Here is a 55250-nt window from a genome sequence, read left to right as displayed (position 1 = left end):
CGAACTGGCCGCTAGGCTTTGCACCGAAAAGGGCGCCAAGCGGGCGCTGATGCTGCAGGTCTCGGCACCTTTCCATTCGGCGCTGATGACGCCGGCCGCGGAGATCATGCGCGACGCGCTCGCCGAAGTGGCCAAGGCCGCACCGGTGGTTCCGATCGTCTCGAACGTCACAGTCATCCCGACGAGCGACCCGGACGAGATTTCGCGGCGCCTGGTCGAGCAGGTGGTCGCCCGCGTGCGCTGGCGCGAGACGGTCGAATGGTTCGGCGCCAACGGCGTCACCGCGCTCTACGAAATTGGCGCTGGCAAGGTGCTGTCGGGGCTGGCGCGGCGCATCAACCGCGACATCGCTACCGCGTCGGTCGGTGCGGCGGTTGACGTCGAGGCGGCGCTAGCGGCGCTCTGACTTGAATTCTCCCCTGCGCGGCTGTACATGAATACATGTATTCATGAGGATTGCCATGCCGACCTCTATAAGACTGGCTCCCGAGATCGAGGAGCGCCTGGATTTCCTGGCGGCCAGGACCGGCCGCAGCAAGGCTTACTATCTGCGCGAACTCATCGAGCGCGGTATCGAGGAAATGGAAGACTATTACCTCGCCGCTGAAGTTCTGGAGCGGATCAGGCGTGGCGAAGAGGATGTCATGAAGGGCGAGGACTTCTGGCGTGGCCTGGACGCTTGAATACGCCCGTTCAGCGCGCAAATTCGTTGAAAAGCTGGATCCAAAAACGCGGCATCGCATCCGGGACTTCATTGAAAACCGTATCGCGGTGCTCGACAATCCACGTGAAGCCGGCAAGGCGCTGAAGGGCCCTTTGGCGACTTTTTGGAGATACCGGGTTGGGGATTATCGCATTATCTGCGATGTGCAGGACAGCCGGCTGGTCGTTCTGGTGGTAACCATCGGCCACCGTGGTGACATCTACAGATAATCGCCCGCCCCATTTAAGAAGAGGACAAGACATGTTCGAATTGACCGGCCGCAAGGCGCTCGTTACCGGGGCATCGGGAGGCATCGGCGAGGCAATCGCCAGGGTGCTGCATGCGCAGGGCGCCATTGTCGGCCTGCATGGCACGCGCATCGAGAAGCTGGAGACGCTGGCCAACGAACTTGGCGACCGGGTCAAGTTGTTTCCGGCCAATCTGTCGAACCGCGACGAGGTCAAGGCGCTCGGCCAGAAGGCGGAAGCCGATCTGGAAGGTGTCGACATCCTGGTCAACAATGCCGGCATCACCAAGGACGGCCTGTTCGTGCGCATGTCGGACGCCGATTGGGACAGCGTGCTCGAGGTCAATCTGACCGCCGTTTTCCGGCTCACCCGCGAACTCACCCATCCGATGATGCGCCGGCGCCATGGCCGCATCATCAACATCACCTCGGTGGTCGGCGTGACCGGCAATCCCGGCCAGACCAATTACTGCGCCTCCAAGGCCGGCATGATCGGCTTCTCGAAGTCGCTGGCGCAGGAGATCGCCACCCGCAACATCACCGTCAACTGTGTGGCCCCCGGCTTCATCGAATCGGCAATGACCGACAAGCTCAACGACAAGCAGAAAGAGGCGATCATGGCGGCCATTCCGACGCGCCGCATGGGCACCAGCGTTGAAGTCGCATCCGCGGTCGCCTATCTCGCCTCCAACGAAGCAGCTTACGTCACCGGCCAGACCGTCCACGTCAATGGCGGCATGGCGATGATCTGAACCAGGCCCGGCGGCAACGCTGCCGGGTTGTGAAAAGAGACCATTTCGCCTTGGACCTCAGCTATTTTTCGTGTAATGCGGCCCGCAACCCGGCGGTTCGGGCAAAAACCGGTCCGTGGCCGTTGCGTTTCCGGCAGGACCATCTTTCAGCTTGATTAGCGGCATTCTGCCCGCTAACGAAGACAGACAAACAAAAGACGAGGATGCCCAAATGAGTGACACCGCAGAGCGCGTCAAGAAGATCGTCATCGAACACCTTGGCGTCGATGCCGACAAAGTGACGGAGCAGGCGAGCTTCATCGACGATCTGGGCGCCGACAGCCTCGACACGGTCGAACTCGTCATGGCGTTCGAAGAAGAATTCGGCGTCGAGATTCCCGACGACGCGGCCGAGACCATCCTGACCGTCGGCGATGCGGTGAAGTACATCGACAAGGCTTCGGCCTGACGCTTTCCGCAGTCACCACCGGGGAGGACCTGCGATGAGGCGTGTCGTCGTCACGGGCCTTGGGTTGTTGTCACCGTTCGGCATGGGCTTCGAGCACAGCTGGAAGGAACTTCTGACCGGCCGCAGCGCCGCCAAGCGCATCACCGAGTTCGAGGTGGAGGATCTTGCCTGCAAGATCGCCCACGTCGTTCCGCGTGGCGACGGCAGCAATGCCACCTTCAATCCCGAGGCCGTGCTCGAGCCGAAGGAATTGCGCAAGATCGGCGACTTCATCCTGTACGGGATTGCAGCCGCCGACGAGGCGCTGAAGGATTCCGGCTGGGAACCCAAAACGCATGAAGAGCAGTGCGCCACCGGCGTTCTGATCGGTTCCGGCATCGGTGGTATCGAGGGCATCGCCGAGAACGCGATGATCCTCAAGGAGCGCGGTCCGCGCCGCATCAGCCCTTTCTTCATCCCCGGCCAGATCATCAATCTCGTCTCCGGCCAGGTTTCGATCCGGCACGGGCTGAAGGGCCCGAACCATGCCGTCGTCACTGCCTGCTCGACCGGCGCGCACGCCATTGGCGACGCTGCCCGGCTGATCATGTGGGGCGATGCAGACGTCATGGTCGCCGGCGGTGCCGAAGCGCCGGTGACGCGGCTGTCGATCGCCGGCTTCGCCGCATGCCGGGCGCTGTCGACCGAGCACAATGATACGCCACAGACTGCATCGCGCCCCTACGACCGCGACCGTGACGGCTTCGTCATGGGCGAGGGCGCCGGCGTCGTCGTGCTGGAGGAGCTGGAGCACGCCAAGGCGCGCGGCGCCAAGATCTATGCCGAGGTTACCGGCTATGGCCTGACCGGCGATGCCCATCACATCACCGCGCCCGCCGAGGACGGTGACGGCGCCTTCCGTTGCATGACGGCGGCCCTGAACCGGGCCAAGCTGACGCCTGCCGATGTCGACTACATCAACGCCCACGGCACCTCGACCATGGCCGACACGATCGAGCTCGGCGCCGTCGAGCGGCTTGTCGGCAATGCCGCGTCCAAGATTTCGATGTCGTCGACCAAATCGTCGATCGGCCATCTCCTGGGGGCGGCGGGCGCGGCCGAAGCGATCTTCTCGATCCTCGCGATCAGGGACAATGTCGCGCCGGCGACCATCAACCTCGACAACCCCGAACGCGAAACCGCGATCGACCTGGTGCCGAATAAGCCTCGCTCCCGCCAGATCGACGTCGCGTTGTCCAATTCCTTTGGCTTCGGCGGCACCAACGCATCGCTTGTGTTCCAGCGCTACAATGGCTGATCGTCCGGTTACCGGGCGGTGCTTTGACGTGTCGTCAATTTTGCCATATTCGCCCCTACTCTGCCGCAGGGGATTCGTTGAGAGATCAAACGGTAGGGCGAAATGAACACAAATCCGGCAGGCAACGGAGAATTCGGCCAACGTCCGGCGAGCACTGGGCCGATCGTGCCGAAGACAGCCAGCGAAGCCTTGCGGCCTGAAGCCGGAACGCCGCCGCCGAAGCGCTCGCGCGCTTCTCGCAGTCAGGTCGTCGTGTTCATGAACTTCGTCATCTCCTCGGTGATGCTGATGGTGCTGGCGGCGGGCGTGGCGGTCTACTTCGGCAAGCAGGAATTCACCGAACCCGGCCCGTCGGCCAATGGCGACACTTTCCTGGTCAAGCCGAACACCGGCGTCCAGGATATCGCTGACCAGCTCGAGCGCCGCGGACTGATCAGCGACGCCCGTATCTTCCGGCTTGGCGTGCGTGCCTTCGGCAACGATTCCGCGCTCAAGGCCGGTGAATACGAGGTCAAGCCCAGGGCATCCATGCGCGACATCATGGAGCTTTTGAAGAGCGGCAAGTCGGTGATGTACTCACTGACGATTCCGGAGGGGTTGACGGTCGAGCAGGCTCTGCAGCGTATCGCGGGCGAGCCCGCCTTGAGCGGCGACATGCCGGCCAAGACGCCACCCGAGGGCAGCCTGGCCACCGACACGCTGCGTTTCACGCGCGGCGCGACGCGCCAGCAGATGATAGACAAGTTGCTGGGCGATCAGAAGAAGCTGGTCGACGAGGTATGGCAGCGGCGCGCGCCGGACCTGCCGCTGTCGAACGTCGACGAGTTCGTCACCCTGGCCTCGATCGTCGAGAAGGAAACTGGCAAGGGTGACGAGCGTTCACGGGTGGCCGCGGTCTTCCTGAACCGGCTGGCCAAGGGCATGCGCCTGCAATCCGATCCAACCATCATCTATGGTCTGTTCGGCGGCAAGGGCAAGCCGGTGGACCGGCCGATCTACCAGTCCGACATCCAGAAGCAGACGCCTTACAACACCTATCTGATCAGCGGCCTGCCGCCGACGCCCATCGCCAATCCGGGGCGTGCGGCACTTGAGGCCGTGGCCAATCCATCGAAGACCGACGATCTCTATTTCGTTGCCGATGGCACGGGCGGTCACGTTTTTGCCGCGACGCTGGACGAGCACAATGAAAACGTCGCCCGCTATCGTGCGTTGCAGAAGAAGCAGGCCGATGAAGCGGCCAAGGCCGCCGCAGCCGCCGGGGCCAGCGGCAGTGCCGACAAACCTGCTGACGGCAGCGACGGCGACAGTGGCGACGCCGGCGGCGATGCGGGTGCCGCCCAGTAAGACGAAGAAGGCTGGAAGGGCGACAGCCCTGACATTTGAAGCAACGCCACGCGTCCGATTTCGACGTCCCGCGGCGTGATCGTTTTTAAGCAGCATCTGCCCTGTCCGGGATGGTTTCGGGGCGATGCGCCAGGGGTGTGTAGGCGACATGAATTTGCAGAGCATGACCGGATTTGCCCGTGCCGTCGCCGAGCATGAAGGGACCTCGGTCGCTTGGGAGGTCAAGTCCGTCAACGGCAAGAGCGTCGAGGTGCGGCTGCGGCTGCCGCAAGGATTCGAGCGGCTGGAGCCGGCGGTCAGGCAAACGCTGCAGAAGCGTTTCGCCCGTGGCAATTTCCAGGCGACGCTGACCATCGGCCGTGCCGCCGGCGCGCAGGCGCAGCCGGTCGTCAACGAGGCGTTCCTGAAGGATCTGGCGGGGCTCGCCAAGCGGCTGCAGGAACAATTTGGCGTTGCTCCCGCGACGGCCGACGGCCTGCTTTCGCTGCGTGGCGTGCTCGACATTCCCGAAACTATCGAAACCGAAGAGGCGCGCGCCGCGCTCGATGCGGCCATCATGGCGGCGCTAGACGTGGCGCTGAAAGGGCTCGAACAGGCGCGGCACGGCGAGGGTGCTGCACTGGCGCTGCTTTTGTCCGGCCATATCGACGCCATCGAGGCCTTGACGCTGCTCGCCGAGGCGGACCCGTCGCGCGATGCGGCGGCGATCCGTGAACGCATCGCCGAGCAGGTCAGGCTGCTGATGGACCCGTCCGCCAACCTGGACGCGAGCCGGCTGCACATGGAAGCGGCGTTTCTTGCCACCAAGGCCGACATTCGCGAAGAGATCGACCGATTGAAAACGCATGTCGCGTCTGGCCGGGCGCTGATCGAGGGTGGCGGCGCCGTCGGCCGCAAGCTCGATTTTCTGGCACAGGAATTTAACCGCGAATCGAATACGCTGTGTTCGAAGTCGAACGCCGCAGCCGTCACCGCGATCGGGCTGGAACTGAAGGCCGTGGTCGTCCAGTTTCGTGAACAGGTCCAGAATCTGGAGTAGCCGATGGTTGCCAAGGAACCGATGGTTGCCAGGGATTTGGGCTCCCGCATTCGTCGCCGGGGGCTGATGCTCGTCCTGTCGTCGCCATCCGGCGCCGGCAAGTCGACCATCGCGCGCAACCTTCTGGAAAGCGACTCCAGCCTCGAACTGTCGGTCTCGGTCACCACCAGGCCGCGTCGCGGCAGCGAGATCGAGGGTGTTCACTACCATTTCCGCACGATGCGCGACTTCGAACGGTTGCGCGATTCCGATGCGCTGCTCGAGTGGGCCGAGGTGCATGGCAACTGCTATGCGACACCGCGCGAACCCGCCGAACTGGCGCTGGCGCAAGGCCGCGACATGCTCTTCGACATCGACTGGCAAGGCGCCCAGCAGCTCAAGGAGAAGATGCGCGCCGATATCGTCTCGATCTTCATCCTGCCGCCGTCGATGAAGGAACTGAAGGCGCGCCTGAAGCGCCGCGCCGAGGACCAGGAAGCGGTGATCGAGACGCGGCTCAAGAACGCCCGCAACGAGATCGAGCACTGGAAGGAATATGATTTCGTCATCGTCAATGACGACCTCGACCGTGCCTTCGCCGAAGTGCGCGGCATCGTCGTGGCCGAGCGGCTAAGGCGCGATCGCCGGCCTGGTCTGTTCGATTTCGTCTCTGGCCTGTTGGACGAAAAGACCGGCTGACCGGTTTCAGGATGCCATGCCGTCGACCAGGATCAGATTGCGGCTGAGCGCGGCGTCGCGCACGTCCAGTGCAGCCGCATACTCAGCGGAAGCGTACCAACGCCTGGCCCGTTCCATGTCAGGAAATTCGACGACGATCAGCGGCCCGGGATGCCACTTGCCTTCCAGCGCCTCCACCTGGCCGCCACGCACCAGATAGCGCCCGCCGTGCTGTGCGATGGAGGCAGCGGCACGGGTCCGATAGATCTCGATCGCCTCTTCGTCGCGGATGGTGACATCGGAAATGATGTAGGCGGGCATTTGGTTCTCCAGCATGTTTGCCAGATTATCTATGCCGCGAGCGAGGCGTTTCCAGGCCTGCCGGTGCTAGAGCATTTCACCGTTTCACGGAAACGGCGAACCGCTCTATCTCTTTGTTTTTAAGCAATTCCGGACGGAAAACCGTGTCACACTTTTCCTGGAATTGCTCTATACCAAATTGGTCAGCCGCACGAACTCCTCGACGCTGAGCGTCTCGGCACGGCGGGTCGGATCGATGCCTGCGCGCTCGAGCAGGGCCTCGCCGCCGAGGCCTTTCACGCTCTGCCGCAACATCTTCCGGCGTTGGCCGAAAGCGGCTTCCGTGACGCGGCCGAGTTTTTTCACGTCGGCGGGCAGGGGGGTCGCGCGCGGCTCCAGATGCACCACCGAAGAGGTGACCTTGGGCGGCGGCGTGAATGCCTGGGGCGGTACGTCGAAGGCGATCCTGGCCTGGGTACGCCAGCCGGCCAGCACGCCAAGCCTGCCATAGGCATCGCTGCCGGGCGCGGCGACGATGCGCTGGGCCACCTCACGCTGGAACATCAGCGTCATCGAGGCATAGAAGGGCGGCCACTCCGCGACCGTCAGCCAGCGGATCAGCAACTCGGTGCCTATGTTGTAGGGCAGGTTGGCCACGATCTTCGTCGGCGCGCCGGTGGCGAGCGCGGCAAAGTCCGTTTTCAGCGCGTCGCCGGCAATAATCTCCAGCCGGCCCGGATAATGTTCCGAAATCTCGGCCAACGCCGCCAGGCAGCGTTCGTCGCGCTCGATGGCAATGACCCGTCGGGCGCCGTTGAAAAGCAGCGCCCTTGTCAGGCCGCCGGGCCCCGGCCCAACCTCGATTATCGTGGTGTTTGTCAGGTCGCCCGCGGCACGCGCGATCTTGCTGGTTAGATTGAGGTCGAGCAGGAAATTCTGGCCGAGCGCCTTTTTCGCCTGCAGCTCATGGCGCTCGATGACGTCGCGCAGCGGCGGCAACCCGTCGATGCTCATGCCGGAAAGCCAGAAGGGGGAGTGCTCATGCGGCGGCGGCCCTTGCGCCGGTGTCAGCCAGCTTCCTGGCCAGCTTCAACGCAGCGATCAGGCTGTCGGGTCGCGCAATGCCCTTGCCGGCGATGTCGAAGGCGGTGCCATGGTCGGGCGAGGTGCGGATGAAGGGGAGACCGAGCGTGACGTTGACCGCCTCGTCGAAGGCCAATGCCTTGGCCGGGATCAAAGCCTGGTCGTGATACATGCACAGCGCCGCATCGTAGCCCGCCCGCGCCCGGGGATGGAACAATGTGTCGGCCGGCAGGGGACCGAAAGCGTCGATGCCCTCGGCGCGCAGGATGTCGACGGCCGGGCGCACGATACGCTCGTCCTCAAGGCCCATGGAGCCGCCTTCGCCGGCATGCGGATTGAGGCCCGCGACGGCGAGCCTCGGCTTGGCGATGCCGAACCGGCTGGCGAGGTCGGCGGCGGTGATGCGTGCGGTGGCGACGATCAACTCGGTGGTCAGGGCCTTCGGCACCTCGGCCAGGGCGATGTGGATGGTGACGGGAACCGTGCGCAGGTCAGGGCCCGCCAGCATCATCACCGGCAGCGCCTCGACGCCGGTGTGCCGGGCCGCCAGATGCGCCAGATATTCGGTATGGCCGGGAAAGCGGAATCCGGCATCGTAGAGCGGCTTCTTGGCGATGGGGCACGTGACGACGGCGGCGGCGTCACCGGCAAGGCAGGCAGCGACAGCGCGATCGATAGCCTCGATGGTGCCGGCTGCATTGGCCGGATCCGGCCGGCCCGGACTGTCGACACAGCGCGCCGTCAGCGGAACGATCGGCAGGGCCTGGGCGAATGCCCGTGCCGATTGCGCGGGCGTTGTCTCGATGATCGGCACCGACAGGCCGAGCTGGTCTGCCCGCGAGGCGATCAGTGCCGGATCGGCAAGCAGATAGAAGGCAGGTACGCCAAGAGCTTCACGCGCCATAAAGGCGGCGATGGCGATTTCGGGGCCGACGCCGGATGGGTCGCCGGCGCTCAACGCCAGCGCGGTCACCGCATCGTCCACGTCAGCGCCAACCACGTCATCGCTTGACGATATGGGCTTTCGCCTTCAACTCTTCGACATATTTCTTGCTGAGCTCGTCGGCATTCTTGTCGTTGGAGCCTTCGCTCTGGAACACCATCTGGGCGGTCTTGTCGTCGGACACTTCACGCGATGAGCAGATGCCGATGAACTCGACGCCGCGCTCGGTCTCACGCGTGACGGTGGCGCCGCCGACCTTGGTCGCCTTGATCTGCTCGGCCCAGTCCGGCGGCAATTGCGGCGCCAGCACCCGGCCCAGGTCGCGAACGGTGACGTCGATCAAGCCCTTGGCGAATTCGCGCGTCGTGGTGCAGCCGTTGAAACGGGCGCGCATGGCGTCGGCCTCGCGCTTGCGCTTGGCCAGCGTGGCGCTGCGCTCGGACGCCGGCACGACGAAGATGACCTGCTGCAGCATGTATTCGGTGGCGCTTGGCTTGGCGCCACCCTTGTCGAGCATGCGCCTGACCGCATCCTGCTCGGTGACGCTGCCGCCCTCGCCGGAACGATAGCGCGCGCCCAAGGCCTGGTTCCAGGCCATCTGGGCGCGGATGAACTCCTTGAAGTGGTCCTTGCCGACGCCGGATTTTTCCATGACGCCGTTAAGCTGGCTGAGTTGCATCTTGTTGCTGGTGGCAAAGCGCTGATAGGCCGCTTCGACCTGGGCGTCGCTGATGCGGATGCCAAGCCGTCTGGCTTCCGCGAGGCGCAGCGTCTGGTCGATCATTTCCTGGGCGGCATCGCCCTTCTTGCGCTGCAGTTTCAGGAAGGCGGCACGATGCGCGATATCACCAGTGGTGATCGGTACGTTGTTGACGACGTATTTGATCTCACTGGCGAAAGCCGGCGGCATCATGACGGTCATCGACACGGATGTCGCCGCCACAAGCAGCGCAAACCCTGCTGAAAAGAGGTATTTCCTCATCGTTGGCATCCCAATTTTATCATCCCGGCTCCGCCCAATTTCGTCCTCATCCGGGTGCGCGAATCCGTGCCAGCCCTATGCGGCGAAACGATGTCGCCGACTACTGGATGGTGTCGATGGCGTTGGTCGACGAGCCGAAGTCGCCGAGCGTACGGAACGACAGGTTGAAGCCGATGCTCTGCGTCACCTCCCTGGTGTTCAGGTCGCGCGACTGCGAGTACGTCATCAGATAGGTGAAGCAGGAATCATTATAGGCAAAGCCCACCCCATCCTTGACCAGCAGGCTTTCCTGCAGGTCGTAGGTACCTGTACCGAAGACGCGCCAGTTCTCGGCAAGATGCGTCGAGGCACCCAGCGTGACTTCATGACGGTCGGTCGTGAAGCCATAGAGCGGCTGAGCCTGGATGAAGGCATATTTGGCGCTCAGCGATACCGGCAGCCCCGAATAGGCGGCTTTGAACTCGGCGCGGCGAATCTCGAAGGTCTGTTCGTCGAAGCGACCGCTGACCGAGGCCGCGAACCCATTGGGGCTGTTGATGCCAAACAGGCCGACATAGTCGGACTTGGTGTCCTGAAGACCCGAATAGGCGCCGACATTGACCAGATCCGGCGCCGCGAAGGAGTTCTCGCCGCCAATCTGATAGGACTGGCCGAAAATGGCGTTGGTGCCCCAGCCGTTCATATAGGAGCCGGAATAGCGGAAACCGACATTGGCGCGCGTGCCGCCTTCCACACGATCGTAGCCGGAGAACTTGTCGCGTTCGAACAGGGTGGTCGCATCGAACACCATGCTCTGGGCGTCTTCGTTCGGAATGGCGAGACCGCCGACATACTGTTCGTTCGGACGCACAAAAACCTGTGCCATCGGCTCGATGACATGGCTGGACCCGCTGGCCATCGAAAACAGCAGCGGCCAGCGCATCTCCAGCCCGGCGGTTGCCATGTAACGGGCAAATGAAGAGCGCATGTCATCCTGCTCGCCCAAATTCGTCGCCATCTGGTTGACGGCGGCGAGCGAAGCCGACGAAGCGTTGAGGTAGTCGACGTCGCCCTGCAGCGCCAGCAACGGGGTCAGCACCAGCCCGTCATCGGTGACGAATGACCGTTTCCACTCGGCCTCGGCGGTCAGGCGGCCGGATTCACCTTCAATGCCGCGCACGCGCTGGGTACCCGAGCCGGGCACGTAAGGCGTGAAGTAAGTCTGATCGAGTTCATCGCGACGGAGCACCCGCGCGTTGACATTGAGCGACAACTGGCCGCCGGCGACCGCGACGTCGGGGATGTTTGTATAGTCGAACGACGGCAGCACCCAGGGCTGCTGATCGCTTCGCGCGGAGATATAGTTGTTGGGCGTGTTCTCCTGGACATCGAAGTGCATGGCGCGCACGTCGAAATAATTGCGGCCGTTGAGACCCGTCAGGTAAACCGTCGACTGGTGGACAGCGGCATTGTACTTGTCGATGTTGTAGGTGCTGGAGAAGTCCTTGTCGGTCTGCAGCAGAACGTCCCAGCCGAAATTCCAGCGTTCGTTGATGGCGAACTTGCCCTGCGTGCCCATCATGCCGCGGAACTTGTTCGGATCGCCCGCCGCGCCCGAATCGATGTTGTGGCCACCGGTAGAGGGGAAGGCGGTGGTATCAATGAAAGCGTCGGGGTTCTGCTGCTGGATCCCGGCAATCTTCAAACTGTATTCGCCGTTGTTGAACCGCTGGCGCCACTCGGCCTCTCCGAGGAAGCCCTGCTTGGTGTAGCCGCTTCCCGACACCGTCAGGTCATAGGTCGGCGACAGTGCGAAATAATAGGGAACCTTGACGCTGTAGCCCAGGTGGCTGTTGTAGCTGATGCTGGGGATCAGGAAGCCGCTCTTGCGCTTGACCGTCGGGTCGGCAATCTCGAACGCCGGCAGGTAGGCGAGCGGGAAGCCAAAGAACTCGAAATTCGCGTTCTCGAAGCGAACCGTCTTCTTCTCGCCGTTCCAGATGATCTTCCTGGCCTTCACGCGCCAGGTCGGCGCTTTGTTGGGCTTGTCCTCACACGGCTCGCAGGCGGTGTAGACGCCATTGTGGAACGTGGTCAGCACGCCGCCCATGCGTTCGGCGCTTTCGGCGGCGAAATAGGCCTTGTCGATGGTCTCGACGCGCAGTGCGTTGACGAAACCGTCGGCGAAATCGTCGGTTATGTCGATATGATCCGAATTGATCTTGGTGCCGTCGCTGTTGATGACTTCGACATTGCCGCTGGCGACCATCCGCTTGGTGTTGCGGTCGTATACGACTTTCTGGGCAACCAGGCGGTTGCCGCCATAGTCGATCTGCACGCCGCCGACGGCGGTCACGGTCTGGTTGTCGTTGTTGTAAACCAGCGTGTCGGCGGCCAGCAGCATCTGCGAGCCGGACGGCACCTTGGCCGCCACGTCACCGACCTCCTGCGCGACCGCGGGCAGCGGGACGGCGCAGGCAAACAAGCATGCCAAGGCGCTCGCCGCATAAAGGCGCGCCAAATGGGCCTGCCTGCTGCTGGGCAAAACCGCTTCCCTCACTAGCCGTCTTCCTTGTATAGCAGGAAAGTCACCCCGAAGAACATAGCTACCACGACCGGCACCCAGGCGGCTACGGCAGTCGGCACGAATCCCGCCACGCCGAATGCCTTCACGAGCACCGAAACGACATAAAGCAGAAAGCCGGCAACGACGCCACCCAGAATCATCGTCGCCGATTGTCCCATCCTCGCAAATCGCATTGAAACTGTTGCAGCAATCAGCGTCATGGCGACGAGGAGGAACGGCAACGCCACCAGCGAATCAAACTGCATGGCAAAGGCATTTGCCTTGAGGCCGAAGGAACGGGCAACCTCGATTTTTCCCGGAAGGTCGTAGAAAGGAATGGTCTCGGGGCGCGCCAGCCGCTCCTGCACGAATTCCGGCTTCAGATTGGTCGGCACGCGATCGTTCGCCGCAGACTGGATGACGCCGTTCCTGAAGGTCTTGACGTCCTGCAATTCCCAATAACCGTCCCGCAGGTAGGCGCGCACCGCATCCTTGCGCTCGGCGATATTGCCTTGCTGGTCGAGGATGAAAAAGACGGCGTCGGACATCTCCAGGCCCTGGTTGAGGATGGCCCGCGCGCCGATGATGGTGTCGCCGGAACTGGTTTTCTGGCGAATCCAGGGCGCCGCGTCGGCCGAAACCGTGTTCGACTTTCCGGAGCGCAACTGGGTCTCGATCTGTTCGGACAAGGAGAAGGCGTGCGCGGCGAGGGGGTTGATGACCCCGACCGATACGACGCCGAACAGCAGCGCTCCGATGCAGCACGGCAAAAGGAATTGCCAGGCGGAGACGCCGGCCGAACGCGCGATGACCAGCTCGTAGCGCCGGTTGAGCGATACCAGCGTCGCCATCGCCGAGAACAGGCCGACGAATGGCACCGTCTGCAGCATGATCATCGGCATCCGGAGGCCTGAAATGGCCATCGCCGTCCCATAGGTGAAGCCGGGCAAGCCGGTGGTACGGCCGGACAGCTCGGTGAAATCGATCAGGAACACCAGCGCCAGCAGGCCGAGGAAGAACCAGATCGTGATCGCCACGTAGCGGAAGAAGAAATATCGGCCCAGCGTCCAGCCCATCAGCCGACCCTCTGACCTGAAGCGTCGCGCCTGGACAAACGCAGCTTGAGGGAATTCCAGCCGTCACCGATGCGGCTGGCCAGATTTGTCATCCAGTCCGCCCAGGCCACCGGCAATTCCATGGTCCGGTTGGAGACGATGAACCAGATCGCCACCGCCGAGGCCACGATGGGCACGCCATAGACCATATAGCCATATTGCGGGATCTCATCGGCCTTGCTCGCGGCAAAGAAGCCCAGCCAGCGCACGAACAGCGATATTGCAATGGCCGTGATCAGCGGATTGACGCGCGCCTCCCGGTGCGAGCGTGCGTCGCCCGCGACCGCCAGTGCGATCAATGCGAAGACCATGGAATAGGTCCACTCTGAAAACCGCTGGTCGATCTCGGCCCGGTACTCCTGTGGATTTTGCTGATAGTTCTTGTCGTTGGCGCTGGGATTGAGCAGGTATTGGGTGGTCTGGTCCTTCGGCAGCAGCGTTACTTGATTGGCCGCCGACATGAAGGCCGACATGTCAAAGGCATAGGAGGTGAACCGGATGACACTGAGGTCACCGGTCAGCGTTTTGCGGTGGATGACGCCGTCATTCATCATCAGCACCTTTTCGCCGCCGCGTTCGATGATGCTGCCGGTCTTGGCATAATAGACGAGATTGACGCCTTCCTCGCGCGAATCGGCGACGAAGATGCCACCCAGTTTATTGTCGGGGAGCCGCTCGCCGATCTGCAGGAACAGCCCGTCCTCGATCTTTCGGAAGGTGCCTTCCTGGATGATCAGCGACAACAGGTCGGAGCGCGACTCCGCCACCAGGGCGCGGTTTTTCTGCCGCGCATAGGGGTCGATGCCGTTGTCCACCGCAAAGGAAAAGACGCTTGCGGCCAGCGCCAGAAGCATGATCGGCCGCACGATCGTCCACCGCGAGGCGCCCGAGGCGTTGACGACCGCGAGCTCCGAATCCGAATTCATGACGCTGAGTGTCTGGGCGACCGCTACCACCAGCGCGAAAGGCACGACGATCGGGATGATCGAGGGAAGGATGAGGGATGCGACCTCGAAGAAGGTCAGGGCGGACTGGCCGCTGTCGGTGACCAGATCGATCTTGGCCAGCACCTGCGTCGTCCACACGATGGCCAGCGTCCAGACCAGCGCCGCCATGAAGACCACGAAAGCGCGGCGCATGATGTAGCGTTCAACGACCGTCATGAAGGCTTTACTCGGTTTTCTCGAACGGCATCATGCCACCAAACTAAGGGTAGCTGTCCGGCGACGACCGCACAACTGGCTCCGATGGGCTCGATCAGGCAGGCGATCCGGTTCCCGTCCCACGTCGCGTGCCGCTGTGGACCGGAGTGTCGGCGGCAATGGATAAGAAAGGGCGAACATCGATGGTTAACAACAGGTTGCGGCATGAAGCGGGGCCCTGCCGCGACGAATCGCCATCGATTCCATGTGTCATATGGGTAGCCATTTTGGCAAAGTCTTGCCAAATGCCGGAAAACGACCAAATGTCGCGGATTGCTTCAAACCGCTTCGCGCACAGTCAAACACTCCCCGAAAGCAGGACATGATGAACCCGAGACCGTCGATCGCCTTTGCAAAATTCGCCGCGCCCCAGACGGCGGCGAGCAGGAAGGGCACCGTCCTCGTGCTGTCGGCGGATGACGGCGGCTTGACCGAGGCGGCCAGGGCTTACGATCCCGGCAAGACGCTGGAGCGCGCTTTCCCGGTGGCCGAGTTCACCGGCAAGTTCGCCGGCGTCGTCGAAATTCTGGCGCCGGAGGGATGCTCGCTCGACAGGTTGGTCGCGATCGGCGCCGGCAAGGCGTCGGGGCTCGACGAATATGCCTGGCTGAAACTCGGCGGCACGATTGCGGCGTCGCTGCGCAAGGCAACCGATGTGGCCGTGGTGCTCGACCTGGCGGGCGCCTCGCCCGATGGCAAGGATGCCGCCAGCCTCGCGGCGGGCATTCTCCTGCGCAGCTATTCCTTCGACAAGTACAAGACCAGGAAGGACAAGGATGACGCAAAGGCCGATCCCAGGAAGCCAGCCAAGATCACCATCCACACCGCCGACCCGGCAGGCGCCAAGAAGGCCTTCGCGGATGCCGAGGCGGTGATCGACGGCGTGCTTCTGGCGCGCGACCTGGTCAACGAGCCGGCAAACGTGCTGGGACCGGTCGAGTTCGCCGCCCGCGCCAAGGAACTCGAGGCACTCGGCGTCAAGGTCGAGATCCTGGCCGAGAAGGAGATGAAGAAGCTCGGCATGGGCTCGCTGCTCGGCGTCGCGCAAGGCTCGCCTCGCGGCGCCCGCATGGCCGTCATGCAGTGGAACGGCGGCAAGCCCAAGGACAGCCCTGTCGCCTTCGTCGGCAAGGGTGTCACCTTCGACACCGGCGGCAATTCGATCAAGCCCGCATCGGGCATGGAAGACATGAAGGGCGACATGGGCGGTGCCGCGGCGGTCACCGGCCTGATGCATGCGCTGGCCGCCCGCAAGGCGAAGGCCAATGTCGTCGGCATCATCGGCCTCGTGGAAAACGCCGTCGACGGCCATGCCCAGCGCCCCGGCGACATTGTCACGTCCATGTCGGGGCAGACCATCGAGGTGCTCAACACCGACGCCGAAGGGCGCCTCGTGCTGGCCGACGCGCTGTGGTACTGCAACGACCGCTTCCAGCCGAAATTCATGGTCAATCTGGCGACGCTGACCGGCGCCATCATGGTCGCGCTCGGCGTGCATTACGCCGGCCTGTTCTCCAACAATGACGAGTTGGCGCAAAGGCTGACGGCCGCGGGCCAGTCGACGCAGGAGCGGCTGTGGCGCATGCCGCTTGGCGCCGAATACGACAAGCTGATCGATTCCAAGAACGCCGACATGAAGAACATAGGCGGCCGTTACGGCGGCGCGATCATCGCCGCGCAGTTCCTCCAGCGCTTCGTCAAGGACACGCCCTGGGCGCATCTCGACATCGCCGGCACGGCGATGGGCTCGCCGTCGAACGAGATCAACCAGTCGTGGGGCTCGGGCTTCGGCGTGCGGCTGCTCGACCGGCTGGTGCGCGATCATTACGAGAGCTGACCTCGACCATGGCCGAAGTGCTGTTCTACCATCTGACCGAATCGACGCTGGAGGATGCGCTGCCGGGTCTGCTCGAGCGCAGCGTCGATCGCGGCTGGCGCGCCGTGGTGCAGACCGGCACCGAGGAGCGGCGCGATGCGCTAGACCAGCACCTGTGGACCTTCCGGGACGATTCGTTCCTGGCGCACGCGACCGATCGCGAGGCCTATCCCGGCGAACAGCCTATCCTGTTGACCACCGGCGACGGCAATCCCAACGAAGCCAAAATAAGGTTCCTGGTCGATGGCGCGGCGGCGTCCGACCTCAGCGGCTACGAGCGTGCCGTGTTCCTGTTCGACGGCCATGACGCCGCCCAGGTCGATGCGGCCCGGGCGCATTGGAAGACGATGAAGGACGCGGGCCACGCCGTGACCTATTGGCAGCAGACGCCGGACCGGCGCTGGGAGCGCAAGGCTTAGCCCTGCGGCTTTTCGCGAATGGCGCTGCCTACTGCTTTGCTTTGATCCGGTTTTCTTTCCGGGTGACGTAGTCGCCATGTTTCAATTTCAAGAACTCGTCCGCCAGGTTGCGATGCGAGCTCCTGAAGACATACCATTCTCCATCCGGAACCCGGCGCTGGTAGAGGATTCTGCCGGACTGGCGATGTTCGAAACAGGAAAGCGCGTTAGCGTCGCCTCCGCCGCCATGCCATTTTGCGCGAAAGCAGAGCTTGCCTCCCCCGGGAATGAACCAGATGCCGTCACCATAGCCCAGCTTGCCCTTGTCCGAAGTCCAGGCGCTGAACTGACGGCGCTGCACGGCAAAATACCCTGTGCCGTTTCGACCCCAGAGCCATGAACGGTTCTGGTACATTTGATAAATGCCTTCGTCAGGCACCGCCTCGGCCTTCTTGGCCAGGTCGGCGATTTGCACCGCTGTCTTGGCCATTGCCGGAAGCTGGAAAGCAAGAAATACGATTGAACAGGCAAACGCCGTTCCGATACAATTCCCCAGTACTCGTTTCACGACCCTACCCCAACCATTTTACGCCACGCCCACTTTTTACGCCTACACCCGGACCAGCAGCCTAGGAAACCTAGGGAAGGACATGCTGGGTAACCCTCCAATCAGGCAGCCCGTAGCCCCCCAGCCACGGCCACACTTCCTTCTGATTGAAGTAGACGACCGAGGTCAGGGCCGGAAATTCCGAGTAGGACTTGCGGGAATCGGCCTCCCATTGCGAAACGTATCCCTGCTTCCCGACATAGCCGAGCTCAGCCACCTCGATCGGCTTGTTGAAACCCGCGACGCGATCATAGCCGGGCTTCAATGTCTCGGCGAACGTCCGGTCACGACCGGTCTCGTCATTGTCCTTTTTCTGCAGACCGAACACCGACAAGCCTATGACGTCGACATAGTCGTCGCCGGGGTAATATTTTTCCAAACCCTCGTCGCCTTTGGGTGACCACATGTATTTGGCGGCAGGGGCGGCTTTGCGGCAGATATCGACCTCGCGCTTGTAAGCGGATATCCAGTCCTTGGGCGCCCAGTTGGCCCAGGTGAAGCGACCGTTCTTGTCCTCCATTTCCTGCGCCCAGCGAATGGTCACGGGGCTCTTCATGCCTCCCACGAGATCGCAGATTGCCTGCATGTTGGCGTCATATCTGCCGCTCAATATGCCGTCGCGCAGTTCGTTCGGGGTGATGCGCCAGTCCTTCGACCAGGTCCACGGCTCGATGGTGATCAAGAGCGACCGGCCTCGCTGAAGCGCATAGGCGTCGGCCAAGGGCAGGCTCGCCAGATCGACGTCCTCCCAAGGCAAGAACAGTTCCTCGATGCTGGCGCTCTTGTCGGCGGTGAAGTCGCCGTAGGGATCATAAGATCCGAACGCTGAAGCCGCACTGTTGGTCTGGACGGGATCCGTCCCAGCCGTGGAGCCAGCGCTTCCGATGGTCGGGAAGGTCATGCTCCCACCCAACGCCAGGGCAATTGCAAGTGCACTTGCCGTATAGTTTTTCATATTTGTTCTCCCATCGCCTCAACTTCCCGCGGAAATCAAAGCGTCGCCACCGCGCGTCGATGCGTGATCGACACGACTGCCCAAAACCGATCGGCTCAGTTGGGGGAATCTGTGGGATTTCGGAGCGATTGGTGGCGTGCGAACGTCGCACGGAACCCACCCAAAATTGTCTCTCGAGGCACCGACACAAAGGAGCTACAAGAGACTTCGCCGCGATACTCACAAATTCGCGTCAACATCCCGATATATATCATCCCTTGCTAAATTAAGGGCCGGTCGGGGCCAAGAGTCAAGTGCAATTAACGGTTGCTTAACCATGACATTCGCAACATGGTTAACGCTGCTCTTGGAGCGCTACGGTCTGGTGGGGTCTGATCCCCCTTCGTGAATCCCCCAGCGAAAAAATTCCCTGTTCGCCCGGTCAGAACTGGCTTGGTGACCAGCAAGCATGTGGAATTCGTCGTGCGATTCAACGCGTTAGGTTAACCAGTTCTCAAGAATCATAGTTAACGAGTTCTTAATTTAGTTGACTCTAAAGCAGCTCAAGCGGATTCTGTAGCCGGGTTTTGGGTTGTTGGCCGTCGGTCGGCTGACGTTCGAAGTGGCGGCGGTGCGTGTATGAGTGTTTCCGCGGACGTAGGAACCATCAGCGGTAGGAGCAGGTCGAAACAAAGGCCTGGAGCGGCTCTGGCCGAGGCGGCAGGGAAGGCTCCTTTTCTCGTGCCCGTCCTGTCGGCTACCCATCAGCGGATTCTACGGTTCGGCTTAGCTTTCTGGTTCGTCACCCTCGGCTTTTTCTGGATCTGGTGGTTGAAGCCGGAGCATATCGAACATATCGGGCCATTCACCTTTGCAACACTCGTGCTGGCCTGGCTGACCTTGATGCCGATGTACTTCCTGCTCAATGTTCACGCGTCTAGGAAACCGTCCAAGCTTTACAGTATCCCGACGCGTTCGCGCGTCGCCATGGTGGTGACCAAGGCTCCGTCTGAACCCTTCTCCGTGGTGGCGCGCACGCTGCAAGCGATGCTTGTGCAGGATTATCCGCATGAGACCTGGCTGGCGGACGAGGACCCCTCGGAGGAGACGGTTCGATGGTGCGATGCCCACGGTGTACTGATCTCGACACGGCGCGGAAGGGAAGACTATCACCGCAAGACATGGCCGCGCCGCACCCGCTGCAAGGAAGGCAATCTGGCGTTCTTCTACGACCACTATGGTTATGAGCGTTATGATTTCGTCGCTCAGTTGGATGCCGATCATGTGCCGACGCCGACCTATCTCAGGGAAATCCTCTATCCCTTCGCCGATCCCGCAGTCGGCTATGTCTCGGCGCCCAGCATTTGCGACAACAATGCCGCCGAAAGCTGGTCTGCGCGTGGCCGGCTGTTTCCGGAAGGGATGTTCCATGGACCCTTGCAGTCCGGCCATACCGGCGGCGGGGCGCCGCTTTGCATCGGCTCGCACTATGCCGTGCGAACCAAGGCGCTGAAGGAGGCGGGCGGTCTTGGTCCGGAACTGGCAGAGGATCATTCCACCTCGATGCTGATCAACGCGGCCGGATGGCGCGGCGTGCACGCCTTGGATGCCATCGCGCATGGCGATGGGCCTCAGACTTTTGCCGATCTTATCACCCAGGAATTCCAATGGTCGCGGAGTCTGATGACGATCCTGCTCGAGTATTCGCCTGCATATTTGGCCAAGCTGTCGCCGCGGTTGAAGTTCCAGTTTCTTTTTTGCCAGCTCTGGTATCCTCTATTCGCCGTCTTTGCGTTGCTGATGTACGTCATGCCGATATATGCGCTGTTTACCGGGCGCAATTTCGCCAATGTCATGTATCTCGACTTCCTCTTCTACTACCTGCCGAATGCGGTCGCCCTGGTCGGCTTGGTAGTGATGCTGAAGGTTTTTGGCGTGTCGCGGCCGGTCACGGCCAAGACGATCAGTTGGGAAGGGACGCTGTTTCTGTTCTTCGCGCGCTGGCCCTGGGTGCTGGCCGGCACGCTATCGTCGCTGCGCGACTATCTGACCAAATCGTTCGTCGATTTCCGTGTCACGCCCAAGGGTAGCGGCCCCAAGCACCTTCTGCCAGTTCGTGCGTTCGCGCCCTACGTGATGCTGGCGATCGGTGCGGCGCTGCCGGTGTTGCTTGTGGAGCACCCCTTCGACGCCACCGGGTTCTACTGGTTCGCCGCGTTGAATGCCTTCCTCTATGGGCTTCTGGTGGCGGTCATCGTCGTGAGACATGTCATCGAGAACAAGGTTCCGCTGCGCGCCAATGCCGCGAGAGTCGCCTTGCAGGCGTCGCTCGCCATGCTGGCGCTCATCGTGCCGGCTATGAGTCTCTACGACCGTGGCATGGAGGGCGTCTACGGGCTGCAGCAAGGCGCGGTCGGCTTGCGCATCGTACGCATCGCCTATGTGGTTTCCGGTGCTGGCCAGGGCAATATCGGGACCCGAAAATTCTACTTTGATCCAGGTTGGGAAACCCGACGCTGACGCCCGGAGGCATCCGCGCAAAGAGCTGCGTTCGCCTTGGTTGACGGCCTCCATTGTCGGACGGCGAGCATTAGCCGCGGACGTAAAAATAAGATCAAATTTTAACAATATCCGATCGAGCGCCGGAAGGTGGCATTCACCACGCCGTTTGCGCGAATTTTAATAAGTATCCCCTAATATACATCATGATGTGAACGGCGATTGGCTGGTCACGCTGCGCGGAAGACACCAAAGAAAAATATCTCCGCGTCCAATCAACTTGCGTTTTTCGGCAGGGGATAGACCATGAACAAGTTCATGAGGGGTTTGGCTGTAAAAGGCAGAAAAAATGCCTGGTCTATAGCCGCCGTTGCATTGATGTCGATGGTCTCCGGTTGCCAGAGCATGGACGTGACCACGACTGGCTCGCTCGCCGGTAAGCTTGCCGCCGGTAAGCCTGCGGTGCATGCGCCGGCCAAGAAAATCCACTACGTCGGCAAGAAGCGGGTTGGCGTGTTCCATCGCAAGTCCCTCATGCAGACGAGCAGCGTGACGCGCACGACCGAGACGGCCTACGCCGTCTTCGTGCGGCCGCAGCGGGCCAGGATCGTCACGCCTGCGCCGATGAAGGTTTCCTATAGGCTGGGTGGTCCATTCCTCGGCCATTCGCCCTGGATCTGCGGCCCGAGCGGATTTGGCCAGCGCGCGGCTTGCCGCGCCCGCTAGGTGGCCTGCCGCGCGCGTTAGCAAAAGTTCAGCGGGGGCTGGAATCCGGGTGCGGGGAGGGGGCGGAGCAGGCCGTGCCCGTCGCGCCCGGATTTCCACAGCGCTGATATCAATCGACGAATGCCATCCAACCCTCTTCCGCCGCCCCTCTTTGGCTTGACGTCGAAGTCTCGAGCCAGCACGCGTTTACGCGGCCTGTGGCGCGCCTGCGGCCCGAAGCACCTGGCTATGGCGCGCCAGGTTGACATCGGCCTTCGCCCGACTGCTAATGCTCGCATGCCAAGGTACTGACAGCGCTGCCCGGAACCTGGCGATGCCTCGATGGGAAAGCGCTCCGTTGTGGCGCGTTCCCGGTCATGATCGGGTTGCTGCATCGGGTTGCTGCCGCGCTGGATCGAGATGTGAGACGACATGAGATCGCTGATTGTGCTGACGACTTCCACCGGATTGCCTCGGCCACGCACAAATAGAGATCGGGAACGCAGCTGGTCTGCCAGGTGCGCCAGGCTTGCGCCTCTGCTGGTCATTTGCGGCCAGTTGGCATTTTCGGGAGCCGCTCATGCGGCTAACGAGAAGACCTCTAAGCCTGAGGAAGCAACCGTCACCGTTCCGACAGCCTTTGAATTGCAGCTTCTCTACGCCGACCATACATGGATATGGAAAGACGGAGCGGCCTATTTCGGAAAGGCCGATCGACCCCTCCGGGCCTGGACGTCGGGGCAGGATTCAGCCTCCGTCGCCGAGGGCAAGTGGTTGGTCATGAACAACGGCAAGATGTGCATGGACCTCGCCTGGCGGTCCAAGAGCTATAAGGGCAAGCAGCAGCGCACCTGCTACAGCCATCGCATCAAGGGCGGGGCCATCGAGCAGCGCAAGGATCCCGATGGGGAATGGTATGGGTTCAAGCGAACCCCCGAGGATCCTTCCGACGAATACCGGAAATTCGAAGTCGGCGACACCAAGAGCGCGCAGTTCGAAGAGACCCGCAAGCTGATTGATTCCAAGAATTAGGTCGCGTTCAGCCATCGAGCCGGTGGTGCCTTGAGCCTGTCAAGGAGCTTGCGAATCACCTATCGTAAGACTTCAGGACGGCCGGAGTTACCGGCGCGCCGATCTCCGATTAATTGCATTCAATTCTAAAGAAGAGCGAGACGCTGGCCTGCTGCACGGTCTGTTTAATAAGCGTCGTCTAATGTTTCTGCGTGATTGTAAGTGGCGAGTGGCTACTCATGCGGCGTGAAGCGACGAAAGCATGGAATGTCGTGCCCGCCGGCTTTGATAGGAGGGGATACGTGATGGACCGTTCCGCAATGGGCGCATTTCGTCCAGGCAAATACAATTTGTGTGTTGTTGCGGCCGTGGCGATGGTTTCGGGTTGTCAGGGTCTGGATGCGACCAAAACCGATGCGGTCTTCATCAAGCCTGTGGTCCACTCGGTTCGAGGGAATTCCGCGGTCAAGCCGGTCTACGCCATGTCCACGGTTCATTCGTTTAGAATTGATCCTCCGCTCCTGACGACGAGTGCGATACGGACGACGGAAAATGCCTACGCTTTTACATCACCGCCACAGATGAAAGTTCACACGCCAGGGCCTGTGAAGGTCTCTTTCAATCCGGGCGATGACGGTGCATTCCCAGGCAGTTCGCCTTACATCTGCAGCCCCAGCGGATTTGGCCAACTCGCAAGTTGCCATCCCCGCTATCTCTAATCTATCGGGCGATGGCGAACGCTGGCGCCTCGGCCGGTGGCGCCATGGGTTTCGTCTCCAGTTCGAAGAATGGCGCCGCCGTCCTGACGATGGTATCGATATCGGAAAGCTCGGGCACGAAGCCAAGATGCTCGCGTGCATTGCCCGGATCTGCATAGAGCTCCGCCGGATCACCGGCGCGCCGGGCCCTGAAGACGGCAGGAACCGGTCTTGACGTCACGCGGCTGACGGTCTGGACAATCTCCTTGATGGATACGCCTCGCCCGGTGCCGAGGTTCACCGCCAGGCTTTGTCCACCTCTCTCGAGATATTCGAGCGCTTTCAGATGGGCGCGTGCCAGATCGCTGACGTGGATATAGTCGCGCACGCATGTGCCGTCCGACGTGTCGTAGTCGGTGCCGAAAACCTCGATCTCGTCGATGATGCCCGATGCGGCCATCAGTACCCTGGGAACCAGATGCGTTTCGGGTGAATGCCATTCCCCAAGTTCGCCGTCGGGATCGGCGCCGCAGGCGTTGAAATAGCGCAGGATCGCGAATTTCATTCCGTAGGCCGACGCATAGTCGCCGATGATCTGCTCGCCCATCAGCTTGGTGCGCCCATAGGGGCTGATCGGATTTTGCGAAGAACTCTCGCGAACGGGCAATGCTTCGGGCACGCCGTAGGTTGCACAGCTGCTGGAGAAGATGATGTTTTCGATTGAATTCGCGCGTGCCGCATCGAGCACGGCGATGGTGCCCATCACATTGGTCGAATAATAGTCGGCCGGCTCCTGAACGGACTCGCCGACATAGGCCAATGCCGCGAAATGGATGATGGCCGTAGGCCGGTGCGCGGCGATCGCCGCCTGCAGCGCATCGCGGTCCCGGATATCGCCGACGACAAGCGGACCCCAGAGGACGGATTTCTCGTTGCCCCGGCACAGATTGTCGAAAGCCACGGGTAGATAGCCGGCCGCGGCCAGCAGTTTGCAGGTGTGGCTGCCGATGAAGCCCGCCCCACCTGTCACCAGGATTGGCGGACGGCTCATGAAGCGGCTGCTTCTTTCGTCAGCCGGTTTCCGTAGAGCAAGGTGTCAAAATATTCGACGGTATGCGCCAGCCCCTGGCTCAGGCTGATCCGCGGCTGCCAGCCGAGATTGTCCCTGGCAAAGGAAATGTCCGGCCTGCGCTGCCGGGGGTCGTCGATAGGCAGCGGTCGATGCACGATCTTCGAACTGGAATTGGTATAGGCGACGACCAGCGTCGCCAGTTCCATGATGGTGAATTCGCCGGGGTTGCCGAGGTTGACCGGGTGGGCGGGCGCGCGCGGTGCGTTCATCAGCCGGACAAAGCCCTCGATCAGGTCGTCGGCATAGCAGAAGGAGCGTGTCTGCAGGCCGCTGCCGTAGACGGTAAGGTCTTCGCCGCGCAACGCCTGGACGATGAAGTTCGAGACGACGCGCCCGTCATCGGGCTGCATGCGCCGACCGTAGGTGTTGAAGATGCGGGCGACACGGACATCGAGGCCATATGTCCTCGAATAGTCGAAGAACAGCGTTTCGGCCGAGCGCTTGCCTTCATCGTAGCAGGAGCGCGGTCCGTGCGTGTTCACGTTGCCGAAATAGCCTTCTGGCTGCGGGTGCACGAGGGGGTCGCCATAGACCTCGGATGTCGAGGCCTGGAATATCTTGGCGTTGTGCCGACGCGCGAGCTCCAGCAGGTTCAGCGAACCGAGCACGCTTGTCTTGAAGGTATGGATTGGATCCGCCTGGTAGTGCGGCGGCGAGGCGGGGCAGGCAAGATTGTAGATCTCGTCGACCCGAAGATCCAAAGGCAGTGCATTGACGATGTCGTGCTCGATGCAGGTGAATTTGGGATCGCGCAGAAGAGCGTTGAGGTTGTGTTTCTTCCCGGTGTGGAAATTATCCAGTGCGACGACTTCATATCCGTCCTGCAAAAGACGTTCGCACAGATGCGAGCCCAGGAACCCCGCGCCTCCCGCGACCAGGGCGCGACTTCTATGGTTGGCACCGCGTTGATCGTTCCGGGAACCAAGTTTCAGAACCTTGATGACCTTGCTCATGCTTTCCTCTCACGCAACGCACACGCTACCACCCTGGCCAGGACAAAGCATCGCCCGCCCACGTCCTTAAGAACGAGACAAAACTTTCCGCGTCCGCGGAGCCGCCATCACTGATGTGCGCCTATTGTTCTCTGAGTTTGCAAGGCCGATGCCGCGACGGCTTATAGTCTGCCGCTCAGCACTCCATGCGCCCCGAAATCGCGATCACAGGCCTGATGCCATCGAATGGTTAATCATGACGCCGGTGTCGACTTCGGGTTTGCCGCAAGGGTGCCCAGATAGATCCCTTTGTGATTCAACGCATTGGCTCGATAGTCCGGAATTTTCGTCGGATGCGACAGGCCGTTTTCGAGACGCCATCAAGGCTTTGCAGAGGATTGCCCAGTGGGGCGGTTTGGGTGCAACCCAGGAAATGTACCTGCATGGAAACGGGTCGGGCAAATGTCAATGTTCAGAGCGTAGCGAGATTGCTGCGCGGACCCGCTCGAGCCGGTCGCGGATACCCGCGACGGGCGACGGCCTGTATTCAGCTTCGTCGCCCCCGGAATCATTGATGAACAGAAGGGCGCATCAACCGCTGGTCGATCAGGTCCCGGATCGGCCCCCGGAAGCAGTGTCCATTCGGTTTGAATATGCCAGGGCCGCCCATTTCCTTCCTGCCAGCGGCTATTGCCCGCCCATTTCCTTCTTGCCGGCGGCTATTGCCCGCCCATTTCCTTCCTGCCGGCGGCTATTGCCCGCCCATTTCCTTCTTGAACGTGTCGAAATCGATCTGCATGCCATTGAAGATGGTGCTCCAGTGGCGGGTCAGCGCGGACATCGCCACCGCTTCCTGGATCTCTTCTTCGGTGGCGCCGGCGCGCTTGGCGTCCTGCGTGTCCGACCATATGCAGTAGGTGCACGGAATCTGCGCCGCCACCGCCAGTGAGATCAGCGACTTGACCTTTGGCGGCAGCGCCGTCTTGTCGCTGAGCTCGATGGCCTTGACCTCGGCCCAGGCACCGGGCAGACCGGATTTCGGAAACTGCTTCACGAAGCTGGGCACGCCGCCCACGGTCGACTGGATGTCCTTGATTGTCGCATCATAGTCGTCGGCGTGCACGGGCGCCGTGGCGAGCGAGAGGATGCAGACCGAAGCGGCGAGCAGGGACGCACGGCGGATGGAAGAATGCACGGATGAAAGACTGCGATAGGCAGACATGGTTTTTCTCCTCTGGTCTTCGTTAGCCTTACGATGTAAGGTCACGTGGAAGATGAACCTTACAGTGTAAGTTGTCAAGCGACGCCATGGACTCATCGATCAAAAAAAAGCGAGCGCGCGGGCGGCTGTCCCGCGAGATGATCGAGGACGCGGCCTTCGAAGTGATCGAGCGGGAGGGGCTTTCCGGCTTTTCGATGCGCAAGCTCGCGGCCGCCCTCGGCTGCGAGGCGATGAGCATCTATCATCACTTCCCTTCGCAAGCGCATCTCTATGAGGCGCTTGTCGATCGACAGGTCAGCACGATGGCAATTCCCGACGGCAGCATGCCGTGGCGCGAGAGCATTCGTCTCGTGATGCAGGAGTTTCGTCGCATCGCGACGGAGCATCCGGCCTTCGCGCCGTTCCTTGTCGTCTATCGGATGAATTCGCCGCCGTGCCTTGCCATGTTGAACGGCGTCATCGGCCTGTTCGAGGCAGGCGGTTTCGGCCCGGAACTCAGCGCCCGGCTGTTCCGCACCGCGAGCTACTACCTGTCGGGCGCGATCCTCGACGAAACTGCCGGCTATGCCAAGGGACCGTCGGCCGTCACCACCGTGAGCGAGGAGCGACTGGCGAAGGATTTTCCCAGCGTCATGAGAGCTGGAGCTTATTTCGGCACCGCTGGTTTCGACAAGACATTCGAGATCGGCCTTGACATGCTGCTGGACGAGATGGAACGCCTGCGCGAGGGTGTCAGCGCAAGCCGATCGTCCGGCAAGGGTGATTGCAAGGTGACTGTCTGAATGCGCTTTCTGTTTGTCCTGATCCTGCTGGCCGGCGCCGGCGTCAGCGTCATCTATCCCTGGGCGATGACCAATTTCTCCGGCCGCGAGATCGGCACCTGGCGGGTCTATGAGCAGGGCCGCTTCAGGCCGCAGACCGTGCCGCTGAAGAGCAGCGATGCACCGGTGCGGGTGCTTGTCGACCTCACCGCGAGGGCCGAAAGCATCGTTTCGCAGCAGCGTACTGTGCTGACGCTGACCGCGGCCACCAACGGCCGCACCGTGCTCGCCTCGACGCTGCAGTTCAACCACGTGGACAACCCGCGCCAGGCCAGTCCGCAACTGCCCGACAAGATCTTTCGCGACGAGGCCGGACTGATCCCGGCGGTCAGCACCGGTTCCTACCTCTTCACCGTCGGCCCGGGCGATGCCGAGGACATACCGATGCGGGCGGTCGACCTGATCTTGCGCTCCGGTGTCGGTGAAGCCGACAGCCGTGCGCGGCCGGTCGGCTTCTCCCTGATGGCGGTCGGCTTGGTCGGCCTCCTGCTGTCCCTGCGCTCCGGCGGCGGCCGGCCCGACAATCCGAACTCGCAACCGCCACCGCCGCGCTGGGGCAGGGGGGCCACGTGAACTACCGTCACGCCTACCACGCCGGAAATTTTGCCGACGTCGTCAAGCATGTCGTGCTGACGCGCCTGCTCGAATACCTGAAGCAGAAGGACAAGGCGTTTCGCCTCGTCGATACCCATGCCGGCATTGGCCGTTACGATCTGTCGTCAGTCGAAGCGCAGAAGACCGGCGAGTGGCAGGGCGGCATCGGCCGGCTGATCGACGCCTCGTTCGACGCCAGGGCGGCGGCGCTGCTGGCGCCCTACCTGGAGACGGTGCGGTCGCTCAATCCCGAAGGCGGTGTAAAGAAATATCCAGGCTCGCCGCTGCTCGCACGCAATCTCCTGCGTAAGCAGGACCGGCTGTCGGCGATCGAACTCCACCCCAAGGACGCCGCAAGGCTGAAGGCGGAATTCGCCGGCGATTTCCAGGTGAGGGTGATGGAACTCGACGGCTGGCTGGCGCTCGGGGCGCATGTGCCGCCGAAGGAAAAGCGCGGCCTGGTGCTCATCGATCCGCCATTCGAGGAAGAGGGCGAGTTCGCCCGCCTCGTCGACGGGCTCATAAGGGCGCACAAGCGCTGGCCTGGCGGCATCTACGCGCTGTGGTATCCGATCAAGGACCGCAAGGCGATCATCGCCTTCAGGAAAGCGCTGAAGCAATCCGGCATCCCGAAAATCCTCGACATAGAATTCGAGATCAGGCCGGCCTCATCGGAACCCAGTCTCGACGGCAGCGGCATGGTGGTGGTCAATCCGCCCTTCACGCTGGAAGCCGAATTGCGAACCGTGCTGCCGGCACTCCACAAATTGCTCGCCGTGGCAAAGCCGGCGCACTGGACGCTGGAGTGGCTGGCCGCGGAATAGGTCGAGGTTTCGAACCGGGAAACCATTGTTTCGGCAACCGCTTGACCGACGCCAAGCGAATCCGCACAGTGCGCGCAATCGACCTTGAGAGGCTGTCATGACTCGCTTCGCCAAATCCGCATTTGCTGCCCTGATTTCGCTCTGCACTTCGCTCGCCGCACCCCTCGGTGTCACCCAGGCTGTGCAGGCGGCCGACCTTGTCGGCGTCTATCCCGACGACGATGGCGGCGTCTGCGGCGAGCCTTGGGTGCTGAACAAGATCACCCACCGCTTCTCCTACCAGGTGCATCACGTGCCGCACCTGCCGGATGTGCAGATCACCGATTTCCGGCGCATCCACCAGCACCGCTATCTGCCCGCCAACGACACCTGGCCGATCGGCCGCCGCTACTGCGGCGCCACCGTCAGTCTCTCTGACGGCCGTGACCGGACCATCTGGTACCTGATCGAGGAAGGGCAGGGTTTCGCTTCGATAGGCGACAATGTCGAATTCTGCGTTTCGGGCTTCGACCGCTGGATGGTCTACAACGGCCGCTGCCGCGTCCTGCGCTGAACGCAGCCTTCCTTTCGCGATCCCTTTGGCACTCGCAGCCTGATCGGCCGCGGGCGCTTTCGCGTGCCGTGTTGACAGCCAATGCGATCCATCGCATAAGGATGAGACAGACCTGTCTCATCACTTGGTAGGCGCCATGACATCATCGCCAGCTTCCGACAAACGTCAGCATGTCGTCGAAACGGCCTACGCGCTGTTCAAGCGCGCCGGCTTCCATGCCACCGGTATCGACCGGATCATCGCCGAGGCCGACGTGGCCAAGATGACGATGTATCGCCATTTCCCCAGCAAGGACGAACTGATCGTCGAGGTGCTCGACTATCGCGCCAGGCGGTTTGATCGCCAGCTCGACCGGCTTGCCCTGGAGGGCATCACGCCGGAGCAGAAAATCGCCAGGATCTTCGACTGGCATGGGCGATGGTTCCGCAACCCGGATTTCCACGGCTGTCTGTTCGCGCATGCGCTGGCCGAGTTTGGCGATCCCGGGCACCCGGTGTTCAAGGCGGTCGCCAGGCAGAAGAACGGCTTGAGGCAACGCATGCAGGCGATCCTGTCGGATGCGATGCCGCCTGGCCGCGCCGAGAGCGTGGCGGCGACACTTTTGATGCTGATCGAAGGTGCGACGCTGATGGCGCAGATGGGGCAGGCGGACACCGTCATCCGCGACGCCCGCAAGGCCGCCCTGGGCATCATCGCCGCCTCGCGCAGGCCGCAATGAGCCCGCTGGTCATCGGGCTCGCGCTCTTTGCCGCGATCCTGCACGCAACCTGGAACGCTTTCCTGCGAACCGAAGCCGACAGGTTGTGGACCGTCACCGTCATGAGCTTCTCCAGCACGGCGCTCGCCATCCCCTACGCGCTCCTCAGCGGCTTTCCGGCCACATCAGCCTGGCCCTATGTCGGGCTCTCGGCCGGCCTTCAGGTCGGCTACAGCGCGTTTCTGGTGGCCGCCTACAGATATGGCGAACTCGGGCAGGTCTATCCCATCGTTCGCGGCAGCGTGCCGCTGCTCGTCACGCTCGGCGGATTTCTGCTGGCCAACCAGCAGCTCACCATGCCGCAGACCATAGGCGTTGCCCTGGTCGGTGGCGGCATCATGGGTCTTTCGCTCGGACGAGGCAGGGCGGCCACGACATCGATCCTCCATGCGCTGGCAACGGGAGCGATCATCGCCGCCTATGCGACGGTCGATGCCATCGGCGTTCGCACGGCGGGAAATGCCGGCGCCTACACCGCCTGGGTCTTGCTGATCTACGGTGCATTGCTGCCGGCGACATTTGTCGCCTGCCGTGGCCGGCTCACCGTCGACCCGCGCGCGCCGGAAACCTGGAAGGCGCTGGGCGGCGGCTTGTTCGCGCTTCTGGCCTATGGCGTGGTGGTCGCCGCCTTCGCGCTCGGGCCGGCCGGGCCCATCACCGCGATCCGCGAAACCAGCGTTGTCTTCGCCGCCTTCATCGGACGCTTCTTTCTCGGCGAGACGCTGACGCCACGACGGATCGGCGCTTGCGCCATCGTCGCGATCGGCGCCATCTGCCTCGGCTACCAGCCATGACGACAATGGACGTGCCGGTCGAACCGGGCGGCGGCAGCGCCTGCGGCCCGTTTGCCGGCCGCGACCGACCGCCAATGATCTACGACGAGCGCCGCCGCGTTCTGCGTTGAGGGCGATCCGCCGCCGGTTCCGCTTCATCGAGGATGGCTCGAAGCCATGCGGCATGACTGCGAAAGGCCCGCCGCCCCATCGTCGTTGCCCAGACCCGCGTTTGCGGCCGCCGCTCGACGAACAGCTTTTCGACCTCGACGTAGCCGACCCTTGCAAGCGTCTCGATGTGCGCGCCGAGATTGCCGTGCGTGGCTTCGACCATGTCCTTTAATCGTGTGAATTCAAGCGCTTCGCGCCTGTCCAGCGTGTGCAGGATGGCCATGATCCTGAGCCGCGTGCTTTGATGTATGACCTCGTCGGTGCTCATGAATTGGCTCCGGCGTGACAAGGCCGCGGGTTATCCACGGCGATGCCGTCGCCATGGAGCGTCATCTCCGCGTTTCCCCACAGCGACAGCGTCGTTTCCTCTTCTGCGATCCGCATCGAAACAGCCTTCTGTTTTTCACAGAATACTCTGTCATACAGAGTAGTCTGTCAATTGGAAAAAAGGTGAGGCGATGGAATCAAGCTTGACAAGGTGATGGACAGATCGGTCGTCGCATTGCTCTCACGGTCCGCGTAGATCGTGCAACCACCAAAGATGATTGTATCGACGAAGCAGCGGCTCTTGATGTTCGCGGCTGACGATCGATGCGCGAGGCGGGTTGTTGATCTTCGAAGCTTCACGCCACGACCGGTCTCTGTGCGTGCGAAGAATGCCGATGTCAAATTGCTGGCGATGTCTGAAGATCAGCGGCGAATTTTTGCCATGACGAGTGAGATCGTGTGTCGATCTCAACCAAACTTTAAGCTGACGAAATCATACCATTGCTTCGCTGGCTAGCGAGCCGCGAGTCAGATATGCATTGCGCGCCGGGGTCATTCACGGCCATCGGCATAACGTGAAGGGGCATGACATGGCTAAGCAGTCATCTAAAGCGCCGGCATCCAAGGCACCGGCAAAGAAAGCACCCGCAAAAGCAGTCGCGGCGAAGGCCGCAACGGCAGTGAAGAAAGCAGCGCCTGCGAAGGCGGCGGCAAAGCCCGCAGCGAAGGCGCCGGCGAAGAAGCCCGTGGCCAAGGCTGCGGCGAAACCGGCAGTGAAGAAGGCAGCGCCGGCCAAGGCAGCGGCAAAGCCGGCAGCCAAGGCAGCACCGGCGAAGAAGCCTGTGGCCAAGGCGGCGGCAAAACCCGCGGCCAAGGCAGCGGCAAAACCCGCGGCCAAGAAGGCGGCACCGGCGAAGAAGCCTGTGGCCAAGGCCGCGGCAAAGCCCGCTATGAAAGCTGCGGCAGCCTCGACCAAGCCCGCGGTGAAGAAAGCCGCGCCGAAGGCCAAGGCAGCGCCTGCGAAGGCGAAGGCTCCGGCCAAGAAGTAGACCGGGCCGTTGGGGCGTCGCGCGTCCTTCGGGACTCGGCAAGGACGCTCTGACGCTCTGGATTGAACTATCTCGGCAACGGCTTCAGCCCGGTTGGCTGAACGTCGGGGAAAGGCAGAGGGCAAGCAAAGCGAGGCGCCGGTTGGCTGCCTCGCTCGCCTGCCTGATTGTCTCCTTGCCGCGCTTAGCGGAGGGTCCCGATGCAATGCCCGGGACCTATGAGACGCGAACGCAGATATGAGTCCCATCAGCCTGCTGTCGGCGTCCGCTGCGTTTCCCAGCCTACCAATCTGTAAGCTTGTCGAGATGCTTGGGGCAGGAACCGCAACCGATTCCTGGCTGCTATTTTTTCGCGCTCTGGCGGTTGATCGCAAGAACCTGCCAGCCGACAGTGGAGGTCTGCAAACAGGAAATCGATCATGCCGAAACTGCTCTACGCATCCACCTCTCCTTACAGCTCCAAGGTAAGGATGGCCGCGGCCTATGCCGGGATCGTGATCGAGCAGGTTCCGGTGAAGACCGAGGACCGGCCGGCCGATCTGATCGGCGCCAATCCGCTTGGCAAGATTCCGGTGCTGGTGCTCGACGACGGCCGTTCTATCCACGACAGCCGCGCCATCACCCAGCATCTCAACCGGATTTCGAAGAACGCGCTGTTCCCGCGCAATCCCGACAAGCGGTTGGAGGCCGAGGTGCTGGAGGCGCTGGCCGACGGCATTTGCGACTGCGCGCTGTCGATGGTCTATGAGCGCCGCACTCGGCCCGAGGAGATGGTCTATCAGCCCTGGCTCGATCGCCAGTGGGCGAAGATCACGGCTGCTCTCGATCAGCTCAATGCCAACCCGCCCAAACTGCCGAAGAAGATCACCGCCGGGCAGATGGCGTTGCGGGCCTGCCTTGGCTATCTCTCCTTGCGCTTTGCCGGGAAATGGGAAAAGGGCCGTGGCCGGCTCACCCGCTGGGCGGCGCGCTTCGACGAAAAATTCCCGGAACTGAAGCCCGCGGTTCCGGGCTGACGGGCGGCGTCGACAATGGAGATTAGCGAAGCCGAGGCGACGAACCAATCTCCCCCTTGCGGGGAAGATGCCCGGCAGGGCAGAGGGGGTGCTGGCGCGGCGCAGCGTGGGCAATAAAAAAGCCGGGCGCGAGGCCCGGCTTTTTCGTGTCGTGGCTTGAACGACTTAGAACTTCATACCGAGGCCGAAGGTCACCCGGTTGTCGGTGGCCTTCACCTTGCCGATGCCATCGAAGCTCTTGCTGCCGAAGTCGGTGTAGCGGTACTCGACACGGCCGAAGACATTGTCGGTCAGCTTGATGTCGGTGCCGAGACCAGCGGTCCAGCCGAGCATGGTGGCAGTGTCGCTGGCGGGAATGACGCTGTCCTCAACCTTCAGGCTTCTGCCGGCGAGACCGCCAGTGCCATAGAGCAGGATTTCCGGGGTCACGGCGTAGCCGAGACGGGCACGCAGCGAGCCTTCGAAGCCGCCCTTGGAGTGGACGCCATTGTCGTCGCCCTTGACGCCGTTGTAGCCGAGTTCGGCTTCACCGCCGTACACGAAGTTCTCCTGCTGCCACTGATAGCCGCCGAAGACGCTGCCGACGAAACCCTTGGTGTCGGTTTCAAAGCCGAGATCCTTTTCCTTGGTACGGCCGCTGAAGCCATAGCCGAGGTTGATACCGGCGTAGGGGCCGGCCCAGGATGCGACGGGCAGTTCGGCAACCGGGGCGGGTGCCGGCGGCTCTTCCTGGACGACGTCTGCGGCATAGGCAGTTCCGCCGAGGGCGAAGAGCCCGAGCGCAACGGCCAGCGGCCGTGCGAATTTGAGATTGGCTTGCATTGTTCTTTACTCCTTAAGCCACAGGACACAGGCTTGTTTCTCACGATCGCCATCAACCCGTCCGGGGGGTGAAACGGATCTGGCGTTCGTCGGTTCCAAATGTCGTGTCAAAATGCGGCTGAACCGAACCTGAACTTGGGTCATTCCCCGGCACGAATGAGGCAGAACCTTGACGTTGCATCTTCGCAACAGCGAAATGTCAGCAGCCCGGTCATGTTGCGCTGCACACCGCTTGGTGCAAGGAGTCCAGCGTCCTATATTGGAGTGCTGCCGGCCTCGGGACACGGCGAGTCGGAATACCCGCCGGGCGGTTTCGCCACAATGCTGCCCCAGGTGCAAATGCCGTTTAACGGATGGCAGGCCATATTTCGCCGGCGCCGTTATTCGTGCCGAAATTGAGGATTGACAGAAGATGAGCAAAGCCACCGCGGCGCTGGTGACCGGCGGGGCGAAACGGATCGGCAAGGCGATCGTCGAAGATCTCGCCGGCCATGGTTTTGCAGTCGCCATCCACTCCAACCGCTCGCACGACGAGGCGGACGCGCTGGCCGCGGGGATCAACCGGTCTGGCGGCCGCGCCGCCGTGGTCGCGGCGGACTTGACCGACATGGACGCCGTCAGCGACCTCGTCGGCCAGGCGGAAGCAGCGCTTGGCCCCATCTCGCTGCTGGTCAACAACGCGTCGCTCTTCGTCGACGATTCGGTTGAGGATTTCGACTGGCAGGCCTGGGACCGGCACTTTGCCATTCACGTGAAAACCCCGGCGCTGTTGGCGCAGAATTTCGCCCGCTCCTTGCCGGAAGGACAGGAGGGGCTGATCGTCAACATCATCGATCAGCGTGTCTGGCGGCCGACGCCGCGCTATTTTTCCTATGCGCTGTCGAAGTCGGCACTATGGACCCAGACCCAGATGCTGGCGCAGGCGCTCGGGCCCCGCATCCGTGTCAACGCGATCGGTCCGGGCCCAACGCTGAAGAACCTGCGCCAGGATGATTCCGATTTCGATGCGCAGGTCGCCGGCCTGATCCTGAAGCGCGGCCCGGAATTGCCGGAATTCGGCGCCACAATACGCTATCTCTGGGAGGCGCGCTCGGTCACCGGCCAGATGATCGCGCTCGATGGCGGCCAGCACCTTGCGTGGCAGACGCCCGATGTGACAGGCATGGCGGAATGAGTCCTTTGGATCACAAGAACAAGGCGCGCGGCGGCGCCGAAGATCTTCCTCCCGAAATCGACATCGAGGATGAAGCGCTCGAGGAGATCGTCGAACCCGCCGGCCCGGATGTCGCCTTCACGGCGATCGACTGGACGCCGCATGCCGGCGACGCGGAAGGCATGGTCGGCGCCGAGGTGATCCAGACGCTGGTCAAGCGGTTGCCCAATGCGCCAGGCGTTTATCGCATGATGAACGCCGCCGGCGACGTGCTCTATGTCGGCAAGGCGCGCAGCCTGAAGAAGCGCGTCACCAACTACGCGCAAGGCAGGTTCCACACCAACCGCATCGGCCGCATGGTGCGCGAAACGTCGACGATGGAGTTCGTCGTCACCCGCACCGAGATCGAGGCGCTGCTGCTCGAAGCCAATCTTATCAAGCGCTTGCGGCCGCGATTCAACGTGCTGATGCGCGACGACAAGTCGTTCCCCTATATTCTCCTGACCGGCGACCATATCTCGCCTGGCATCTACAAGCATCGCGGCGCACGCTCGCGCAAAGGCGACTATTTCGGGCCTTTTGCCTCGGCCGGCGCTGTCGGCCGCACTATCAATTCGCTGCAGCGCGCTTTCCTGCTGCGCAGTTGCACCAACTCCTTTTACGAGAACCGGACGCGGCCCTGCCTGCTCTACCAGATCAAGCGCTGCGCCGGTCCGTGCACGGGAGAGATCTCGCATGAGGGCTATGCCGAACTGGTCGAGGAGGCGAAGGATTTTCTCTCCGGCCGCAGCCAGAAGGTGAAGACCGAGATTTCGGCCGCCATGCAGCAGGCCTCGGAGAATCTCGATTTCGAGCGCGCCGCCATCTACCGCGACCGGCTGGCCGCGCTGTCGCACGTGCAGAGTCATCAGGGCATCAACCCGGCGACAGTCGACGAGGCGGATGTCTTCGCCATCCACCAGGAGGGCGGCCAGGTCTGCATCCAGGTGTTCTTCTTCCGCACCGGCCAGAACTGGGGCAACCGCGCCTATTTCCCGAAGGCCGATCCGGCGCTGGAAGGATCGGAAGTGCTGGGCTCGTTCCTGGCGCAGTTCTATGACGACAAGCCGACGCCGCGCGCCATTCTTCTGTCGCAGACTGTCGAGGACCAGGAACTGTTGGCGGAGGCGCTGTCCACCCGGGCCGGCCGCAAGGTGGCGATCTCGGTGCCGCGGCGCGGCGAGAAGAAGGACCTGACCGACAATGCCTTGCAGAATGCGCGCGAGGCGCTTGGCCGCCGGTTGGCCGAAACCTCGACGCAAGGCCGGCTGCTTGCCGGTTTCGCCGAGACATTCGGCCTGGCCAAGCCACCCGTGCGCATCGAGGTCTACGACAACTCGCATATCATGGGCACGAATGCCGTTGGCGCCATGGTTGTCGCTGGGCCGGAAGGCTTTGTGAAAAACCAGTACCGGAAATTCAACATCCGCTCGACCGAGATCACGCCGGGTGACGATTTCGGCATGATGCGCGAAGTGATGGAGCGGCGGTTTTCGCGGTTGCTCAAGGAACATGGCGATGTCAAACCGGATGAGGTTACGGAAGCGGCTGACGAAGACGATATCTCCGGCAGCTTCCCGGCATGGCCCGACGTCATCCTGATCGATGGCGGCCAGGGCCAGATGACGGCGGTGCGCAAGATTCTCTCGGATCTCGGCATCGAGGACCGCGTCGTGGCCATCGGCATCGCCAAGGGCCAGGACCGCGATGCTGGGCGCGAGCGCTTCTTCGTCAAGGGCAGGGACTCGTTTTCGCTGCCCGTGCGCGACCCCGTGCTCTACTTCGTCCAGCGCCTGCGCGACGAGGTCCACCGCTTCGCCATCGGTTCGCACCGGGCCCGCCGCAAGAAGGAAATGGTCAAGAGCCCCCTCGACGAGATCAGTGGCATCGGCCCGGGCCGCAAGCGCGCTCTGCTTTTGCATTTCGGCACCGCCAAGGCGGTCAGCCGTGCCGCCATCGAGGATCTGAGGAAGGTCGACGGTATTTCCGAACAGGTGGCGAAACTGGTCTACAATCACTTCCATGAAAGCTGAAAATTCGGCACTTTCATCTGGCCAGTCGAATCTGGCCTGTTGACCCCCTACATTCGCTTCTGATTTGAGTACGCAGGCAGAAAGAGTCCCCCAGACATGGCCCAGCGCGCATTCAACCTGCCTAACATGCTCACCTACGCCCGCATCATCGCGGTGCCGCTGGTCGTGCTGTGCTTTTTTCTCGAGGGGCATCTGAAGTCGAGCGACTTCGCCCGCTGGTCGGCGCTGGTCATATTCCTGCTGGCCTCCATCACCGATTACTTCGACGGCTATTTCGCACGCGCCTGGCAGCAGACCTCCAACATCGGCAAGATGCTCGATCCGATCGCCGACAAACTGCTGGTCGCCACCTGTCTCCTGCTCTTGGCGGCCGACACCGACCGCCATGCCGGTATCGCCGGCTGGTCGCTGTGGGCGGCGATCATCATCCTGTGCCGCGAGATCCTGGTTTCGGGCCTGCGCGAATATCTGGCGGCACTCAAGGTCTCGGTGCCGGTGACGCAGCTTGCCAAATGGAAGACCACCATCCAGATGGTCGCCATTGCCTTCCTGCTGGCGGGGCCGGCCGGCGACAAGATCTTCCCGCTGACCACGCAGACCGGCCTGGTGCTGCTATGGATCGCGGCACTCGTAACGCTTTACACCGGCTATGACTATTTCCGTGCCGGCCTCAAACACATCATGGACGAGTGAGATGCGGCTCATCTATTTCGCCTGGGTCCGCGAGCGGATCGGCACATCGGAGGAAGACGTCGAATTGCCCGACGGCATCGACACTGTCGCCGACCTCTTGCGCTGGCTGCAGTCGCGCGGAGAAGGCTACGAGCAGGCGCTGCAGTTTCCCGACGTGATCCGCGTTGCCATCAACCAGGAACATGTGGATCACCGCGAGAAGATATCCGGCGCGCGTGAGATCGCGCTGTTCCCGCCGATGACCGGGGGCTGACACATGTCTGCCGCCGTGTTGCCGACGGTGCGCATTCAGCGCCAGGATTTCGACGTTGCCGCCGAGATCGCCGCATTGACACAAGGCCGCGCCGACATTGGCGCCGTGGTCACCTTCTCCGGTCTCTGCCGCGACGAGCAAGGTGCACTCTCGGCGCTTGAGCTCGAGCATTATCCCGGCATGGCGGAGGCCGAAATCGGCCGTATCGCGGCCGAGGCTGCCGAACGCTGGCCGCTGCAAGGCCTCGCCGTCATCCACCGCCATGGCAAGATCGCGCCGGGAGAGAACATCGTGCTGGTGGTGGCCGCGTCGGCGCATCGCCAGGCCGCGTTCGAGGCGGCCGACTTCCTCATGGACTATCTCAAGTCGCGCGCACCCTTCTGGAAGAAGGAGCACCGCGCCGATGGTTCCGAGGGCGGCTGGGTCGAGGCCAAGGAAACCGATACCCGGGCGGCGGGACGCTGGAAGTCGCCGGAATAAATCCCCCAGCAGTCATGTATTGACCGCATTCCTTTGGCCAATTGGCGGAAGTCATGGGCAAGGGAGATGGTCATGCTGGGCAGGCTCGCGGAATTCTTCGTCTTCGGTTTCGTGCCTCTGGTGGTCGGCATCCTGGCGGTGCCGGAGCTGTCCGTGGCCGCCGAGAAGGCGGTGAGGGGCGAGGTGATCTACCGCGAGCGCATCGCCTTGCCGCCCAATGCCGTGCTCTCCGTCCAGCTTGCCGATGTCTCGCTGGCCGACGCGCCTGCCAGGATCATCGGCGAGCAGAAGATCAAGCCGGCCGGCCAGGTGCCGATCAGTTTCGAGATCAAATTCGATCCCTCCGTCATCCAGCCGCGGATGACCTATGCGCTGCAGGCCCGGATCACCGTCGACGACAGGCTGATGTTCATCTCCGATGTGCGCCATCAGCTCGATCCGCTGACCGACGCGCCGCAGACCATCCTGCTCAAGATGGTCACGCAGCGCGCCGAACCCAAAGCTTCCGTCTTCGGCCAGCTCTGGGTCGTCGATTATGTCGATGGCATCGGCGCCATTACCGCGCCGCAAGCAACCTTCCGGGTCAGCGAGGCCGGCAAGGCAGGCGGAAGCGGCCCCTGCAACAGCTATTTTGCCACTGCGAAGGTCGACGGCCAGGCGATCGCGATCAGCAGCATCGGCTCGACCTTCAAGGCCTGTGCGCCGGAGGTGATGGCCGAGGAAAAGGCGCTGTTCGATGCGCTGGCCAAGGCGGCGTCATACAATGTCGAAGCCGGCAAGCTCACCATATCAGACAAGGACGGCCGCGAAATCCTGCGCTTCAGCGCCGCGAGCTGATTGCCGGGGGCAGTCACGTCACAGCCGTTTTCGCCACCATGGCCTTGACGATCTCGATGGTCTGGTCGTCGGCTGGAAACAGCATTTCCAGGGCAAGTTCCGCCAGGGTCACGTCGTTGGGCACGAAACCGGATCGGGGATCCAACGAAAAAGGCCGGCGAAACGCCGGCCTCTTCGCATTGGATGTGGCGGTGTCGGCTCAGCCGACGATCTCGGTGTCCGAGAACCAGTACTTGATTTCCTGCGCGGCGGTTTCGGGTGCATCGGAGCCGTGCACCGAATTTTCGCCGATCGACAGCGCGTGCACCTTGCGGATGGTGCCTTCGGCGGCATTGGCCGGGTTGGTGGCGCCCATCACTTCGCGGTTCTTGGCAATGGCGTTCTCGCCTTCCAGCACCTGGACGATCGTCGGCGCCGACGACATGAACTCGACCAGTTCGCCGAAGAACGGGCGGTCCTTGTGGACGGCATAGAAGCCTTCCGCCTCGCGGCGGCTCATCCACACACGGCGCGAGGCAATAACGCGAAGGCCGGCATCTTCCAGCATCTTGGTGATGGCGCCGGTGAGGTTGCGCCGGGTTGCGTCCGGCTTGATCATGGAAAAGGTGCGTTCGAGCGCCATGGGTCGTCCTTGTCTGAGAATGGAATTGAGAGTGGCGGGCTCTATACAAGCCGCCCGGCCCATTGCCAAGGGGTGAGGAACGGTGTGCCGCAAGCACATGAGTTGTCCGGATTAGGTAGCACGTGAGTTGTCCGGTTTTATCGCCAGCGAAGGGCTGGCTCGGTCCACGATGCGGACGGAAAGCCAATTGCCTGGCTTTCCGAGTGACGAACGGTGAAAGCCCGGTCCGCCTTCGAGCGGATCGAAAGGTCCAGTGGCGTTTCTACGTCAGGCCGGTACCGCGAACGTGCGGCGCTGGATGACATCGGATGGCTGCACAGCAACGCTTTGCTTGCTATAGTCGCGTGTCGGCGCCGCGCTGAAGTCGGCCCGCATGGAGACAATATGACCATGGCAGACGATCGTCAGGAACGCATTCGCAACCGGGCACATCAGATCTGGCAGCAGGAAGGGCAACCGGCCGGTCAGGACGAACGCCACTGGCACCAGGCGGCAGCCGACGTGGACGCCGAGGATGCCGCGGGGACGTCGTCCGTCGCCAGGAAGCCGGCCAAAAAGGCTGCTGGCGCCGACAAGGCAAAAGCCGCGCCCAAGGAGGCGAAGGCGGCCAAGAAATCCAGCAAGCCAAAAAAGGCGACGGCCAAGTAGGCCTGGTCATCGCCTGCGGTGTCATCGCCGGCGGTTTTTTCGCGGGCGGGTGGTGGTTCATCGCCGGCAAATCAGGGCGTCACGCCGCGGCGTCAACCTTTCGTCCCAGCCCGCCATGCAGGTCGAGGCAGCGGTCGAACCACTGCGCCACCACGTCGCTGCTTTCGAGCAATCGATAGGGCGAAGCCACGCGCGCCCATTGCAGCGCGCCAAAGACGATATAGTCGGCAAACAGCGGCGAGGCGCCGCCGATGAAGGGCTGGTAGCTCAACATCGAGCGCAGCGGCTCCAGGGCCGCCCGGAAGGCTGTCAGCCCGGCGTCGCGTGCGGCCACGACATCCTCCAGCCGCTTGCCGAAGCGTTGTTCCCGGCTCCGGCGGAAGTACGCGGCGTTCTCCTCGTCCTGCATGCCATGGAGGTCGACAATCGCCGCGGTGGTGACATAGGGGTGGATGGTCAGTTGCGACCAGCGCTCGATGAAGCGAGCCATCGCCTTGCCGCCTTCGCCGCCAAACAGCGTCGGCCGATCCGGGTAGGCCTCATCGAGATAGAGCGCGATGGCGAAGGAATCGACGACGACCTTGTCGCCGTCGCGGATCACCGGGACGGTCTTTGAAACACCGCCTTCGACGGCGGGCACCTCGAGGAAGCGCGTCGGCGCGGTCGAGATATCGAGCCCCTTGTGGGCAAGCGCCATCGTAGCCTTCCAGCAATGCGGGCTGAACGGACGCTTCTCATCATGCCCGACGAGATCATAAAGCAGAATGGTCATTGGCGTCGGCTCCCTCGCGGTCTAGGTATCGCTCCCGATACCCGAAACAGGCCCGGCGGGAGAAACGATGAAACAACACTTCATGATGTTTGCGGCATACAATCAATGGGCCAATGGCCGCATCTACGATGCCGCCGCCGAGCCATCCTTCACCGCGCCTTGCCCGGCCTTCGGGCCGCGCGCGAGGCGGAAGACCGGCGGATCGTCGACTGGGTTGGCGGCTTGAGTGACAAGGCGCTATCGGGCCGCTTCACCTACATGACCGTATCGGACATGCGCACCGTTTCGCAGCGCCTGGCGCCGGCGCTGGATCATGTCTTCAACCACCAGACCCATCACCGGGGCCAGGCGCACATGATCCTGACGGTCCTGGCCCGCCCTTCCGTGTCGCTCGATCTGACGCATTTCCAGCGCACCGAGGAGGGCAGGGCCTTCGCCTGATGTCCAGATCGTTTCGTTCTGGATTCGAAGGCGAGCGGCCAGCTATCGTCGCATTTTTTGCTGCAGCATGGCCTTCACGTCAGGCCACTCGGAATGCTCCGGCTCAAGGGGCTTGAGCTCGAAAATTTCACCGACCAGCGCGGGTTGCCTGGATTGGACGTCCACTAACCGATGCTCCTCAATTTCTGGCCGGCGGTCATCGGGAATAGTACAAGCTGGTCCGAATTTCAGGCGCTCTCAAAAGCCAAGTCGCTGATTTCGCTGTCCAACTGGCTCTGCGTCAGAGCCGCTTCCGCCATCACCCATTGTTTGAACAGCAGCACCCTGCGTGTGGCGAGGCTCTTGTGGGGGGAAACAAAATACCAGCCGGCCGTGTTCGGATGATGCACGGCAAAGGGAGCGATCAGCCTCGCGGCGCGGATGTCGCTGGCCATATAGGCGCGGTTGGCGACGGCAAAACCCATTCCGGCATTGGCCGCCTCGTAAGACATCATGCAGGAATCGAAATAGATGCCCTTGGTCTCGCTGAGCACGAAGCTGGCGCCCGCGAAACCAAGCCAGGATTGCCAGTTCTGGGTGCAGGTGTCGGAATGCAGAAGCGTGAAGTGCTTGAGATCATCCGGCGTCACCTTCGACCGCGGCCTGTTGCCGAGAACCTCATGGAACAGCTTGCGGCTGCAGACCGGCGTCAGGTCCTCCCGGAACAGCAGATCGGACTGCAACCCGTGAAAGTGGCCGTCGCCATAGCGGATTTCGAGATCGAAATCGGACGTCGTGAACTCATGTGTCGCGTAGGAGGTCGAAACCCGCATCACGATATCGGGGTGTTGACGCTGGAACAGCGGCAGGCGCGGAAACAGCCAGCGTGCGGCAAAGGTCGGCAGCACCGATATCTTCAGCACATGCTCCTGTGACTGCCCGGTCGCTTCCATGCTGGCGGCGACGATACGCTCCAGCGCTTCGCGAACGCGCGAGACATAGGTTTCGCCTTCGGGCGTCAGTGACACCGCATTGCCGCCGCGCTGGAAAATCTTGAAGCGGAGTTGATCCTCCAGGCTTTTGACGCGCTGGCTGACCGCCGAGGCGGTGATAAATTGTTCTTCGCCGGCGCGCGTGAAGTTCCCGTGCCTCGCAGCACTCTCCACGATCTTGAGCGAATTTAGGTTGACCTGACTGAGCAGACGCACGGTTTCGACCTTAAGCTGGGCTTACACTAGCACCAGCATTCCTAATTTTACAGGGGTGGGTGAATTAATCGACTATTTACCAAGTGTTGCCCCCATCCTGGAGAAGTAGAATGAACGCCCATACGATCCCCGAACTGCGTTATGCGATGAGTCGAGAGGCCATCATCGGCCACGAAACCGCCTGGAAAGTGTCGAGCTTCGGCGTCGCGCAATATCTGCACGGCTATGACCCGGCACTGCTTGCGGCGATCGAGGAGGCGGCGCTCAGACTCAAGGCCAGCCATGCCGTGCACAAGCACCTCGATCTGACCTTCATCACCGGCGCCGACCGTTATATTCCGGAGATCAAGGAGCTTTTGCACGACAAGGTGCGGCTGGAGCGTCTGTCCGACATGATGGGCACCAAGCTTGAGCCCTATCCGCTGTCGATCGTCGGCTCGACCGTCACCTTCATGAATCCCAGGGATGGCGCCGTGGACTGGCATTGCGACGGCGTCCCGGTCACCGAGCTCATCCCGCTGTCGATCAGCAATCCATTGGTTGGCGGCCATCTCGAAATCTATTGCGACGACTCGGAAACTGGCCGCGCCATCCTCGAATCCGGCCACGAGATCCCGCGCAACCGCATCATGCGTATCGATCACAAGATGAACTACGCCACGCTCGGGCAGTTTCTGGGCGTCCTGCATCGCACGGCGCCGATCCAATTCGGCGAGCGCGTGACACTGGTGCTCAACCAGCGCTCGGTGGCCAAGCCCTATGTCGACGACAACCGCATGTTCTATCTCGCCGCCGACAACGACCAAGACCGCGAATGGGTCAACGAACTGGCCGAGGATGTCTGGACGAACCAGCTGCCGGCCTATCGCCGGTTCGAGGCGGAACATCCGGCACCGGCTCCCGCCGAGGCATCGGTACCGGGCGGAGCCAGGGAATCATGGTAGACAACCTTGATCCCGGAAAGTGGGAACCGGTTCTCGGACGAGATCATGGTCAAGCACGGAGATAGCGCCCCATACCGGTTCTTTCCGCATGGATCAGGCTCGATATCCGCGCTGGTCTTTGCCGCCGGCGCGGTGGCTTTGTGGTCCACCAATGCCCTTGTCGGCAAATCCCTGCTGGCGAACCACTCGGTGTCGCAGGTCCAGTTCCTGCAATTCGCGGGAGCCGCACTGGTCTTTGCCCTGATCCGGTTCACGAGCCGGGAGAGCGCTCCGCCGGTCGGCGCGAGGGCCGCGCTGCTTCCGCTCGCGGTCGGTTTCATCGGCCTGGTCGGCACCATGGTGCTGCAATACATCGCCTTCGCTTCGATGCCGGTGATCGAGGCCAACCTCGTAGCCTACACCTGGCCTTTGATGGTTGCCGCGGCGGTGATCCTCTTCGAAAACCCGCGGCGTCCCGCGCTGTTGGGCCTCGCCGCGACCCTTGGCTTCATCGGTGTGGCGCTGGTGATTTCAGGCGGGCGCGACCGAACTTGGTTCCAGGGCGATCTCGTCGGCTATTGCGCGGCATTCGGGTCCGCGCTGTGCATGGCATTCTATTCGGTGATGGTGGGACGGGTCGCCACCTCGCCGGATCGCCTTTTGCTGCCGTCGTCGCTGATCGGCGTCGCCCTGACGCTTGCGTGGTGCGCGCGCGATGGCGTTGCCTTGCCCACCGGCACCGACCTTGCTCTCGGGCTCTATCTCGGCGCCGGTCCGATGGGGCTGGGCTACTATTTCTGGTCGCGCGCCCTGAAACTCGAAGGCAGCGGCAAGGTGGCTGTCGTCGCCTATCTCACGCCGATTGCTTCGACGCTGCTGCTGACCCTGTCCGGCGAACGACTGACGATGACGGCCGTCGCCGGAGCCGTCCTTGTCATCGGCAGTTGTGTCGCGGTCGGCCTGGAACGCTCGGAGGCGGAAAACTATGTTTGATGAAAACGAGCGCCTCGCCAGGCGGGAAGCGCATTGGCTGCTCAAGGAATTCGGCGCCGAGGCGCCCTTATACGCGGCGATGAAGGCCGAAAAGGCGATTGAACAGAAGGATTTTGGGCGTTGTGCCCGTTGGAAGCGTATTCTTGAGATATTGGCCGACAGCAGGACAGCCAAGTCTGTCGCTACCAAGTATTAGATTTTCTAATTTGCGCGGCGCCCATTTTCCATAAAGATAGTTGGTGGCAAGTCTTGATTCGTTTTGGGGCTTGGTAGTCCGTTGGGGGCGCGGTTAGAAGGATACATAGACAAAAGTCTTCACTGGGGTAGATGGTTTTGTCGCAAATAAGGTGAAAGCATTGTCAAATATCGAGGATAAGACCGTTATCGAGCTCACGGCCGATATTGTCTCGGCCTATGTTGGCAACAATCCACTTCCAGCTTCCGGCCTGCCTGACCTGATTGCCAGCGTCAGCGCCTCGGTTCGAAAGCTGGCCGGTGCGGCTGTCGTTGAAAGTCCGAGCCTGGTTCCTGCCGTAAATCCGAAAAAGTCGGTATTTCCCGACTACATCGTCTGCCTGGAGGATGGAAAGAAATTCAAGTCGCTCAAGCGACACCTCAGGACAGACTATGGCTTGAGCCCGGACGACTATCGGGCCAAGTGGAGCCTGCCGCCGGACTATCCAATGGTCGCCCCGAATTACTCGGCGACCCGTTCGGCGTTGGCGAAGTCGACGGGGCTTGGCCGTAAGCCGGCCGTGGCACCGGCCGCGGTGGCCAAGACGGCAAAGCGCGGCAAGGCCACTGCCTGAGGGCGGTGGCTCGGCCGGCACGAAAGCCGCCGATCTGCGATACTGACGGGCCACTTGCGGGTACCGTTTTGAGGCCTTGCGCGACCAACTGGTCCGCAAGGCCTTGCGAAGCACTGATCTCCCGTGCAAAAGCGCGGCCATGCTTATCATCAATGACCTCTCGCTGCGCATGGCGGGGCGCCTGCTTCTCGACCATGCCTCCCTGACCCTGCCGGCCGGTACCAAAGCCGGCCTTGTCGGCCGCAACGGCACCGGCAAGACGACGCTGTTCAAGACCATCACCGGCGATTTTCCCTCCGAGACCGGCTCGATCAGCCTGCCGAAGAACACGCGCATCGGCCAGGTGGCGCAGGAAGCGCCTGGCACCGAGGAACCGCTGATCGAGATCGTGCTCAAGGCCGACCTCGAACGCACGGCGCTGCTCGAAGAAGAAAAGACCGCCACCGATCCGCACCGCATCGCCGACATCCACATGCGGCTGGCCGACATCGACGCGCATTCGGCCGAGTCCCGCGCCGCGACAATCCTGGCCGGCCTCGGCTTCGACGATGTGGCGCAGCGCCGGCCGGCCTCGTCCTTCTCCGGCGGCTGGCGCATGCGCGTGGCGCTTGCCGCCGTGCTGTTTTCGGAACCGGATCTGCTGCTGCTCGACGAGCCGACCAACTATCTCGACCTCGAAGGCACGTTGTGGCTGGAAAACTACGTGTCGAAATACCCCCACACCGTGCTTCTGATCTCGCACGATCGCGACCTGCTCAACCGCGCCGTCGATTCGATCGTCCATCTCGACCAGAAGAAGCTGACCTTCTGGCGTGGCGGCTACGACCAGTTCGAGCGCCAGTATACCGAGCAGAAGGAATTGCAGGAGAAGGGCCGCGTCAAGCAGGAAGCCGCCCGCAAGCATATGGAATCCTTCGTCGAACGCTTCCGCGCCAAGGCCTCGAAGGCCAGGCAGGCGCAGTCGCGCATCAAGGCGCTGGAGAAGATGAAGCCGATCGCGGCGATCGTGAACGATTCAGTGCGGCCGTTCTCTTTTCCCGAACCGGTGAAGACGGTGGCCTCGCCGATCGTTGCCTTGAACAACGTCAATGTCGGCTACACCGAGGGCCAGCCGATCCTGAAGAAGATGACGCTGCGCATCGACGCCGACGACCGCATCGCGCTGCTCGGCGCCAACGGCAACGGCAAGTCGACCTTCGCCAAGCTTCTATCCGGGCGGCTCAAGCAGGAGAGCGGCACGATGACGGTGGCGCCTGGGCTGAAAGTGGCGATCTTTGCCCAGCACCAGCTCGACGATCTGCGCCCGGAGGAAAACGCCTATGAGCATGTTCGCCGATTGATGCCGGAAGCGCCGGAATCCAAGGTGCGCGGCCGCGTTGCCCAGTTCGGGCTGACCACCGAGAAGATGAACACCCCCGCCAAGGACCTGTCAGGCGGCGAGAAGGCGCGTTTGTTGATGGGCCTGTCGGCCTTCGAGGGCCCGAACCTGTTCATCCTCGACGAGCCGACCAACCACCTCGACATCGACAGCCGTGAATCGCTGATCCATGCGCTCAACGAATTTCCCGGCGCCGTAATCCTGATCTCGCACGACCGCCATCTCCTGGAAGCGACCGCCGATCGGCTGTGGCTGGTCAAGGACGGCGCGGTCAACCCGTATGATGGCGATTTGGAGGACTACAAGACGCTGGTCACCGGCGTGTCCGGCGACCGCCGCGGCAAGCGCGAGGCCGACAAGGCGTCCAAAGCCGACCGCCGCCGCGATGCGGCCGCGCGTCGCGCCGCCTTCGAACCGCTGGCCAAGGAAATCCGCGCCACCGAGGCGCTGATGGACCGCATCCGCAAGCGCATCGACGGCATCGAGGATGAGCTGGCCAACCCGGCGATCTACGAAAAGGACCCCTCTACCGCGACGCGGCTGGCCAAGGAACGCTCGCAACTCGCCCAGACGCTGGCCAGTCATGAGGAAAAATGGCTGACCATGTCGGCGGAGTACGAGGAAGGCACGGCGGAGTGAGTGCGTAATCTCCCCCCTTGTGGGGGAGATGCCCGGCAGGGCAGAGGGGGGCGCTGTCCTGCCAACCTGTCGGCCTTTTTGCAACCACCACCGCCGGATTCGAGGACGAATAGATAGGTCGCGATCCTTCGCGCCCCCCTCTGTCCTGCCGGACATCTCCCCCACGAGGGGGGAGATTGGCTAGTCATCTGGCCCTACACGCCGACGCCAAAACCCGCTAGACAAACCCCATGAACCAGCACGCGAAGCTTCGCATCGGCCGTTCGGCCTGTCCACATGATTGCCCGTCGACCTGCGCGCTCGAGGTCGAGTTGCTCGACGGCAACCGCATTGGCCGCGTCCACGGCGCCAAGGCCAATACCTACACGGCGGGCGTCGTCTGCGCCAAGGTCGCGCGCTATGCCGACCGTGTCCATCATCCCGACCGTTTGCTGAAGCCGCTTATCCGCGCCGGCGCCAAGGGCGATGGCTCATGGAAGGAAGCGAGCTGGGAGGCAGCGCTCGACCTCGTCGCCGAAAAATTCATCGCGGCCGAGGCAAGATACGGCTCGGAAACGGTCTGGCCCTATTTCTATGCCGGCACGATGGGTCTGGTGCAGCGTGACGGCATCGACCGGCTGCGGCACGCGAAAAAGTATTCCGGCTTCTTCGGGTCGATCTGCACCAATCTCGCCTGGACCGGCTGGATGATGGGGGCGGGCGCCTTGCGTGGACCGGACCCGCGCGAGATGGCGAAGTCCGATTGCGTGGTGATCTGGGGCACCAATGCCGTGGTCACGCAGGTCAATGTGATGACCCACGCCATCAAGGCGCGCAAGGAACGCGGCGCGAAGATCGTCGTCGTCGACGTCTATGAAAACGCGACGATGAAGCAGGCCGACATGGGTCTTGTGCTCAAGCCCGGCACCGATGGCGCACTGGCTTGCGCGGTCATGCATGTGCTGTTCAGGGAAGGCATGGCCAACCGCGCCTACCTCGAAAAATACACCGACGACCCGAAGGGGCTCGAAGCGCATCTCAAGACACGCACGCCGGAATGGGCGGCTGGCATCACGGGCTTGAGCATTGGCGAGATCGAGGCCTTTGCCCGCCTCGTCGGCACCATCAAGAAGACCTATTTCCGCCTCGGCTACGGCTTTGCCCGCCAGCGCAATGGCGCCGTCAACATGCATGCCGCGTCCTGCATCGCCGCGGTCACCGGCAGCTGGCAGTATGAGGGCGGCGGCGCCTTCCATTCGAATTCGGGTATCTTCAAGCTCAACCAGGAGGTGCTGGAAGGCACCAGGATGCGCGATTCCTCGATCCGCCATCTCGACCATTCGCGCATTGGCCCGGTGTTGACCGGTGCCAGCGATGCGCTCTATGGCGGGCCGCCGGTGACGGCCATGTTGATCCAGAACACCAATCCAGTGAATGTCGCGCCCGAGCAGCGGCTGGTGAAGCAGGGCTTTCTGCGCGACGACCTGTTCACTTGCGTGCACGAGCAGTTCATGACCGACACGGCCAAGCTTGCCGACGTCGTGCTGCCGGCGACGATGTTCCTCGAACATGACGATCTCTACAAGGGCGGCGGCAACCAGCACATCACGCTCGGCCCGAAGCTGATCGAGCCGCCGGAAGGCCCGCTCACCAACCATTTCGTCATCGAACAATTGGCCGTGCGCCTGGGGGTCTCCGATCGCCCGGGCTTTGGCCTGACCGAACAGCAGCATATCGACATCATCTTGGGCAAGCGCGGGCTGGGCAGCTTCGACAGCCTGAAGGAAGACAAGTGGGTCGACCTGCAGCCGGATTTCGAGGCCGCGCATTTCATCAAGGGGTTTGGCCACGCGGATGGAAAATTCCGCTTCCGCGCCGACTGGACCGGGCAGGCGGCCCCCAACCGGCCGCCGAAGAGCATGGGCCTGTTCGGCCCGGTGGACCGGTTGCCGGAATTTCCCGACCATGTCGATCTGATCGAGGTGGTCGACGAGGCGCATCCGTTCCGGCTGGCGACCTCGCCGGCCCGCAATTTCCTCAACTCGACATTCTCCGAAACGCCGGTGTCGAAGGCCAAGGAGGGCCGCCCGGAGCTGCTTCTCCATCCCGACGATGCCGCCGCGCATGGTCTGGCCGACGGCGACCGTGTCGAGATCGGCAACCAGCGTGGCGAGGTGGTGCTGCACGCCAAGCTGTTCGACGGCATCAAGCGCGGCGTGGTCATCGCCGAAGGCATCTGGCCGAACAGCGCGCATGAGCGCGGCGAGGGCATCAACGTGCTGACCGGCGCCGATGCGCCGGCGCCCTATGGCGGCGCTGCCTTCCACGACAACAAGGTGTGGTTGCGCAAGGCAAGTTGAGGCTTCGCTCCACTCGCGCCCAATCACACCGGCAGGATTTCGGCCGCCTTCTTCCTGTTCAGCCGGTGCCGGATGTCGTCGGCGATCGCCTGGGCTTCGATCCCGATTTCGCGCAGCAAGCCGGTCACGGCGTTGTGGAAACCAACAAGGTACAGGCCGAGATCCGAAGCTTGCGCGGTAACGCCGCTGCGGTCCGGCTGGATGCCAGGCTCCAGGAATTTGGCATAGCCCGGCCGGTAACCTGTCGCGAAGACGATCGCGTCGAATTCGCCGTTTTTGCCGTCGGCAAAACGGATGCAGCGCCCCGAGATCTCGGCAATATCGGGCGCAACCTTGATCGCGCCTTCGCGGATCTTGCCGATGGTGCCGACGTCGATCACCGGAATGCGCGATGCAATCGCGATCTGTTCCAGCAGTCCTTGTCCCGGCCGTTTGAGCCCATATTTTTCCAACCTGCCCATCACCAGGTCGAGGATGATGGGAAAGAGAGCATCGTTGAAGCGTTGCGGCCCCAGCCGCGCCGCCATGCCGACCATCTGGATCGGCACGCCGAACAGTTCGCGCGGCACGATATGAACGCCGCCGCGTACCGAAATCGTCGGTTTTGCGCCGCTCTCCGCCAGATCGAGCGCGATCTCGGCGCCGGTGTTGCCCATGCCGATGACCAGCACCGACTGGCCGGCAAAAGGTGTGGCATTGCGATAGTCGGCGCTGTGCAGCGTCTTGCCTATGAAGGTGTCGATGCCCGCAAATCCAGGTCGCAAGGGCTCGGCATTGTAGCCTGACGCGATCACCACATGCTTGGCGCGCAACGGACCGGATGTCGCATCCACACGCCAGCCGCGACCGTCCCGGGCGATCGCTTTCACCGTTTCTCCGAACCGAGGCCGCAGTTCGAAGCGTTGCGCATAGGCATCGAGATAGTCGACGAAGAGATCGCGCGGCACATAGCGCGGATAGTGCTTTGGAAAGGGCACGAAGGGCAGGGACGAATAGCGCTTGGTGGTGTGCAGGTGCACGCGTTCGTAATGGCGCCGCCAAGCGGGTGCGGCCTGCTGCTCTTTTTCGAGCAGGGTGAAGTCGACGCCGGCCTGCCTCAGACAAGCGGCAACAGCCAGGCCCGCAGGCCCGGCGCCGATGATCGCAACTGGGGTGGTATCGTCCAAGCGTGCCTCCATCACTCAATTCGGGCCCGGGAGAATGTCAAAAGCATGGCGCGGCCCGACCGAACCTGCCTGCCGGCAAGTTCAATCCGGCAGCAGCACCGTCAGCCCGACCTTGACGCGGTCCATGGCGACGAAGGTGCGGAATTTTCTGACATTGTTGCTGCCGAAAAACAGCTTTCGCGTCAGCGCCTCATAGGCGCCCATGTCGGCCACGGTGATCACGAGAATGAAGTCGGCCTCGCCGGTGACATAGTAGCATTGTTGCACTTCGGGCGCCGCCGAGAATTGCCGCTTGGCCGCGTCGATCAGTTCCGTGCGCTCGCTCTCCAGCTCCACCTCGACGAAGATGGTGATGGGCTGGCCGACGGCCGCGGGTTCGACCACGGCGACATTGCCCGCGATGACGCCAGCCTGCTCCATGCGCTTGATGCGGCGCTGCACCGCCGGCGCCGACAGGTTCACCGCTTCGCCGATCAGCCGCTGCGGCGTGGTGTTGTCCCGCTGCAGGATGGCAAGGATGGCGAGATCGAAACTGTCGAGTGACGGTTGAGGCAATGGCGATGTCCAGCGAAACAAACTTGCATTTCAGGGGCCCAAATACAGCGCTTTTTGCGCAGATCTTGCAATATATTCTCGCCGATCGCCAAGGAGGCCGCCAGTGTTCCTGCCCAACCGCAACGCCCTGCATCGCCAGCCGCTTGACGCTGCCGATGCCGAGACCCTCGGGATTGCCGGGGCGGACACGGTCGAACGCTTTCTTGCCCATCGCGACAATCACAGGATGACGCCGCTGCACGCGCTGCCGGCGCTGGCGGGCGAACTCGGCCTCGCTGCGCTGCATGTCAAGGACGAGGGTTTTCGCCTCGGGCTCGGCAGCTTCAAGGCGCTGGGCGGCGCCTATGCGGTCTTCCGCCTTGTGCTGGAGGAGGCAGGAAAGCGGCTTGGCCGCACGGTCGACATCGGTGATCTCGACCGGCCAGATGTCCGATCGGTTGCCGCGACGATGACGGTCGCTTGCGCCACCGACGGCAATCACGGCCGCTCCGTTGCGCAAGGTGCCGAGCTTGCCGGGGCCAAGGCCGTGATCTTTGTCCATGCCGGCGTCAGCGATGAGCGGATCGCGGCAATAACCCGCTATGGTGCCCGGATGGTTCGTGTCGAGGGCAATTATGACGACTCGGTCAGGCAAGCCGCAGAGGTCGCCGCCGGGAAGGGCTGGACCGTGGTGTCGGATACGTCGTGGCCGGGCTATGAGCGCATTCCCGGCCTGGTGATGCAAGGCTATACCGCGATCGTGCGCGAGGCGTTGCGCCAGCTCCCCGAACCGCCGACCCACGTCTTCGTCCAGGCAGGTGTCGGCGGCGTTGCCGCCGCGGTGGCCGGTCATCTCGCCATCGTGCTCGGCAATGCCAGGCCGACCTTCATTGTCGTCGAGCCGGCCCGTGCCGCCTGCGTTGTCGCAGCTGCCCGGGCAGGGCGCGTGGTCAAAGTGGCGCATGACGAGCCGACGGTGATGGCCATGCTTGAATGCTACGAGGCCTCGTCAGTCGCCTGGCGCGTGCTGGCGCGCGTTGCCGACGCCTTCATGACCGTGGACGAGGATGACGCCGTCGCGGTGATGCGGCGGCTGGCGCGACCAGCTGGCGGCGACCCTGTGATCGTGGCCGGTGAAAGCGGCGGCGTCGGCCTTGCCGGGCTGATCCGGGCAGTCGCCGAAACAAAGGCCGAACTCGGGCTTGACGGCAAATCCCGCGTGCTGGTGATCAACACCGAAGGCGCCACCGACCCAAGCCGTTATGCCGGGCTCGTCGGCATGAGCCCCGCCGAGGTGCTGGCCGGCAAGCTTGCTGTCGAGGCCAAGCTTGCTGTCGAGGCAATGCCATGATCGCGATCGACGCACAGCGCCTGCTGGGCCGCATCCGTGAACTCGGCGCTGTTGGCCGCGACGCCGAGGGCAGGCTGACCCGGCTGGCCGCTTCCGACACCGACAAGCTCGGCCGCGACCTCTTCGTCGGCTGGCTGCGGCAAGCCGGGCTCGATGTCGCCGTCGACCGCATCGGCAACATCTTCGGCATCTGGCAAGGCGCGGACAATAACGGGCAGGCGCCTGTGCTCATCGGCTCGCATATCGACACGGTCATCGACGCCGGCATCTATGACGGCTGCTACGGCGTGCTTGCCGGGCTGGAGGTGATCGAGACGCTGAAATCATCAGGCCTTTCGCCGTCGCGCCCAATTGCCGTCGCAGCCTTCACCAACGAGGAAGGCGTGCGCTTCTCTCCCGACATGATGGGATCGCTGGTCCATGCCGGCGGCGTTGAAGTTGAAGCGGCACTCGCCGCCGTCGGCACGGACGGCAGCACGCTCGGCCAGGAACTCGCCCGCATCGGCTATGCGGGCGATCGCGAACCTGGCTTTCTCAAGCCGCACATCTATGTCGAGCTGCATATCGAGCAGGGGCCGGTCCTGGAGCGCGAGGGCATCCCCATCGGCGCGGTGGAGAGCCTGCAAGGCATCTCCTGGCAGCGCATCACCATCGACGGCGTCGCCAACCACGCCGGCACCACGCCGATGTCGATGCGCTGCGATGCCGGATATGCGGCTGCACGCGTGGTCACCTTCCTACATGACCGGGCAGCGGCCTCCAATTCGCCAACCGTTGCCACTGTCGGCACGATGCGCTTGGAGCCGAACGCCATCAACGTCATTCCATCGCGCGCCGTCTTCACCGTTGACCTGCGCGATCCCGACGAACAGCATTTGCAGGCGGAGGAGGCGGCGCTGGCCGCCTTTCTGGAACGGCTCGCCGACGAGGGCATCACCGTGACGGTCGAGAGGCTGGCGCGCTTCGAGCCCGTCATTTTCGACGGCCGGGTCGTCGAACTGATCGAGGCCGCCGCGAGCAAGCGCGGGCTCGTCTCGAGGCGCATGACCTCGGGCGCCGGCCATGACGCCCAGATGATCGCGCGCATCGCGCCGGCGGCGATGATTTTCGTGCCGAGCGCCGGAGGCATCAGCCACAGTCCCCGCGAGCACACCGAAGATGCCGAGCTTGTCGCCGGCGCCAACATCCTGCTTGATGTGGTCGCCGACCTTGCGGGGATGGGGGAGCGCGGGAATGGCTGAACTCGATTCCGAAACGCTGCAGCGGGAAATGACCGGGTGGCGGCGTGACCTGCACGCGCATCCCGAATTCGGCTTTGAGGAGAAGCGCACCGCGGCCTTCGTCGCCGCCAAGCTGCGCGAACTCGGCTTGGACGATGTCACCGAGGGCGTCGGCGGGACTGGTGTCGTCGGCACGCTGAAGCGCGGCAGCGGCAACCGTGCCATTGCGCTAAGAGCCGACATGGATGCGCTGCGCATCGCCGAGCAATCGACGGCCTCGTACCGGTCCGGCAATCCCGGACTCATGCATGCCTGCGGCCATGATGGCCACACGGCAATGCTGCTCGGCGCGGCAAAGCGGCTGGCAGCGGAGGGTGGTTTCGACGGCACCGTGCGCTTCATCTTCCAGCCGGCGGAGG

The 55250-nt window shown here is 62.6% G+C and carries 58 protein-coding genes and 1 pseudogene (2 of these 59 cut by a window edge); 40 read left to right on the top strand and 19 right to left on the bottom strand.

The window, feature by feature from the left end:
• The 9 genes from fabD to gmk all read left to right on the top strand — a co-directional run.
• On the top strand, positions 1–406 hold the 3' end of the coding sequence (fabD, locus tag FJ978_RS09140; protein WP_140571841.1) for an ACP S-malonyltransferase. It extends 533 nt beyond the left edge of the window; the window shows 406 of its 939 coding nt (coding positions 534–939); the start codon falls outside the window, past its left edge; it ends in the stop codon at positions 404–406.
• Positions 407–461: 55 nt separating this feature from the next.
• On the top strand, positions 462–683 hold the full coding sequence (locus tag FJ978_RS09135; protein ID WP_013896302.1) for a ribbon-helix-helix protein, CopG family: 222 nt from the start codon (positions 462–464) through the stop codon (positions 681–683).
• Positions 667–933, top strand: a complete 267-nt coding sequence (locus FJ978_RS09130) for a type II toxin-antitoxin system RelE/ParE family toxin (RefSeq protein WP_013896301.1) — start codon at positions 667–669, stop codon at positions 931–933. The genes FJ978_RS09135 and FJ978_RS09130 overlap by 17 nt, the downstream gene beginning before the upstream one ends.
• A 31-nt stretch (positions 934–964) precedes the next feature.
• Positions 965–1702: a 3-oxoacyl-[acyl-carrier-protein] reductase gene (fabG, locus tag FJ978_RS09125; RefSeq protein WP_023779657.1), complete on the top strand. Its 738-nt coding sequence runs from the start codon at positions 965–967 to the stop codon at positions 1700–1702.
• A 211-nt stretch (positions 1703–1913) separates the two neighbouring features.
• Positions 1914–2150, top strand: a complete 237-nt coding sequence (locus tag FJ978_RS09120) for an acyl carrier protein (RefSeq protein WP_006203723.1) — start codon at positions 1914–1916, stop codon at positions 2148–2150.
• 34 nt (positions 2151–2184) lie between these two features.
• Positions 2185–3447 carry a beta-ketoacyl-ACP synthase II gene (gene fabF, locus FJ978_RS09115; protein WP_013896299.1) on the top strand — a complete coding sequence of 421 codons (1263 nt, stop codon included), beginning with the start codon at positions 2185–2187 and terminating at the stop codon, positions 3445–3447.
• 102 nt (positions 3448–3549) lie between these two features.
• The gene (mltG, locus tag FJ978_RS09110; protein ID WP_140571839.1) at positions 3550–4794 is read left to right on the top strand and encodes an endolytic transglycosylase MltG; all 1245 of its coding nucleotides are present in this window, start codon (positions 3550–3552) and stop codon (positions 4792–4794) included.
• A 148-nt stretch (positions 4795–4942) separates the two neighbouring features.
• Positions 4943–5833, top strand: a complete 891-nt coding sequence (locus FJ978_RS09105; RefSeq protein ID WP_140571837.1) for a YicC/YloC family endoribonuclease — start codon at positions 4943–4945, stop codon at positions 5831–5833.
• Positions 5834–5854: 21 nt separating this feature from the next.
• Positions 5855–6511, top strand: coding sequence for a guanylate kinase (gene gmk / locus FJ978_RS09100; RefSeq protein WP_049802478.1), 657 nt, complete (start codon positions 5855–5857; stop codon positions 6509–6511).
• A gap of 6 nt (positions 6512–6517) precedes the next feature.
• Here gmk and FJ978_RS09095 read toward each other — a convergent pair whose 3' ends face one another.
• The 7 genes from FJ978_RS09095 to lptF form a co-directional block, all read right to left on the bottom strand.
• A complete protein-coding gene (locus tag FJ978_RS09095) occupies positions 6518–6811 on the bottom strand; it encodes a DUF1330 domain-containing protein (protein ID WP_140571835.1) in 294 nt (97 codons plus the stop codon).
• Between the two features lie 168 nt (positions 6812–6979).
• On the bottom strand, positions 6980–7804 hold the full coding sequence (rsmA, locus tag FJ978_RS09090; protein WP_140571833.1) for a 16S rRNA (adenine(1518)-N(6)/adenine(1519)-N(6))-dimethyltransferase RsmA: 825 nt from the start codon (positions 7802–7804) through the stop codon (positions 6980–6982).
• 25 nt (positions 7805–7829) lie between these two features.
• A complete protein-coding gene (gene pdxA, locus FJ978_RS09085; RefSeq protein WP_140571893.1) occupies positions 7830–8858 on the bottom strand; it encodes a 4-hydroxythreonine-4-phosphate dehydrogenase PdxA in 1029 nt (342 codons plus the stop codon).
• Between the two features lie 16 nt (positions 8859–8874).
• Positions 8875–9807, bottom strand: a complete 933-nt coding sequence (locus FJ978_RS09080) for a peptidylprolyl isomerase (RefSeq protein ID WP_181176720.1) — start codon at positions 9805–9807, stop codon at positions 8875–8877.
• 91 nt (positions 9808–9898) lie between these two features.
• Positions 9899–12337, bottom strand: a complete 2439-nt coding sequence (locus FJ978_RS09075) for an LPS-assembly protein LptD (RefSeq protein WP_181176719.1) — start codon at positions 12335–12337, stop codon at positions 9899–9901.
• A complete protein-coding gene (gene lptG, locus FJ978_RS09070; protein ID WP_181176725.1) occupies positions 12337–13422 on the bottom strand; it encodes an LPS export ABC transporter permease LptG in 1086 nt (361 codons plus the stop codon). Before lptG ends, FJ978_RS09075 begins: the two co-directional genes overlap by 1 nt.
• Entirely contained in the window at positions 13419–14621 is a 1203-nt protein-coding gene (lptF, locus tag FJ978_RS09065) for an LPS export ABC transporter permease LptF (protein WP_140571825.1), read from the bottom strand. Before lptF ends, lptG begins: the two co-directional genes overlap by 4 nt.
• Positions 14622–14985: 364 nt before the next feature.
• Here lptF and FJ978_RS09060 point away from each other — a divergent pair, with 364 nt between their 5' ends.
• The gene (locus tag FJ978_RS09060) at positions 14986–16497 is read left to right on the top strand and encodes a leucyl aminopeptidase (RefSeq protein ID WP_140571823.1); all 1512 of its coding nucleotides are present in this window, start codon (positions 14986–14988) and stop codon (positions 16495–16497) included.
• A gap of 8 nt (positions 16498–16505) precedes the next feature.
• A complete protein-coding gene (locus tag FJ978_RS09055; RefSeq protein ID WP_140571821.1) occupies positions 16506–16955 on the top strand; it encodes a DNA polymerase III subunit chi in 450 nt (149 codons plus the stop codon).
• Between the two features lie 28 nt (positions 16956–16983).
• On the opposite strand, the gene FJ978_RS09050 is transcribed toward FJ978_RS09055, so the two are convergent.
• Both FJ978_RS09050 and FJ978_RS09045 read right to left on the bottom strand, forming a co-directional pair.
• Entirely contained in the window at positions 16984–17502 is a 519-nt protein-coding gene (locus FJ978_RS09050; protein WP_140571819.1) for a DUF995 domain-containing protein, read from the bottom strand.
• 70 nt (positions 17503–17572) lie between these two features.
• Positions 17573–18442 (bottom strand): glycoside hydrolase family 26 protein, encoded by an 870-nt coding sequence (locus tag FJ978_RS09045; protein ID WP_245265133.1) that lies wholly within the window; start codon positions 18440–18442, stop codon positions 17573–17575.
• A 672-nt stretch (positions 18443–19114) separates the two neighbouring features.
• Here FJ978_RS09045 and FJ978_RS09040 point away from each other — a divergent pair.
• From FJ978_RS09040 to FJ978_RS09025, 4 genes are all read left to right on the top strand, one after another.
• Positions 19115–20995: a cellulose synthase catalytic subunit gene (locus tag FJ978_RS09040; RefSeq protein WP_140571817.1), complete on the top strand. Its 1881-nt coding sequence runs from the start codon at positions 19115–19117 to the stop codon at positions 20993–20995.
• A 285-nt stretch (positions 20996–21280) separates the two neighbouring features.
• Positions 21281–21700, top strand: coding sequence for a hypothetical protein (locus FJ978_RS09035; RefSeq protein ID WP_140571815.1), 420 nt, complete (start codon positions 21281–21283; stop codon positions 21698–21700).
• A gap of 411 nt (positions 21701–22111) precedes the next feature.
• Positions 22112–22711, top strand: coding sequence for a DUF995 domain-containing protein (locus tag FJ978_RS09030; protein ID WP_140571813.1), 600 nt, complete (start codon positions 22112–22114; stop codon positions 22709–22711).
• Between the two features lie 284 nt (positions 22712–22995).
• Positions 22996–23409 (top strand): hypothetical protein, encoded by a 414-nt coding sequence (locus FJ978_RS09025; protein WP_013896281.1) that lies wholly within the window; start codon positions 22996–22998, stop codon positions 23407–23409.
• Position 23410: 1 nt separating this feature from the next.
• Here FJ978_RS09025 and galE read toward each other — a convergent pair whose 3' ends face one another.
• From galE to FJ978_RS09010, 3 genes are all read right to left on the bottom strand, one after another.
• Positions 23411–24439 carry a UDP-glucose 4-epimerase GalE gene (galE, locus tag FJ978_RS09020; protein ID WP_140571811.1) on the bottom strand — a complete coding sequence of 343 codons (1029 nt, stop codon included), beginning with the start codon at positions 24437–24439 and terminating at the stop codon, positions 23411–23413.
• Positions 24436–25473 (bottom strand): UDP-glucuronic acid decarboxylase family protein, encoded by a 1038-nt coding sequence (locus FJ978_RS09015; RefSeq protein WP_140571809.1) that lies wholly within the window; start codon positions 25471–25473, stop codon positions 24436–24438. The genes galE and FJ978_RS09015 overlap by 4 nt, the downstream gene beginning before the upstream one ends.
• A gap of 730 nt (positions 25474–26203) precedes the next feature.
• Positions 26204–26674, bottom strand: a complete 471-nt coding sequence (locus FJ978_RS09010; protein ID WP_140571807.1) for a carboxymuconolactone decarboxylase family protein — start codon at positions 26672–26674, stop codon at positions 26204–26206.
• A gap of 86 nt (positions 26675–26760) precedes the next feature.
• Here FJ978_RS09010 and FJ978_RS09005 point away from each other — a divergent pair, with 86 nt between their 5' ends.
• The 6 genes from FJ978_RS09005 (at position 26761) to FJ978_RS08980 (ending at position 31017) form a co-directional block, all read left to right on the top strand.
• Positions 26761–27456, top strand: coding sequence for a TetR/AcrR family transcriptional regulator (locus FJ978_RS09005; RefSeq protein WP_140571805.1), 696 nt, complete (start codon positions 26761–26763; stop codon positions 27454–27456).
• Positions 27457–28068, top strand: a complete 612-nt coding sequence (locus tag FJ978_RS09000) for a hypothetical protein (RefSeq protein ID WP_140571803.1) — start codon at positions 27457–27459, stop codon at positions 28066–28068.
• A complete protein-coding gene (locus FJ978_RS08995; protein WP_140571801.1) occupies positions 28065–28913 on the top strand; it encodes a 23S rRNA (adenine(2030)-N(6))-methyltransferase RlmJ in 849 nt (282 codons plus the stop codon). Before FJ978_RS09000 ends, FJ978_RS08995 begins: the two co-directional genes overlap by 4 nt.
• Positions 28914–29010: 97 nt before the next feature.
• Positions 29011–29466 carry a hypothetical protein gene (locus FJ978_RS08990; RefSeq protein WP_013896274.1) on the top strand — a complete coding sequence of 152 codons (456 nt, stop codon included), beginning with the start codon at positions 29011–29013 and terminating at the stop codon, positions 29464–29466.
• Positions 29467–29602: 136 nt separating this feature from the next.
• Positions 29603–30184, top strand: coding sequence for a TetR/AcrR family transcriptional regulator (locus FJ978_RS08985; RefSeq protein WP_140571799.1), 582 nt, complete (start codon positions 29603–29605; stop codon positions 30182–30184).
• Complete coding sequence (locus FJ978_RS08980) at positions 30181–31017, top strand: DMT family transporter (protein WP_140571797.1); 837 nt, start codon at positions 30181–30183, stop codon at positions 31015–31017. The genes FJ978_RS08985 and FJ978_RS08980 overlap by 4 nt, the downstream gene beginning before the upstream one ends.
• A gap of 79 nt (positions 31018–31096) precedes the next feature.
• On the opposite strand, the gene FJ978_RS08975 is transcribed toward FJ978_RS08980, so the two are convergent.
• Positions 31097–31435 carry a transcriptional regulator gene (locus FJ978_RS08975; RefSeq protein WP_140571795.1) on the bottom strand — a complete coding sequence of 113 codons (339 nt, stop codon included), beginning with the start codon at positions 31433–31435 and terminating at the stop codon, positions 31097–31099.
• A 589-nt stretch (positions 31436–32024) separates the two neighbouring features.
• Here FJ978_RS08975 and FJ978_RS08970 point away from each other — a divergent pair.
• Together FJ978_RS08970 and FJ978_RS08965 are read left to right on the top strand one after the other, a co-directional pair.
• Positions 32025–32483 (top strand): hypothetical protein, encoded by a 459-nt coding sequence (locus FJ978_RS08970; RefSeq protein ID WP_013896268.1) that lies wholly within the window; start codon positions 32025–32027, stop codon positions 32481–32483.
• Positions 32484–32902: 419 nt separating this feature from the next.
• Positions 32903–33499: a glutathione S-transferase family protein gene (locus FJ978_RS08965; protein WP_013896267.1), complete on the top strand. Its 597-nt coding sequence runs from the start codon at positions 32903–32905 to the stop codon at positions 33497–33499.
• Between the two features lie 165 nt (positions 33500–33664).
• Here FJ978_RS08965 and FJ978_RS08960 read toward each other — a convergent pair whose 3' ends face one another.
• Complete coding sequence (locus FJ978_RS08960) at positions 33665–34321, bottom strand: outer membrane protein (protein WP_140571793.1); 657 nt, start codon at positions 34319–34321, stop codon at positions 33665–33667.
• A gap of 412 nt (positions 34322–34733) precedes the next feature.
• On the opposite strand from FJ978_RS08960, the gene FJ978_RS08955 reads away from it, so the two are divergent.
• From FJ978_RS08955 to FJ978_RS08930, 6 genes are all read left to right on the top strand, one after another.
• Positions 34734–35495 (top strand): SDR family oxidoreductase, encoded by a 762-nt coding sequence (locus FJ978_RS08955; RefSeq protein WP_140571791.1) that lies wholly within the window; start codon positions 34734–34736, stop codon positions 35493–35495.
• Positions 35492–37546, top strand: a complete 2055-nt coding sequence (gene uvrC / locus FJ978_RS08950) for an excinuclease ABC subunit UvrC (protein WP_140571789.1) — start codon at positions 35492–35494, stop codon at positions 37544–37546. Before FJ978_RS08955 ends, uvrC begins: the two co-directional genes overlap by 4 nt.
• A 96-nt stretch (positions 37547–37642) precedes the next feature.
• Positions 37643–38239 carry a CDP-diacylglycerol--glycerol-3-phosphate 3-phosphatidyltransferase gene (gene pgsA, locus FJ978_RS08945; protein WP_013896263.1) on the top strand — a complete coding sequence of 199 codons (597 nt, stop codon included), beginning with the start codon at positions 37643–37645 and terminating at the stop codon, positions 38237–38239.
• 1 nt (position 38240) lies between these two features.
• A complete protein-coding gene (gene moaD, locus FJ978_RS08940; protein ID WP_013896262.1) occupies positions 38241–38492 on the top strand; it encodes a molybdopterin converting factor subunit 1 in 252 nt (83 codons plus the stop codon).
• Positions 38493–38495: 3 nt separating this feature from the next.
• On the top strand, positions 38496–38972 hold the full coding sequence (locus FJ978_RS08935) for a molybdenum cofactor biosynthesis protein MoaE (protein ID WP_140571787.1): 477 nt from the start codon (positions 38496–38498) through the stop codon (positions 38970–38972).
• A gap of 72 nt (positions 38973–39044) precedes the next feature.
• Positions 39045–39809, top strand: a complete 765-nt coding sequence (locus FJ978_RS08930) for a YbaY family lipoprotein (protein ID WP_140571785.1) — start codon at positions 39045–39047, stop codon at positions 39807–39809.
• 199 nt (positions 39810–40008) lie between these two features.
• Here the strand turns inward: FJ978_RS08930 and ndk are convergent, their stop codons facing one another.
• Positions 40009–40431 carry a nucleoside-diphosphate kinase gene (gene ndk / locus FJ978_RS08925; RefSeq protein ID WP_008875017.1) on the bottom strand — a complete coding sequence of 141 codons (423 nt, stop codon included), beginning with the start codon at positions 40429–40431 and terminating at the stop codon, positions 40009–40011.
• A gap of 390 nt (positions 40432–40821) precedes the next feature.
• On the opposite strand from ndk, the gene FJ978_RS08920 reads away from it, so the two are divergent.
• A complete protein-coding gene (locus FJ978_RS08920) occupies positions 40822–41079 on the top strand; it encodes a DUF2934 domain-containing protein (protein ID WP_246678093.1) in 258 nt (85 codons plus the stop codon).
• Between the two features lie 79 nt (positions 41080–41158).
• On the opposite strand, the gene FJ978_RS08915 is transcribed toward FJ978_RS08920, so the two are convergent.
• Positions 41159–41851 (bottom strand): glutathione S-transferase family protein, encoded by a 693-nt coding sequence (locus tag FJ978_RS08915; RefSeq protein ID WP_140571783.1) that lies wholly within the window; start codon positions 41849–41851, stop codon positions 41159–41161.
• A gap of 67 nt (positions 41852–41918) precedes the next feature.
• On the opposite strand from FJ978_RS08915, the pseudogene FJ978_RS08910 reads away from it, so the two are divergent.
• Positions 41919–42292: pseudogene (locus FJ978_RS08910) on the top strand (DinB family protein).
• A 227-nt stretch (positions 42293–42519) separates the two neighbouring features.
• Here FJ978_RS08910 and FJ978_RS08905 read toward each other — a convergent pair.
• Positions 42520–43479 carry a LysR substrate-binding domain-containing protein gene (locus FJ978_RS08905; protein ID WP_140571781.1) on the bottom strand — a complete coding sequence of 320 codons (960 nt, stop codon included), beginning with the start codon at positions 43477–43479 and terminating at the stop codon, positions 42520–42522.
• A gap of 110 nt (positions 43480–43589) precedes the next feature.
• On the opposite strand from FJ978_RS08905, the gene FJ978_RS32750 reads away from it, so the two are divergent.
• The 6 genes from FJ978_RS32750 (at position 43590) to FJ978_RS08870 (ending at position 50560) form a co-directional block, all read left to right on the top strand.
• On the top strand, positions 43590–44423 hold the full coding sequence (locus FJ978_RS32750) for a hypothetical protein (RefSeq protein ID WP_181176717.1): 834 nt from the start codon (positions 43590–43592) through the stop codon (positions 44421–44423).
• 45 nt (positions 44424–44468) lie between these two features.
• Positions 44469–45395: a DMT family transporter gene (locus FJ978_RS08890; protein WP_140571779.1), complete on the top strand. Its 927-nt coding sequence runs from the start codon at positions 44469–44471 to the stop codon at positions 45393–45395.
• On the top strand, positions 45388–45591 hold the full coding sequence (locus FJ978_RS08885; RefSeq protein WP_013896253.1) for a hypothetical protein: 204 nt from the start codon (positions 45388–45390) through the stop codon (positions 45589–45591). The genes FJ978_RS08890 and FJ978_RS08885 overlap by 8 nt, the downstream gene beginning before the upstream one ends.
• Positions 45592–45751: 160 nt before the next feature.
• Positions 45752–46204: a MucR family transcriptional regulator gene (locus FJ978_RS08880; protein WP_013896252.1), complete on the top strand. Its 453-nt coding sequence runs from the start codon at positions 45752–45754 to the stop codon at positions 46202–46204.
• Between the two features lie 139 nt (positions 46205–46343).
• Complete coding sequence (locus tag FJ978_RS08875; protein WP_140571777.1) at positions 46344–48221, top strand: ABC-F family ATP-binding cassette domain-containing protein; 1878 nt, start codon at positions 46344–46346, stop codon at positions 48219–48221.
• Positions 48222–48451: 230 nt separating this feature from the next.
• A complete protein-coding gene (locus FJ978_RS08870; RefSeq protein WP_140571775.1) occupies positions 48452–50560 on the top strand; it encodes a molybdopterin oxidoreductase family protein in 2109 nt (702 codons plus the stop codon).
• Positions 50561–50583: 23 nt separating this feature from the next.
• On the opposite strand, the gene FJ978_RS08865 is transcribed toward FJ978_RS08870, so the two are convergent.
• Entirely contained in the window at positions 50584–51726 is a 1143-nt protein-coding gene (locus tag FJ978_RS08865) for an NAD(P)/FAD-dependent oxidoreductase (protein WP_140571773.1), read from the bottom strand.
• 81 nt (positions 51727–51807) lie between these two features.
• Complete coding sequence (locus FJ978_RS08860) at positions 51808–52281, bottom strand: Lrp/AsnC family transcriptional regulator (protein ID WP_140571771.1); 474 nt, start codon at positions 52279–52281, stop codon at positions 51808–51810.
• 103 nt (positions 52282–52384) lie between these two features.
• On the opposite strand from FJ978_RS08860, the gene FJ978_RS08855 reads away from it, so the two are divergent.
• The 3 genes in view from FJ978_RS08855 to FJ978_RS08845 are tightly spaced (each overlapping or abutting the next) and all read left to right on the top strand, a layout consistent with a single transcriptional unit that may run on beyond the window.
• Complete coding sequence (locus FJ978_RS08855; protein WP_140571754.1) at positions 52385–53611, top strand: diaminopropionate ammonia-lyase; 1227 nt, start codon at positions 52385–52387, stop codon at positions 53609–53611.
• Positions 53608–54852, top strand: a complete 1245-nt coding sequence (locus FJ978_RS08850) for a Zn-dependent hydrolase (RefSeq protein ID WP_140571752.1) — start codon at positions 53608–53610, stop codon at positions 54850–54852. The genes FJ978_RS08855 and FJ978_RS08850 overlap by 4 nt, the downstream gene beginning before the upstream one ends.
• Positions 54845–55250, top strand: the 5' portion of a protein-coding gene (locus FJ978_RS08845; protein ID WP_140571750.1) for a M20 aminoacylase family protein. 755 nt of this gene lie beyond the right edge of the window; only the first 406 of its 1161 coding nucleotides appear in the window; it begins with the start codon at positions 54845–54847; its stop codon lies beyond the right edge, outside the window. The genes FJ978_RS08850 and FJ978_RS08845 overlap by 8 nt, the downstream gene beginning before the upstream one ends.

The organism is Mesorhizobium sp. B1-1-7, from assembly GCF_006442705.1.
Taxonomy (GTDB): domain Bacteria; phylum Pseudomonadota; class Alphaproteobacteria; order Rhizobiales; family Rhizobiaceae; genus Mesorhizobium; species Mesorhizobium opportunistum.
The sequence above is the reverse complement of the archived record's forward strand: the minus strand, read 5'-3'. Positions and strand labels throughout refer to the sequence as shown.

Bases quoted from the DNA above. Each gene is read 5' to 3' on its own strand.
- FJ978_RS09135 (WP_013896302.1), top strand. From the start codon at position 462: ATGCCGACCTCTATAAGACTGGCTCCCGAGATCGAGGAGCGCCTGGAT.
- fabG (WP_023779657.1), top strand. From the start codon at position 965: ATGTTCGAATTGACCGGCCGCAAGGCGCTCGTTACCGGGGCATCGGGA.
- FJ978_RS09120 (WP_006203723.1), top strand. From the start codon at position 1,914: ATGAGTGACACCGCAGAGCGCGTCAAGAAGATCGTCATCGAACACCTT.
- fabF (WP_013896299.1), top strand. From the start codon at position 2,185: ATGAGGCGTGTCGTCGTCACGGGCCTTGGGTTGTTGTCACCGTTCGGC.
- mltG (WP_140571839.1), top strand. From the start codon at position 3,550: ATGAACACAAATCCGGCAGGCAACGGAGAATTCGGCCAACGTCCGGCG.
- FJ978_RS09105 (WP_140571837.1), top strand. From the start codon at position 4,943: ATGAATTTGCAGAGCATGACCGGATTTGCCCGTGCCGTCGCCGAGCAT.
- gmk (WP_049802478.1), top strand. From the start codon at position 5,855: ATGGTTGCCAGGGATTTGGGCTCCCGCATTCGTCGCCGGGGGCTGATG.
- FJ978_RS09095 (WP_140571835.1), bottom strand. From the start codon at position 6,811: ATGCCCGCCTACATCATTTCCGATGTCACCATCCGCGACGAAGAGGCG.
- rsmA (WP_140571833.1), bottom strand. From the start codon at position 7,804: ATGAGCATCGACGGGTTGCCGCCGCTGCGCGACGTCATCGAGCGCCAT.
- FJ978_RS09080 (WP_181176720.1), bottom strand. From the start codon at position 9,807: ATGCCAACGATGAGGAAATACCTCTTTTCAGCAGGGTTTGCGCTGCTT.
- lptF (WP_140571825.1), bottom strand. From the start codon at position 14,621: ATGACGGTCGTTGAACGCTACATCATGCGCCGCGCTTTCGTGGTCTTC.
- FJ978_RS09060 (WP_140571823.1), top strand. From the start codon at position 14,986: ATGAACCCGAGACCGTCGATCGCCTTTGCAAAATTCGCCGCGCCCCAG.
- FJ978_RS09055 (WP_140571821.1), top strand. From the start codon at position 16,506: ATGGCCGAAGTGCTGTTCTACCATCTGACCGAATCGACGCTGGAGGAT.
- FJ978_RS09045 (WP_245265133.1), bottom strand. From the start codon at position 18,442: ATGACCTTCCCGACCATCGGAAGCGCTGGCTCCACGGCTGGGACGGAT.
- FJ978_RS09040 (WP_140571817.1), top strand. From the start codon at position 19,115: ATGAGTGTTTCCGCGGACGTAGGAACCATCAGCGGTAGGAGCAGGTCG.
- FJ978_RS09035 (WP_140571815.1), top strand. From the start codon at position 21,281: ATGAACAAGTTCATGAGGGGTTTGGCTGTAAAAGGCAGAAAAAATGCC.
- FJ978_RS09030 (WP_140571813.1), top strand. From the start codon at position 22,112: ATGAGATCGCTGATTGTGCTGACGACTTCCACCGGATTGCCTCGGCCA.
- FJ978_RS09025 (WP_013896281.1), top strand. From the start codon at position 22,996: ATGGACCGTTCCGCAATGGGCGCATTTCGTCCAGGCAAATACAATTTG.
- galE (WP_140571811.1), bottom strand. From the start codon at position 24,439: ATGAGCCGTCCGCCAATCCTGGTGACAGGTGGGGCGGGCTTCATCGGC.
- FJ978_RS09015 (WP_140571809.1), bottom strand. From the start codon at position 25,473: ATGAGCAAGGTCATCAAGGTTCTGAAACTTGGTTCCCGGAACGATCAA.
- FJ978_RS09010 (WP_140571807.1), bottom strand. From the start codon at position 26,674: ATGTCTGCCTATCGCAGTCTTTCATCCGTGCATTCTTCCATCCGCCGT.
- FJ978_RS09005 (WP_140571805.1), top strand. From the start codon at position 26,761: ATGGACTCATCGATCAAAAAAAAGCGAGCGCGCGGGCGGCTGTCCCGC.
- FJ978_RS09000 (WP_140571803.1), top strand. From the start codon at position 27,457: ATGCGCTTTCTGTTTGTCCTGATCCTGCTGGCCGGCGCCGGCGTCAGC.
- FJ978_RS08990 (WP_013896274.1), top strand. From the start codon at position 29,011: ATGACTCGCTTCGCCAAATCCGCATTTGCTGCCCTGATTTCGCTCTGC.
- FJ978_RS08985 (WP_140571799.1), top strand. From the start codon at position 29,603: ATGACATCATCGCCAGCTTCCGACAAACGTCAGCATGTCGTCGAAACG.
- FJ978_RS08980 (WP_140571797.1), top strand. From the start codon at position 30,181: ATGAGCCCGCTGGTCATCGGGCTCGCGCTCTTTGCCGCGATCCTGCAC.
- FJ978_RS08975 (WP_140571795.1), bottom strand. From the start codon at position 31,435: ATGAGCACCGACGAGGTCATACATCAAAGCACGCGGCTCAGGATCATG.
- FJ978_RS08970 (WP_013896268.1), top strand. From the start codon at position 32,025: ATGGCTAAGCAGTCATCTAAAGCGCCGGCATCCAAGGCACCGGCAAAG.
- FJ978_RS08965 (WP_013896267.1), top strand. From the start codon at position 32,903: ATGCCGAAACTGCTCTACGCATCCACCTCTCCTTACAGCTCCAAGGTA.
- FJ978_RS08960 (WP_140571793.1), bottom strand. From the start codon at position 34,321: ATGCAAGCCAATCTCAAATTCGCACGGCCGCTGGCCGTTGCGCTCGGG.
- FJ978_RS08955 (WP_140571791.1), top strand. From the start codon at position 34,734: ATGAGCAAAGCCACCGCGGCGCTGGTGACCGGCGGGGCGAAACGGATC.
- uvrC (WP_140571789.1), top strand. From the start codon at position 35,492: ATGAGTCCTTTGGATCACAAGAACAAGGCGCGCGGCGGCGCCGAAGAT.
- pgsA (WP_013896263.1), top strand. From the start codon at position 37,643: ATGGCCCAGCGCGCATTCAACCTGCCTAACATGCTCACCTACGCCCGC.
- moaD (WP_013896262.1), top strand. From the start codon at position 38,241: ATGCGGCTCATCTATTTCGCCTGGGTCCGCGAGCGGATCGGCACATCG.
- FJ978_RS08935 (WP_140571787.1), top strand. From the start codon at position 38,496: ATGTCTGCCGCCGTGTTGCCGACGGTGCGCATTCAGCGCCAGGATTTC.
- FJ978_RS08930 (WP_140571785.1), top strand. From the start codon at position 39,045: ATGCTGGGCAGGCTCGCGGAATTCTTCGTCTTCGGTTTCGTGCCTCTG.
- ndk (WP_008875017.1), bottom strand. From the start codon at position 40,431: ATGGCGCTCGAACGCACCTTTTCCATGATCAAGCCGGACGCAACCCGG.
- FJ978_RS08920 (WP_246678093.1), top strand. From the start codon at position 40,822: ATGGCAGACGATCGTCAGGAACGCATTCGCAACCGGGCACATCAGATC.
- FJ978_RS08915 (WP_140571783.1), bottom strand. From the start codon at position 41,851: ATGACCATTCTGCTTTATGATCTCGTCGGGCATGATGAGAAGCGTCCG.
- FJ978_RS32750 (WP_181176717.1), top strand. From the start codon at position 43,590: ATGAACGCCCATACGATCCCCGAACTGCGTTATGCGATGAGTCGAGAG.
- FJ978_RS08890 (WP_140571779.1), top strand. From the start codon at position 44,469: ATGGTCAAGCACGGAGATAGCGCCCCATACCGGTTCTTTCCGCATGGA.
- FJ978_RS08885 (WP_013896253.1), top strand. From the start codon at position 45,388: ATGTTTGATGAAAACGAGCGCCTCGCCAGGCGGGAAGCGCATTGGCTG.
- FJ978_RS08875 (WP_140571777.1), top strand. From the start codon at position 46,344: ATGCTTATCATCAATGACCTCTCGCTGCGCATGGCGGGGCGCCTGCTT.
- FJ978_RS08870 (WP_140571775.1), top strand. From the start codon at position 48,452: ATGAACCAGCACGCGAAGCTTCGCATCGGCCGTTCGGCCTGTCCACAT.
- FJ978_RS08850 (WP_140571752.1), top strand. From the start codon at position 53,608: ATGATCGCGATCGACGCACAGCGCCTGCTGGGCCGCATCCGTGAACTC.